Origin of the sequence: Pseudomonas sp. IT-P260 (assembly GCF_949768395.1) — a bacterium.
Classification (GTDB): domain Bacteria; phylum Pseudomonadota; class Gammaproteobacteria; order Pseudomonadales; family Pseudomonadaceae; genus Aquipseudomonas; species Aquipseudomonas parakoreensis.
Map to the genome: position 1 here is coordinate 109,222 of NZ_CATKPO010000004.1, position 56,549 is coordinate 165,770.

Annotated in this window: 52 protein-coding genes (2 of these 52 only partly in view); 30 read left to right on the forward strand and 22 right to left on the reverse strand. The window is 61.2% G+C overall.

What is annotated here, in order from left to right; translation table 11 throughout:
- From ACM6HV_RS03465 to ACM6HV_RS03490, 6 genes are all read left to right on the forward strand, one after another.
- Positions 1 to 836 carry the 3' portion of a septal ring lytic transglycosylase RlpA family protein gene (locus tag ACM6HV_RS03465; protein WP_414903520.1) on the forward strand. The gene continues 175 nt to the left of window position 1, outside the view, so the window shows 836 of its 1,011 coding nt (coding positions 176-1,011); its start codon lies off the left edge, out of view; the stop codon is at positions 834 to 836.
- A 187-nt stretch (positions 837 to 1,023) separates the two neighbouring features.
- On the forward strand, positions 1,024 to 2,181 hold the full coding sequence (locus tag ACM6HV_RS03470) for a D-alanyl-D-alanine carboxypeptidase family protein (RefSeq protein ID WP_003228546.1): 1,158 nt from the start codon (positions 1,024 to 1,026) through the stop codon (positions 2,179 to 2,181).
- 85 nt (positions 2,182 to 2,266) lie between these two features.
- Positions 2,267 to 2,542 (forward strand): DUF493 domain-containing protein, encoded by a 276-nt coding sequence (locus ACM6HV_RS03475; RefSeq protein WP_027612895.1) that lies wholly within the window; start codon positions 2,267 to 2,269, stop codon positions 2,540 to 2,542.
- Positions 2,542 to 3,189 carry a lipoyl(octanoyl) transferase LipB gene (gene lipB / locus ACM6HV_RS03480; RefSeq protein ID WP_025108695.1) on the forward strand — a complete coding sequence of 216 codons (648 nt, stop codon included), beginning with the start codon at positions 2,542 to 2,544 and terminating at the stop codon, positions 3,187 to 3,189. Before ACM6HV_RS03475 ends, lipB begins: the two co-directional genes overlap by 1 nt.
- A gap of 25 nt (positions 3,190 to 3,214) precedes the next feature.
- Positions 3,215 to 4,213 (forward strand): lipoyl synthase, encoded by a 999-nt coding sequence (gene lipA, locus ACM6HV_RS03485; RefSeq protein WP_160768663.1) that lies wholly within the window; start codon positions 3,215 to 3,217, stop codon positions 4,211 to 4,213.
- Between the two features lie 251 nt (positions 4,214 to 4,464).
- Positions 4,465 to 5,412 carry a S66 peptidase family protein gene (locus tag ACM6HV_RS03490; RefSeq protein WP_414903521.1) on the forward strand — a complete coding sequence of 316 codons (948 nt, stop codon included), beginning with the start codon at positions 4,465 to 4,467 and terminating at the stop codon, positions 5,410 to 5,412.
- A 102-nt stretch (positions 5,413 to 5,514) separates the two neighbouring features.
- Here ACM6HV_RS03490 and ACM6HV_RS03495 read toward each other — a convergent pair whose 3' ends face one another.
- The 5 genes from ACM6HV_RS03495 to leuS form a co-directional block, all read right to left on the reverse strand.
- Positions 5,515 to 6,837, reverse strand: coding sequence for a lytic murein transglycosylase (locus tag ACM6HV_RS03495; RefSeq protein WP_414903522.1), 1,323 nt, complete (start codon positions 6,835 to 6,837; stop codon positions 5,515 to 5,517).
- A gap of 61 nt (positions 6,838 to 6,898) precedes the next feature.
- Positions 6,899 to 7,063, reverse strand: a complete 165-nt coding sequence (arfA, locus tag ACM6HV_RS03500; RefSeq protein ID WP_016986126.1) for an alternative ribosome rescue factor ArfA — start codon at positions 7,061 to 7,063, stop codon at positions 6,899 to 6,901.
- A gap of 182 nt (positions 7,064 to 7,245) precedes the next feature.
- Complete coding sequence (gene holA, locus ACM6HV_RS03505; protein WP_222018212.1) at positions 7,246 to 8,283, reverse strand: DNA polymerase III subunit delta; 1,038 nt, start codon at positions 8,281 to 8,283, stop codon at positions 7,246 to 7,248.
- Positions 8,284 to 8,322: 39 nt separating this feature from the next.
- Positions 8,323 to 8,928 carry an LPS assembly lipoprotein LptE gene (gene lptE, locus ACM6HV_RS03510; RefSeq protein ID WP_222018214.1) on the reverse strand — a complete coding sequence of 202 codons (606 nt, stop codon included), beginning with the start codon at positions 8,926 to 8,928 and terminating at the stop codon, positions 8,323 to 8,325.
- 88 nt (positions 8,929 to 9,016) lie between these two features.
- Complete coding sequence (leuS, locus tag ACM6HV_RS03515; RefSeq protein WP_414903523.1) at positions 9,017 to 11,623, reverse strand: leucine--tRNA ligase; 2,607 nt, start codon at positions 11,621 to 11,623, stop codon at positions 9,017 to 9,019.
- 256 nt (positions 11,624 to 11,879) lie between these two features.
- On the opposite strand from leuS, the gene ACM6HV_RS03520 reads away from it, so the two are divergent.
- Positions 11,880 to 12,203 carry a hypothetical protein gene (locus tag ACM6HV_RS03520; protein ID WP_041065025.1) on the forward strand — a complete coding sequence of 108 codons (324 nt, stop codon included), beginning with the start codon at positions 11,880 to 11,882 and terminating at the stop codon, positions 12,201 to 12,203.
- Between the two features lie 105 nt (positions 12,204 to 12,308).
- A complete protein-coding gene (locus ACM6HV_RS03525) occupies positions 12,309 to 13,070 on the forward strand; it encodes a YdcF family protein (protein ID WP_414903524.1) in 762 nt (253 codons plus the stop codon).
- Positions 13,071 to 13,157: 87 nt separating this feature from the next.
- Here ACM6HV_RS03525 and lnt read toward each other — a convergent pair whose 3' ends face one another.
- From lnt to miaB, 5 genes are all read right to left on the reverse strand, one after another.
- Positions 13,158 to 14,681, reverse strand: coding sequence for an apolipoprotein N-acyltransferase (gene lnt / locus ACM6HV_RS03530; RefSeq protein WP_027612887.1), 1,524 nt, complete (start codon positions 14,679 to 14,681; stop codon positions 13,158 to 13,160).
- 14 nt (positions 14,682 to 14,695) lie between these two features.
- Positions 14,696 to 15,535, reverse strand: a complete 840-nt coding sequence (locus ACM6HV_RS03535; protein WP_003228526.1) for an HlyC/CorC family transporter — start codon at positions 15,533 to 15,535, stop codon at positions 14,696 to 14,698.
- A 5-nt stretch (positions 15,536 to 15,540) separates the two neighbouring features.
- Positions 15,541 to 16,035 carry an rRNA maturation RNase YbeY gene (gene ybeY, locus ACM6HV_RS03540; protein WP_182402590.1) on the reverse strand — a complete coding sequence of 165 codons (495 nt, stop codon included), beginning with the start codon at positions 16,033 to 16,035 and terminating at the stop codon, positions 15,541 to 15,543.
- Positions 16,028 to 17,026, reverse strand: coding sequence for a PhoH family protein (locus tag ACM6HV_RS03545; RefSeq protein WP_097089326.1), 999 nt, complete (start codon positions 17,024 to 17,026; stop codon positions 16,028 to 16,030). The genes ybeY and ACM6HV_RS03545 overlap by 8 nt, the downstream gene beginning before the upstream one ends.
- A 215-nt stretch (positions 17,027 to 17,241) precedes the next feature.
- Positions 17,242 to 18,570, reverse strand: a complete 1,329-nt coding sequence (miaB, locus tag ACM6HV_RS03550) for a tRNA (N6-isopentenyl adenosine(37)-C2)-methylthiotransferase MiaB (RefSeq protein WP_007960557.1) — start codon at positions 18,568 to 18,570, stop codon at positions 17,242 to 17,244.
- Between the two features lie 133 nt (positions 18,571 to 18,703).
- On the opposite strand from miaB, the gene ACM6HV_RS03555 reads away from it, so the two are divergent.
- Positions 18,704 to 19,033 (forward strand): DUF1820 family protein, encoded by a 330-nt coding sequence (locus tag ACM6HV_RS03555; protein ID WP_003185742.1) that lies wholly within the window; start codon positions 18,704 to 18,706, stop codon positions 19,031 to 19,033.
- 165 nt (positions 19,034 to 19,198) lie between these two features.
- Here the strand turns inward: ACM6HV_RS03555 and ACM6HV_RS03560 are convergent, their stop codons facing one another.
- From ACM6HV_RS03560 to ACM6HV_RS03575, 4 genes are all read right to left on the reverse strand, one after another.
- Positions 19,199 to 19,753, reverse strand: a complete 555-nt coding sequence (locus tag ACM6HV_RS03560; protein WP_047296791.1) for a tetratricopeptide repeat protein — start codon at positions 19,751 to 19,753, stop codon at positions 19,199 to 19,201.
- Positions 19,754 to 19,978: 225 nt separating this feature from the next.
- Complete coding sequence (gene hemL / locus ACM6HV_RS03565; RefSeq protein WP_086793045.1) at positions 19,979 to 21,262, reverse strand: glutamate-1-semialdehyde 2,1-aminomutase; 1,284 nt, start codon at positions 21,260 to 21,262, stop codon at positions 19,979 to 19,981.
- Positions 21,263 to 21,277: 15 nt separating this feature from the next.
- A complete protein-coding gene (gene thiE, locus ACM6HV_RS03570; protein ID WP_145598341.1) occupies positions 21,278 to 21,901 on the reverse strand; it encodes a thiamine phosphate synthase in 624 nt (207 codons plus the stop codon).
- An 18-nt stretch (positions 21,902 to 21,919) separates the two neighbouring features.
- Complete coding sequence (locus ACM6HV_RS03575) at positions 21,920 to 22,717, reverse strand: hydroxymethylpyrimidine/phosphomethylpyrimidine kinase (protein ID WP_414903525.1); 798 nt, start codon at positions 22,715 to 22,717, stop codon at positions 21,920 to 21,922.
- A 441-nt stretch (positions 22,718 to 23,158) separates the two neighbouring features.
- Here ACM6HV_RS03575 and ACM6HV_RS03580 point away from each other — a divergent pair, with 441 nt between their 5' ends.
- The 4 genes from ACM6HV_RS03580 (at position 23,159) to ACM6HV_RS03595 (ending at position 29,650) form a co-directional block, all read left to right on the forward strand.
- Positions 23,159 to 25,513, forward strand: a complete 2,355-nt coding sequence (locus ACM6HV_RS03580) for a 7TM diverse intracellular signaling domain-containing protein (RefSeq protein WP_414903526.1) — start codon at positions 23,159 to 23,161, stop codon at positions 25,511 to 25,513.
- Positions 25,514 to 25,610: 97 nt separating this feature from the next.
- The gene (locus ACM6HV_RS03585) at positions 25,611 to 27,260 is read left to right on the forward strand and encodes an acyl-CoA dehydrogenase family protein (RefSeq protein ID WP_414903527.1); all 1,650 of its coding nucleotides are present in this window, start codon (positions 25,611 to 25,613) and stop codon (positions 27,258 to 27,260) included.
- A gap of 182 nt (positions 27,261 to 27,442) precedes the next feature.
- Complete coding sequence (gene amn, locus ACM6HV_RS03590; protein ID WP_414903528.1) at positions 27,443 to 28,942, forward strand: AMP nucleosidase; 1,500 nt, start codon at positions 27,443 to 27,445, stop codon at positions 28,940 to 28,942.
- 72 nt (positions 28,943 to 29,014) lie between these two features.
- Positions 29,015 to 29,650, forward strand: coding sequence for a pseudouridine synthase (locus ACM6HV_RS03595; protein ID WP_414903529.1), 636 nt, complete (start codon positions 29,015 to 29,017; stop codon positions 29,648 to 29,650).
- Here the strand turns inward: ACM6HV_RS03595 and ACM6HV_RS03600 are convergent.
- Positions 29,645 to 29,854, reverse strand: a complete 210-nt coding sequence (locus ACM6HV_RS03600) for a DUF2788 domain-containing protein (protein WP_003228500.1) — start codon at positions 29,852 to 29,854, stop codon at positions 29,645 to 29,647. The two genes, ACM6HV_RS03595 and ACM6HV_RS03600, sit on opposite strands and share 6 nt — an antisense overlap.
- Positions 29,855 to 30,058: 204 nt before the next feature.
- Positions 30,059 to 30,538, reverse strand: coding sequence for an Lrp/AsnC family transcriptional regulator (locus ACM6HV_RS03605; protein WP_007909658.1), 480 nt, complete (start codon positions 30,536 to 30,538; stop codon positions 30,059 to 30,061).
- 454 nt (positions 30,539 to 30,992) lie between these two features.
- Between ACM6HV_RS03605 and ACM6HV_RS03610 the strand changes: the two genes are divergently transcribed.
- Complete coding sequence (locus ACM6HV_RS03610; RefSeq protein WP_145598338.1) at positions 30,993 to 32,033, forward strand: DUF6515 family protein; 1,041 nt, start codon at positions 30,993 to 30,995, stop codon at positions 32,031 to 32,033.
- Here ACM6HV_RS03610 and ACM6HV_RS03615 read toward each other — a convergent pair.
- A complete protein-coding gene (locus ACM6HV_RS03615; RefSeq protein WP_047296776.1) occupies positions 32,027 to 32,935 on the reverse strand; it encodes a cation diffusion facilitator family transporter in 909 nt (302 codons plus the stop codon). The two genes, ACM6HV_RS03610 and ACM6HV_RS03615, sit on opposite strands and share 7 nt — an antisense overlap.
- A 22-nt stretch (positions 32,936 to 32,957) precedes the next feature.
- Entirely contained in the window at positions 32,958 to 33,377 is a 420-nt protein-coding gene (locus ACM6HV_RS03620) for a polyribonucleotide nucleotidyltransferase (RefSeq protein WP_414903530.1), read from the reverse strand.
- A 111-nt stretch (positions 33,378 to 33,488) separates the two neighbouring features.
- Here ACM6HV_RS03620 and hrpB point away from each other — a divergent pair, with 111 nt between their 5' ends.
- Entirely contained in the window at positions 33,489 to 36,005 is a 2,517-nt protein-coding gene (hrpB, locus tag ACM6HV_RS03625; protein WP_414903531.1) for an ATP-dependent helicase HrpB, read from the forward strand.
- Positions 36,006 to 36,023: 18 nt separating this feature from the next.
- Here hrpB and ACM6HV_RS03630 read toward each other — a convergent pair whose 3' ends face one another.
- On the reverse strand, positions 36,024 to 37,433 hold the full coding sequence (locus ACM6HV_RS03630; RefSeq protein WP_414903532.1) for an amino acid permease: 1,410 nt from the start codon (positions 37,431 to 37,433) through the stop codon (positions 36,024 to 36,026).
- 321 nt (positions 37,434 to 37,754) lie between these two features.
- On the opposite strand from ACM6HV_RS03630, the gene ACM6HV_RS03635 reads away from it, so the two are divergent.
- The 8 genes from ACM6HV_RS03635 to ACM6HV_RS03670 all read left to right on the forward strand — a co-directional run bounded on the left by ACM6HV_RS03635 (position 37,755) and on the right by ACM6HV_RS03670 (position 47,142).
- Entirely contained in the window at positions 37,755 to 38,774 is a 1,020-nt protein-coding gene (locus tag ACM6HV_RS03635) for a TauD/TfdA family dioxygenase (RefSeq protein WP_414903533.1), read from the forward strand.
- Positions 38,775 to 38,778: 4 nt separating this feature from the next.
- The gene (locus ACM6HV_RS03640; protein ID WP_414903534.1) at positions 38,779 to 40,362 is read left to right on the forward strand and encodes a phenylalanine aminomutase (D-beta-phenylalanine forming); all 1,584 of its coding nucleotides are present in this window, start codon (positions 38,779 to 38,781) and stop codon (positions 40,360 to 40,362) included.
- Between the two features lie 23 nt (positions 40,363 to 40,385).
- A complete protein-coding gene (locus tag ACM6HV_RS03645; protein WP_414903535.1) occupies positions 40,386 to 41,420 on the forward strand; it encodes a pyridoxal phosphate-dependent aminotransferase in 1,035 nt (344 codons plus the stop codon).
- 78 nt (positions 41,421 to 41,498) lie between these two features.
- Positions 41,499 to 42,239, forward strand: a complete 741-nt coding sequence (locus tag ACM6HV_RS03650) for an alanyl-tRNA editing protein (RefSeq protein WP_145598332.1) — start codon at positions 41,499 to 41,501, stop codon at positions 42,237 to 42,239.
- A gap of 25 nt (positions 42,240 to 42,264) precedes the next feature.
- Positions 42,265 to 43,164, forward strand: coding sequence for a hypothetical protein (locus tag ACM6HV_RS03655; protein ID WP_230679394.1), 900 nt, complete (start codon positions 42,265 to 42,267; stop codon positions 43,162 to 43,164).
- Positions 43,165 to 43,304: 140 nt separating this feature from the next.
- Complete coding sequence (locus tag ACM6HV_RS03660) at positions 43,305 to 44,687, forward strand: FAD-binding oxidoreductase (RefSeq protein ID WP_047296761.1); 1,383 nt, start codon at positions 43,305 to 43,307, stop codon at positions 44,685 to 44,687.
- Between the two features lie 38 nt (positions 44,688 to 44,725).
- Positions 44,726 to 45,961, forward strand: a complete 1,236-nt coding sequence (locus ACM6HV_RS03665) for an ATP-grasp domain-containing protein (protein ID WP_047296759.1) — start codon at positions 44,726 to 44,728, stop codon at positions 45,959 to 45,961.
- A complete protein-coding gene (locus ACM6HV_RS03670) occupies positions 45,958 to 47,142 on the forward strand; it encodes an MFS transporter (RefSeq protein ID WP_414903536.1) in 1,185 nt (394 codons plus the stop codon). Before ACM6HV_RS03665 ends, ACM6HV_RS03670 begins: the two co-directional genes overlap by 4 nt.
- Here the strand turns inward: ACM6HV_RS03670 and ACM6HV_RS03675 are convergent.
- Positions 47,125 to 48,069: a LysR family transcriptional regulator gene (locus tag ACM6HV_RS03675; protein WP_145598329.1), complete on the reverse strand. Its 945-nt coding sequence runs from the start codon at positions 48,067 to 48,069 to the stop codon at positions 47,125 to 47,127. The two genes, ACM6HV_RS03670 and ACM6HV_RS03675, sit on opposite strands and share 18 nt — an antisense overlap.
- A gap of 222 nt (positions 48,070 to 48,291) precedes the next feature.
- Here ACM6HV_RS03675 and ACM6HV_RS03680 point away from each other — a divergent pair, with 222 nt between their 5' ends.
- The 4 genes from ACM6HV_RS03680 to ACM6HV_RS03695 all read left to right on the forward strand — a co-directional run bounded on the left by ACM6HV_RS03680 (position 48,292) and on the right by ACM6HV_RS03695 (position 52,747).
- Positions 48,292 to 49,782, forward strand: a complete 1,491-nt coding sequence (locus ACM6HV_RS03680; protein WP_414903537.1) for an aldehyde dehydrogenase — start codon at positions 48,292 to 48,294, stop codon at positions 49,780 to 49,782.
- Positions 49,783 to 50,122: 340 nt separating this feature from the next.
- On the forward strand, positions 50,123 to 51,109 hold the full coding sequence (locus tag ACM6HV_RS03685) for an ABC transporter substrate-binding protein (protein ID WP_414903538.1): 987 nt from the start codon (positions 50,123 to 50,125) through the stop codon (positions 51,107 to 51,109).
- 10 nt (positions 51,110 to 51,119) lie between these two features.
- Positions 51,120 to 51,923, forward strand: a complete 804-nt coding sequence (locus ACM6HV_RS03690) for an ABC transporter permease (RefSeq protein ID WP_041065113.1) — start codon at positions 51,120 to 51,122, stop codon at positions 51,921 to 51,923.
- Positions 51,911 to 52,747, forward strand: coding sequence for an ABC transporter ATP-binding protein (locus ACM6HV_RS03695; RefSeq protein WP_041065116.1), 837 nt, complete (start codon positions 51,911 to 51,913; stop codon positions 52,745 to 52,747). The genes ACM6HV_RS03690 and ACM6HV_RS03695 overlap by 13 nt, the downstream gene beginning before the upstream one ends.
- A gap of 109 nt (positions 52,748 to 52,856) precedes the next feature.
- Here ACM6HV_RS03695 and ACM6HV_RS03700 read toward each other — a convergent pair whose 3' ends face one another.
- Positions 52,857 to 53,936, reverse strand: a complete 1,080-nt coding sequence (locus tag ACM6HV_RS03700) for an endonuclease/exonuclease/phosphatase family protein (protein ID WP_108183882.1) — start codon at positions 53,934 to 53,936, stop codon at positions 52,857 to 52,859.
- Between the two features lie 74 nt (positions 53,937 to 54,010).
- Entirely contained in the window at positions 54,011 to 54,685 is a 675-nt protein-coding gene (locus ACM6HV_RS03705; RefSeq protein WP_414903539.1) for a YciC family protein, read from the reverse strand.
- Between the two features lie 178 nt (positions 54,686 to 54,863).
- On the opposite strand from ACM6HV_RS03705, the gene ACM6HV_RS03710 reads away from it, so the two are divergent.
- From ACM6HV_RS03710 to ACM6HV_RS03720, 3 genes are all read left to right on the forward strand, one after another.
- Positions 54,864 to 55,622 (forward strand): DUF2076 domain-containing protein, encoded by a 759-nt coding sequence (locus ACM6HV_RS03710; RefSeq protein ID WP_145598324.1) that lies wholly within the window; start codon positions 54,864 to 54,866, stop codon positions 55,620 to 55,622.
- 244 nt (positions 55,623 to 55,866) lie between these two features.
- Positions 55,867 to 56,346: an NYN domain-containing protein gene (locus ACM6HV_RS03715; RefSeq protein WP_041065128.1), complete on the forward strand. Its 480-nt coding sequence runs from the start codon at positions 55,867 to 55,869 to the stop codon at positions 56,344 to 56,346.
- Between the two features lie 35 nt (positions 56,347 to 56,381).
- On the forward strand, positions 56,382 to 56,549 hold the 5' end (the start) of the coding sequence (locus tag ACM6HV_RS03720) for a PolC-type DNA polymerase III (RefSeq protein ID WP_041065131.1). The gene runs 438 nt beyond the window's last position; only the first 168 of its 606 coding nucleotides appear in the window; it begins with the start codon at positions 56,382 to 56,384; its stop codon lies off the right edge, out of view.

The following is a 56,549-nucleotide window of genomic DNA, read 5'->3' on the forward strand; positions in this document are numbered from 1 at the left end:
GGGATGTCGATGTTTCGCGCATCCCCGACGCCACGCCGACCCTGCACACCGGTCCGTACAAGGCCAACCCGTACACCGTGCTGGGCAAGACCTATTTCCCGTTGCAGGAATCCAAGACCTACGTCGCCTCGGGCACCGCTTCCTGGTACGGCACCAAGTTCCACGGGCAGAACACCGCCAACGGCGAAGTGTATGACCTGTACGGCATGAGTGCCGCCCACAAGACTCTGCCACTGCCCAGTTACGTTCGGGTGACCAACCTGGACAACAACCGGAGCGTGATCCTGCGGGTCAACGATCGCGGGCCGTTCTATTCGGACCGGATCATCGACTTGTCCTACGCGGCCGCGAAGAAGCTCGGTTATGCCGAAATCGGCACCGCGCGGGTCAAGGTCGAGGGTATCGATCCGCAACAATGGTGGGCCGCCAAGGGCCGTCCGGCGCCGCTGATGCTCAACGAGCCGCCAGTCGCGCAGAATAGCGCCCCGGTGATCACGGCGTCGGCCGGTACCATCGAGCAGTGGACCCCGCCGCCGCAGCAACATGCCTCTGACACTGTCCCTGTACAGATCAGCGCAAAAAAAAACGCTTCTGCACCAGCGTCTGGCCAGTATCTGCAGGTGGGCGCGTTCGCCAACCCGGACGCTGCAGAACTCCTGAGGTCGAAGCTCAGCGGGATGGTGAGCGCTCCGGTGTTCATCAGCTCGATCGTGCGCAATCAGCAGACCCTGCACCGGGTACGCCTGGGGCCGATCGGTTCGCCGGGTGAGATCGCGCAGGTGCAGAACAGCGTGCGCCTGGCCAATCTCGGCTCGCCGAGCGTGGTCACCGAGTAAGAAACGTAGCACTTGATTGACGGTTCACTTGCGGTTTTGGGGGGTGAACCAGGTTGTTGGCTCGTCGAAGAACAAAAGCCCGGCAAGGGTGACTGGAGTGAGCAACTGAACACGCGATGGCCCGTTAGAAGGCTGTCTGAATAGTTTTGCCTTCGGGCAAGTTTCCATTAGCGATTTCGAGAGACGGATGAACATCACCACCTTTGCCAAACGCCTGTGTCTGCTAGTCCCGCTGCTCCTCTCGCCAGCCGCTTTCGCGGCCGAGATGATGCCGTCGCCACCTCAACTGGCTGCAAAAGCCTACGTGCTCATGGACGCCAGCAGCGGCAACGTGCTGGTGGAGAACAACGGTGACCAGCGTCTGCCGCCAGCCAGCCTGACCAAACTGATGACCGCGTACATCGCTACGCTGGAAATCCGTCGTGGCCAGATCGGTGAAAACGACCCGGTGACCGTCAGCGAAAACGCCTGGCGTACCGGCGGCTCGCGGATGTTCATCAAAGTCGGCTCGCAAGTGACCGTCAGCGACCTGCTGCACGGCATCATCATCCAGTCCGGCAACGACGCCAGCGTTGCGCTGTCCGAGCACATCGCCGGCAGCGAAGACGCGTTCGCCGACCTGATGAACAAGACGGTCGCCGATCTGGGCATGACCAACTCGCACTTCATGAACCCGACCGGCCTGCCGAACCCTGAGCATTACTCGTCGGCTCACGACATGGCGATCCTGGCGCGCGCGATCATCCACGAAGACCCGGCTCACTACGCGATCTACTCGCAGAAAGAGTTCTTCTGGAACGGCATCAAGCAGCCTAACCGCAACCTGCTGCTGTGGCGCGACAAGACCGTTGACGGTCTGAAAACCGGTCACACCGACGAAGCCGGCTACTGCATGGTGTCCTCGGCTGTGCGTGACGGCCAGCGTCTGATTGCTGTGGTGTTCGGTACCAACAGCGAAGTGGCCCGCGCCGCTGAAACCCAGAAGCTGCTGACCTACGGCTTCCGCTTCTTCGAAACCCAGACCTTCTATCAGAAGGGCACCGAACTGGCTCAGGCCCCGGTGTGGAAAGGCACCACCAGCCAGGTCAAGGCCGGCCTGGCTGAAGACCTGACCATGACCCTGCCAAAAGGCCAGCTGAAAAAACTCGCTGCCAGCATGACCATGAACCCGCAACTGACCGCGCCAATCGCCAAGGGCGACGTGATCGGTAAAGTCGAAGTGAAACTGGACGACAAGGTGGTGCACAGCGCCGACCTGATCGCTCTGGACGCTGTCGAGGAGGGTGGTATCTTCCGCCGCATGTGGGATAGCATCCGTCTATTCTTCTACGGCTTGTTCAACTGATTTGTGTTGACCTGCATGGCCCCGCCCCGATCCGGTGCGGGGCCATGTGCGTTACCACGGCTTGCGCTCTAGAGGCCGTTACGCCATGACCGATACCGAAGTAAAGGCGCCAAAGATCGAATTTCCGCAAACTGATTATCCGATTAAGGTGATCAGCGATACGGGCGTCGGCAACAAAGACAAGATCATCGACATCGTCAAGAAACACGCGACCATCAATGATGAGCGCATCGACGAGCGTCAAAGCAGCAACGGCAAGTACACCACCATCCAGTTGCACATCGTCGCGACAGATCAGGATCAGCTGTACAACATCAACAGCGAGCTGCGGGCTTCCGGTTTCGTGCACATGGTGTTGTGATGCCAGGCACGCTGGGCTTTCGCGAACTTGGCCAGATGGCTTACGAGCCGGTCTGGCATGCCATGCAACGCTTCACCAACGAACGCGGCAGCAATGCCGCCGACGAAATCTGGCTGGTCGAGCACCCCCCGGTGTTCACCCAGGGCCAGGCCGGCAAGGCCGAACACCTGCTGCTGCCGGGTGATATCCCGGTAGTACAGGTCGATCGCGGCGGGCAGGTGACTTATCATGGCCCGGGCCAGTTGGTCGCCTACCTGTTGCTGGATGTGCGCAAGCTGGGTTTCGGCGTACGTGATCTGGTCACGCGCATGGAACAGTGCCTGATCGAACTGCTGGCCAGCTACGGCGTCACCGCCGCCGCCAAGCCAGATGCTCCCGGCGTCTACGTCGACGGAGCGAAAATCGCTTCTCTGGGTTTGCGGATTCGCCACGGTTGCTCCTTTCATGGCCTGGCCTTGAACGTGGATATGAACCTGGAACCGTTTCGACGGATTAATCCCTGCGGCTATGCCGGGCTGGCGATGACCCAGCTGAGCGATCACGCAGGATCGATTGAATTTGCCGAGGTAAGTGCCCGGCTGCGCGCGCAGCTCGTCAAACACCTCGACTATGCTGAGCAGACGACCCTGACGGGCGGAATCGACTGATATGACTACTGATGCAGTGCAAACCATGATCCCGACGCTCGACGTGACCGAGCGCCCGGCCCCGCGTCCCAAGGTTGAAGCCGGCGTCAAGCTGCGCGGCGCCGAGAAGGTTGCACGCATCCCGGTAAAGATCATTCCGACCACCGAACTGCCGAAGAAGCCCGACTGGATTCGCGTACGCATCCCGGTTTCGCCGGAAGTCGACCGGATCAAGAGCCTGCTGCGCAAACACAAATTGCACAGCGTCTGTGAAGAAGCGTCCTGCCCGAACCTGGGCGAGTGCTTCTCCGGCGGCACTGCGACCTTCATGATCATGGGTGACATCTGCACCCGTCGCTGCCCGTTCTGCGACGTGGGTCATGGTCGTCCGAAGCCACTGGACGTCAACGAGCCGGAAAGCCTGGCCATCGCCATCGCCGACCTGAAACTCAAGTACGTGGTGATCACCTCGGTTGACCGCGACGACCTGCGTGACGGCGGTGCCCAGCACTTTGCCGACTGCATCCGCGAAATCCGCAAGCTGTCGCCGAACGTGCAGCTGGAAACCCTGGTCCCGGACTACCGTGGCCGCATGGACATCGCCCTGGAAATCACTGCCGCCGAGCCGCCGGATGTGTTCAACCACAACCTGGAAACCGTGCCGCGCCTGTACAAGGCTGCGCGTCCGGGTTCGGACTACCAGTGGTCGTTGACCCTGCTGCAGCGTTTCAAGCAGATGATGCCGCACATTCCGACCAAATCCGGCCTGATGCTGGGTCTGGGCGAGACCGACGAAGAAGTCATCGAAGTCATGAAGCGCATGCGCGAACACGACATCGACATGCTGACCCTCGGGCAGTACCTGCAACCGTCGCGCAGCCACTTGCCGGTGCAGCGTTTCGTGCACCCGGACACCTTCGCCTGGTTCGCCGAAGAAGGCTACAAAATGGGCTTCAAGAACGTTGCTTCCGGCCCGCTGGTACGTTCGTCGTATCACGCCGACGAGCAGGCGAAACTGGTCAAGGCCGAGCTGCTCGGTTCCTGATCCGGCGCTGAAGGCTTCACAAAATACCCGCTTCGGCGGGTATTTTTGTTTGGGTTGTTGAACACTGAACCTTGTGGCGAGGGAGCTTGCTCGCGCTGGGTTGCGAAGCGACCCCCAATATCTTTGGGACTGCTGCGCACTCCAGCGGGAGCAAGCTCCCTCGCCACAAGTCACGGGGCCACAGTGCCTCTTTTGTTTATCTCTGTTCCTGACTACTGTGTGCCCATGACTTTTCGCAGGGAGACCCATGGATGACCGTTCGACCGACTCACACCCTCGTTGCCCACAAACCTGTACCGGCACTGCCATCCGAAGGGCTGATTGGCGTGATCGCCCCCGCCGGGCCCTGTGCGCTGGACACCGAAAAAGCCGTGCAGTGGATGCGCGCCCGGGGTTACCGGTTGCGAGTATTTCCCGGTGTCTACGAAAAGGATGGCTATCTGGCCGGCAGCGATGACGTACGCCTCCATGACCTGCACGCGGCTTTCGCCGATTCCGAAGTCGACGCGATCATCTGCCTGCGTGGCGGCTACGGTACGCCGCGCCTGCTGGACCGGATCGATTACGACCTGCTGAGTCGTCACGCCAAGCCGTTTGTCGGCTACAGCGACATCACCGCGCTGCATCTGGCAATCAGTCGCTACGCCGGGTTCGTGACCTTCCACGGCCCGCTGCTCAACGCCGATCTGTTGGGCGACAAGGAACCACCGACCGTCACCTCATTCTTCGCCATGCTGCGCGGTCAGTTGAAGGCGGGCAGTGTGCTGAGCCATCCTGTGGCTTATCCGTTGACCACGGTCGAACCGGGCATCGCTCACGGGCGCTTGCTCGGCGGCAATCTGGCGATGATTGCCTCGACGCTGGGGACGCCTTATGAAATCGACGTGGAAGGGGTGATTCTGCTGATCGAGGACGTCAACGAGCCGCTGTATCGCATCGACCGTTTGCTCACGCAGATGCATCTGGCCGGCAAACTGGCCCGATTGCGCGGGGTGCTGGTCGGTGATGTGGCCGGGGTCGATATCGATGCGTTGAACCGCCTGCTCAAGCAGACGTTCGAGCCGTTGCGGATTCCGGTGCTGTCGGGGTGGCGCAGCGGGCATTGTGATCCGAACCTGACGCTGCCGATGGGGGCGCTGGTTCGCTTGGACGCAGGGAAGAAGGAATTGATGCTGGAGCAGGATGTGGTCACCCGATAATGCTCGGGTGACGCAAAAAGATCGCAGCCTTCGGCAGCTCCTACATTGGATTAGTGTTTACCCTGTAGGAGCTGCCGAAGGCTGCGATCTTTTGATTTTGCTTTATTGAGTACGCAGGCTCTCAAGCAACTTATGCGTCGGGTACCCATCCGCCGGCCAGCCAAACGCCTGCTGGGCACTGCGGATCGCCTTGCGCGTATTGGCGCCGATAATCCCGTCAGCCGTGCCTGCATCGTAATTACGCGCGCTCAGCAGGGTCTGCAATTCGATACGCTCGGTACGGCTCAGTGGCAGGTCATCTTTCGGCCATGTGCCGTTGATCAGGCCAGCGCCATTGAAGCGCTCGGACAACAGGCTTACCGCCAGTGCATAGGATGACGAGTTGTTGTACTTGAGGATCGCCCGGAAGTTGTCGAGGATCAGGAACGCCGGGCCACGATAACCGGCGGGTAGCAGCAGGGCGGCGGACAACTGTTCCGAGCCGGCCGGCGCCTGACTGCCATTGGGCAGACTCACGCCCAGTTGACGCCATTCGGCGACAGTTTTACGAATCGCGCCATCGGCCAGGGTGTAGTTGAAGCTGTTCGGCAATTGCACTTCGAAGCCCCACGGTTGGCCACGCTGCCAGCCGGAGCTTTGCAGGTAGTGCGCGGTAGAGGCCAGCGCATCGGCCGGGCTGCCCCAGATGTCGCGGCGACCGTCACCGTCGAAATCCACCGCGTGGGTGTTGTAGGTGGTCGGAATGAACTGGGTCTGGCCCATCGCACCGGCCCACGAGCCCAACATCTTCTCTGGGGTGATATCGCCCTGTTGCAGGATCTGCAGCGCCGCAATCAGTTGCGCATGAGCAAAGCCCGGACGACGACCTTCGTAGGCCAGGGTCGCCAGCGAGTTGATCACTGACTTGGTGCCCTGGAACTGGCCGAAATTGCTTTCCATGCCCCACACCGACACCAGTGCCTGACGATCGACGCCATATCGCTGTTCGATGCTTTGCAGAATGTCGGCGTACTGACTGATCAGCGCCTGGCCCTTGCGCACTCGCAGTGGCGAGAGGGCGCCGTCAAGGTATTCCCACACCGGACGTGAGAATTCCGGCTGACTGCGGTCGGCCTTGATCACGCTGGCATCGAAGCTGACATTGGCAAATGCGCGATCGAACAGCTCGGCGCGGATCCCGGCCGCCAAGGCATCCTTGCGGAAACTGGCCTGCCATTCGGCAAAGGTCTGGGTGGGCTGAAGATCAAGAGGGTCAGCGGACGGCACTACCGGCGGGATGATTGCCGGGGCTGTTGCGACAGGGGCGGCTTGGAGAGGTTGCGCATCGGCGGCGGTAGGTTTTTCCGCACAGGCGACAAGCAGAATGAAGCTGGAGGCAGCGATCAGTTGGCGAACGGGCCAACGACGGGAAAGACGAAAGGGCATGCACGGTTCCAGGGGATACGATTCAGGTACAGACCTTAACATGACCGGGGGGCACTGCGCTTCAGGCAGCCAGAAAGTAAGAAGCCTCCCAGCTGTCAGACTGGAAGGCTTCGCGGCGGTAGCTGCCTTTGCCCTTGGTCGGTCGTTCCTGGCGGCTGCGGAACAGGGGTTGGGCGACGATGGATTTGGCCTTGTTCGGGCCATGTTTTGATGGCTTTTTGCTCATGATGATGCTCTCGAGTGAGTGGTTTTGCGGGGGAAATAATCTGCCGATGTTGGACATCTGTCCAGTCCCTGATAGGTAGGAATGTTCTGACGCTTTCGCGAGCAGGCTCGCTCCCACATTTGGATTGCATTTCAATGTGGGAGCGAGCCTGCTCGCGAAGGGGCGTTATGCGGTATGACAGATTATTCGGCGGGCAGTGAAAGGCGTTGGCCCGACATCAACAACACCAATCGGCTCAGGCTCATCCATGGCGAACCGGCGGCCTGACCCTTGATTTGCGCATCGATGCGCTGCGCTTCGAGCAACAATTGCGCCCAGCGTGGCGCCGAGTAGCGTTGCAGGGCTTTGCTCATCAGTGGTTTGCGTTTGTCCCAGACCGGCGGTTTCGCCTGGCTGAAGCACTTGTCCAGCGGTGTGCCCTGGCTGTACTGCAGCGAGATATTGGCCAGCAGGCGCAACTCTCGCGCCAGCGCCCAGAGGATCACCGGTGGCTCGACGCCTTCGCCGCGCAGGCCTTCGAGCATGCGCAGGGCGTGGGCCGGTTCGCCGTTGAGTACGGCATCGGTCAGGCCGAACACGTCGAAGCGCGCACTGTCGGCCACCGCGGCCTGCACGGTTTCGACGGTGATCTGCCCACCTTCGGCCATCAGCTTGAGCTTTTCGATTTCCTGCGCGGCGGCGAGCAGGTTGCCCTCCACGCGTGCGGCAATCAGTTCGACCGCATCCTGACTGGCCGATAACCCGGCCTGGGAGAGACGCTGACGAATCCAGCTCGGCAGCTGATTGGCATCCACCGGCCAGATCTGAATGAACTGGGTCTGCTGACCTTCAACCAGCGCCTTGCCCCACTTGGTTTTCTGCGCACTGCCGTCGAGCTTGGGCAAGCTGATCAGCAGCACCGTGTCTTCAGCGGGGCGCGAGCAGTATTCGATCAGCGCGGCAGCGCCCTTGTCACCGGGCTTGCCCGAAGGCAGGCGCAGTTCCAGCAGGCGTTTTTCGGCGAACAGCGACATGCTGGCGCCGGCCTGCAACAAGGTACCCCAATCGAAATTGGCGTCGGCGGCGAACACCTGGCGTTCGTCGAAACCTTGCTGGCGGGCAGCACTGCGAATGGCGTCGGCGGCTTCCTGGCACAACAGCGGGTCATCGCCGCTGATGATATAGACGGGCGCGAGCGCGCCTTGCAGGTGTTTGCCGAGTTGAGCGGGAGCGAGCTTCATAAGAGAGGGCGTACGGGGCGCCTGAGCGCCCCGTACGTCTTACTGCTGCGGCAATTCGAGCGGCGACTGGCGCGGGGTTTCCGCTTCAGCCTTCTGTGCCGCCTTCAGCGCATCGGCTTCGGCCCGGGCACGGTCGTTGGCCGCTTGCTGCAATTGCTGCAGTTGGCCCGGCGTCAGCTGTTGCAGGCGCAGCATCATGCGTTGAACCAGTTCGCGACGGGTTTCGCGACGGGCGTCGTTGGCTTCCTGATCGGAGCCGACGAGGTTGTTGCCGTCGTGGATGAACACTTTCTGCACTTCAAGCTTGTCGCTCAGCAGGTTCAGATTGTGTTCGCCTACGATGTCGTAGTTCAGCACGGTGGTCACTTGGTACTCACCCGTACGACCGGCGCCGGCGTAGCTGAGGATGCGCTGGCTTTCCTGCTCGTCAGCCAGGTACAGCTTGTACGGTGCACCGTTGTAAACCTTGACGCCGCTGGACTCGAGCACCTGACGCAGTTGGGTGACGGTCTCGCCATAGGCGTTGCGGGCGCTCAGGTCGAGCTCCTTGATCGTCAGTTCATTGGTGCCGGTACCACGCAGCTGGAAACCGCAGGCGCTCAGCAGAACGGCGAGGCCCATCACCAGCAGATTGCGTTTGATCATTGTGTTGCTCCCCTTGAAACCATGTGGGCCGACCCTGCGGCCCGAAAGGTTTTACAGTGCGTCAGGCGAACCTGACGCCCAATCCAATTTAGCTGGCGACGATGTTGACCAGTTTCCCTGGTACAACGATCACTTTGCGAATGGTCAGACCGTCGACGAAACGCAGCACGTTTTCGTTGGCGCGGGCCGCCGCTTCAACTTCTTCGCGGGTGGCGCTGGCCGGCATTTCGATCTGGCCACGCAGCTTGCCGTTCACTTGAATGACCAGTTGCAGGCTGTCCTGTACCAGTGCGTTTTCATCGACCGCAGGCCAGCCGGCATCGATCACCGGGTCAGCATGGCCCAGTTGCTTCCACAGCTCATGGCTGATGTGCGGCGTGATCGGAGCCAGCAGCAGCGTCACGGCTTCCAGGCCTTCGTGAATCAGCGCGCGGTCCTGTTCGGTGCCTTGCGCGGCTTTTTCCAGCACGTTCATCAGCGTCATCACCTGAGCGATGGCGGTGTTGAATTTGTGGTTTTGGCCGACGTCGTGACTGGCCTGCTTGATGGCCAGGTGGATGGCGCGGCGCACGGCTTTCTGTTCGTCGTTGAGAGCGGCGACATCCAGTTTCCCCGGCAGGCCCTGGGTGACGTGGGTCTGCGCCAGACGCCAGACGCGCTTGAGGAAGCGGTGCGAGCCTTCAACGCCGGAGTCCGACCATTCGGCGCTCATGTCAGGCGGCGAAGCGAACATCATGAACAGGCGGCAAGTGTCGGCGCCGAACTGGTCGATCATCGACTGGGGGTCGACGCCGTTGTTCTTCGACTTGGCCATTTTCTCGGTGCCACCGATTTCCACCGGCAAGCCGTCGGATTTCAGTTTGGCGCTGATGACCTTGGCCTTGCTGTCACGCTCCAGTTCCACGTCCGCCGGGTTGAACCAGGTGTAGGCACCGTTGGCTTCGCGACGATAGTAAGTCTCGGCGATTACCATGCCCTGGGTCAGCAGGTTCTTGAACGGCTCGTTGGAGCTGACCAGACCTTCGTCACGCATCAGCTTGTGGAAGAAGCGTGCGTACAGCAGGTGGAGAATGGCGTGTTCGATACCGCCGATGTACTGATCCACCGGCAACCAGTGGTCGGCCGCGGATTTTTCCACCAGGCCACCTTCAAAGTGCGGCGAGGCGTAACGGGCGTAGTACCACGAGGACTCGACGAAGGTGTCCATGGTGTCGGTTTCACGCTTGGCAGGCTGGCCGCATTTCGGGCAGCTGCACTCGTAGAATTCCGGCATGCGCGCCAGTGGCGAACCGGCGCCGTCCGGCACCACGTCTTCTGGCAGGATCACCGGCAACTGGTCTTCCGGCACTGGCACGTCGCCACAGGTGGCGCAGTGGATGATCGGGATCGGGCAGCCCCAATAGCGCTGACGGCTGATGCCCCAGTCGCGCAGGCGGAACTGGGTGCGCGAGGCGCCGAGGTTTTTCTTGATCAGGGCGACTTCCATGGCGTCGAAGGCGCCGGTGAAGTCCAAGCCGTCGAACTCGCCGGAGTTGATCAGCGTGCCGTGCTCGCCGTAGGCGTCTTGCCACGGAGCCGGGTTGGTGTCGCCGGAGCTGGTGCGCACCACCGATTTCACCGGCAGGTTGTACTTGTGGGCGAATTCGAAATCGCGCTCGTCGTGCGCCGGCACCGCCATCACGGCACCGTCGCCGTAATGCATCAGCACGTAGTTGGCGACCCATACCGGGAGTTTTTCACCGGTCAGCGGGTGCTCGACGAACAGGCCGGTCGGCAGGCCTTTCTTCTCTTGAGTGGCGACGTCGGCTTCAGCGACGCTGCCGCCCTTGCATTCGGCGATGAACGCTTGCAATTCAGGGTTGTTCTGCGCAGCCTGGGTGGCCAGCGGGTGCTCGGCGGCCACGGCAACGTAAGTTGCGCCCATCAGGGTGTCCGGGCGGGTGGTAAAGACCTTGAGCGTGCCTGCTTCGCCGATCGAGTCGACGTTGTACGGGAATTGCACTTCCATGCCGCGGGATTTGCCGATCCAGTTGCGCTGCATGGTCTTGACCTGTTCCGGCCAGCCCGTCAGTTCGTCGAGGCTCTCCAGCAGCTCATCCGCGTAAGCGGTGATCTTGAAGTAGTACATCGGGATTTCGCGCTTTTCGATCAGCGCGCCGGAGCGCCAGCCGCGACCGTCGATCACCTGTTCGTTGGCCAGCACGGTCTGGTCGACCGGGTCCCAGTTCACGGTGCCGTTCTTGCGGTAGATCACGCCTTTTTCGAACAGGCGAGTGAACAGCCATTGTTCCCAGCGGTAGTAATCCGGCTTGCAGGTGGTCACTTCACGGGACCAGTCCACCGCCAGGCCCAGGCTGCGCAGCTGGGATTTCATGTAGGCGATGTTTTCGTAGGTCCACTTGGCGGGCGCCACGTTGTTTTTCATCGCGGCGTTTTCTGCCGGCATGCCGAAGGCGTCCCAACCCATCGGTTGCAGAACGTTCTTGCCTTGCATGCGCTGGTAGCGGGAGATCACGTCGCCGATGGTGTAGTTGCGCACGTGCCCCATGTGTAGCTTGCCGCTGGGGTAAGGGAACATCGACAGGCAGTAGTAGGTTTCCTTGCCTGGCTGTTCACTGACTTCAAAGGACTTTTGCTCGTCCCAGAACGACTGGGCGGCGGCTTCGATTTCACGGGGCTGATATTGTTCGTGCATGGCTACTTTTGTACTGGATAGGGGTGGCCTAATCCTCTTCAACGCGCCCTCCGGGGGATGCTCCGGACAGGCTGGAAGTGGAATGACAGGAAGCGCCGTAGCATACATGACCGCGCTTGGCCTAGGGAAACCCTGATTACAGCTGTCTGGCCCCCGAAAACCGTGGCGAGGGCCGTTGGTCGCGGCGTTCAGCCGGTTTGTGCAGCGAAGCTAAGCTCTTATTGGGGAGTGAGTCTTATCTTCAATGAGGTGAGGGATGGTGGAGCAACGGCAAAAAAACGTGACGAAACCCGAGTTGTACGAACGGTTGATGGATCGTCTGGGCATGGCGCTCGACGCTGCCAAAACCGCTGGCCGGCTGCGCGACGAGCGCCCCGTGGAACTGGAATTGCGTGGCTTGAGCCCCGCCGAGTTCAAACTGGTCAAGGCCTATCTGGATCGCAGTGAGCGTGAAGCGCATGGATACCTGTCGCAGGCAGTGAAACAGCTCGATGCAGCACATTCAGCCAAGGTCATCTGGCTCAAGGACAAGGCGCCCGGCAGAGACACCGTCAAGGTTCGTTCTGTACAGGCCAAGTAAACGCATGGCAGGTCAAATAACGGATCTTTTCCAACAGGATCCTACCTATCGGTTGTAACGCATCATTAACACTCTTAGGCTTCGGGCATCTCTGGAGATGCCCCGATGCCTTTTCGTTACTTCATCAAACAACTTCTGTTGCCGCCCGGCATTCTCTTGCTGCTGTTGCTGATCGCCTGGTGGCTGCGCCGTTCCCGGCCGCGACTGGCTGGCCTGTGCTTTGCCCTTGGCCTGGGTGGTTTCTGGCTCATGAGCTTGCCGGTGGTCGTGCAGTGGGGCGCCAAGGCACTGGAAGGTGAGCCGCCGCTGCCCCGTGATGCCTGGTCAATCCTGGCGCAGCGGGCCGATGCCATTGTGGTGCTGGGCTCCGGGCGCGAGCGCGGTGATCTGGCCTGGGGTGAGGATCAGCCGACTGGCGTGGGGCTGGAGCGTCAGCGCTATGCCGCGCGACTGGCCAAGGCCTCCGGGCTGCCGATTCTGACCAGCGGTGGCCTGCATTACGGCACGCCGCCGACCGAGGCGAAGCTGATGGCCGATTCGCTGCGCGATGACTTCGGCGTGACCACGCGCTGGCAGGAAGGCGAGAGTCGCACGACCTGGGAAAACGCCAAATTCAGCGCCGACATCTTGTTGCCCCAAGGCATAAAACGCGTGGTCGTGGTCACCCAGGCCTGGCATATGCCGCGTGCCGTGTGGTGTTTTCAGCAGGCAGGATTTGAAGTGGTGCCGGCGCCCGTAGGGTTTCTCGGGACCGATAATGCGCGACCGTTTGGTGGCTGGCTGCCGGAATTCAAGTCGATCTGGCAGAGCGGGCAATTGCTGAATGAGGCGGTGGGGCAGGTGGGGTATTCGCTTTTTTACCGCTGAAGATCAAAAGATCGCAGCCTGCGGCAGCTCCTACATGGGGATTCGTGTTTTCCCTGTAGGAGCTGCCGCAGGCTGCGATCTTTGCTTTTAAAGGGTCTTCGACATCCGGCTTGCCATCAGCGCCCAGCCAAACAGCAGCACACAGACGATGATCAGCGGCCACGAGCGCCATTGCAGGTACGGCGTCAGGTTGTGCATCGGCACCACTTCGCCATACAGAATGCCCTGCTCGAACTGCGGAATCTGCTCGGTGATTTGCCCGAACGGGTTGATCAGTCCGGTCACGCCATTGTTCGTAGCACGGATCATCCAGCGGCCCGCTTCAAGTGCGCGCATCTGCGCCATTTGCAGGTGCTGCAACGGGCCAATCGAGGTGCCGAACCAGGTGTCGTTGCTGATCGTCAGCAGCAAGTCGCTGCGTGCCGACAGACCGGCAGCGAACTCCGGGTACACCACTTCGTAGCAGATGAATGGCGCAATCTGATAACCCTTGGCCTGCAGCAGCGGCTGATCCGCCGGACCGCGAGCGAAGTCGGACATCGGCAAATCAAAGAACGCGATCAACCCGCGCAGCAGATCCTGCAACGGCACGTATTCGCCGAACGGCACCAATTTCTGCTTGAGGTAGGTACCATCGCCTTCGCCGACCACGGTAATGCCGTTGAAGAAGCGTTTTTCGTGACGAACCGTCTCGCGGATCGGTACGCCGGTGATCAACGCCGATTTACGCTCGGCGGCGAAGTTACCCATCATGTTCAGGTAGCCCTCGGCGGACTCCTTGAGCACCGGCACCGCGGTTTCCGGCCAGATCAGCAGGTCCACCGGTTTGGAGCGGAAACTCAGGTCGCGGTACAGCGCCAGTTGCGCGTTGAGCTGCGCAGGATCCCACTTCATGCTTTGTTCGACGTTGCCCTGAATCGCGGCAACGCTCAGTGCCGGACCCGACGGACTGGTCCAGGCGTGGCCCTTGAGCGCAATGCCCGCCACCCATGGCCCGACCAGCAACACCAGGCCTGCGGCGATAAAGCCCTTGCGACCGGATTGCAACAAACGGGGCGCGTTGTAGATCAGCGCAGCAGTCAGCGCCAGAACGAACGATACCAGCCACATGCCGCCGACCGGCGCGAGCCCGGCCAACGGGCCATCGAGCTGGCTGTAGCCGGAGTAGAGCCACGGGAAACCGGTGAGGAACCAGCCACGAAACGCTTCCTGGCCGACCCACAACGCAGCAAACGCCAAGGCATCGGCCAGCGGTGCTTCATTGCGGCGCAACCAGCGCGCCCAGACCCAGGCGGGCAGGGCGAAGAAGAACGCGATCGCTGCGGTGAACAGCAGCATCAGGAACCCGGCCAGCAGCACCGATGCGCCACCGAAATGGTGGATGCTGTAGTAGATCCAGCTGGTGCCGGCACCGAACAGGCCGAAACCGAAGCACCAGCCACGCCCCAGCGCCTGACGCGGTTTCAGCTCACGCAGGCCGGCGTAGAACAGGCCGACCGCGAGCAAAGCCAGCGGCCAGATGTTGAACGGGGCCAGGGCGAAGGTAGTGATTGCACCGGCCGCCACGGCCAGCAGGTTACCGGGCCAGCCGGGGCGGGTTGTCCAGCGCATTTCAGTCCTTAGATTTAACGAGCGATTGGCGTCAGTCGCAGCAAATGAATCCGACGGCTGTCGGCGTTCAGAATGCGGAAACGATAGGCGCCGATTTCAGTGATTTCATTACGTTTTGGCAAGTGCCCGAACGCGCTCATCACCAGACCGCCGACGGTGTCGAACTCGTCGTCGGAGAATTCGCTGTCGAAGAACTCGTTGAAGTTCTCGATCGGCGTCAGGGCCTTGATCAGGAAGTCACCGCTGGGCAGCGGCTTGATGTAGCTGTCTTCTTCGACGTCGTGCTCGTCTTCGATGTCGCCGACGATCTGTTCCAGCACGTCTTCGATCGTCACCAGACCGGCCACGCCGCCGTATTCGTCAATGACGATAGCCATGTGGTTGTGATTGGCGCGGAATTCACGTAGCAACACGTTCAGACGCTTGGACTCCGGCACGAAGGTGGCCGGGCGCAGCAGGTCCTTGATGTTGAAGCTGTCGCCGTTCTCCTTGAGGATCAGCGGCAGCAGGTCCTTGGCCAGCAACACGCCCATCACGTCGTCGTGGCTTTCGCCAATGACCGGGTAGCGCGAGTGCGCCGAGTCGAGCACGGCCGGAAGGAATTCACGAGGGGTCTGGGTCGCCTTGATGCTGATCATCTGCGAGCGCGGGACCATGATGTCGCGTACTTGCAGGTCAGCCACCTGAATGGCGCCTTCGACGATGGCCAGCGCTTCGCTGTCCAGCAGTTTGTTCTGATGTGCATCACGCAGCAGCTCAAGCAGCTCCTGACGGTTCTTCGGCTCGTGGGCAAAAGCCTGGGTCAGTTTACCCAGCCATGACTTCTGCCCGTTGCTCGATCGATCTTCGCTCATAGCGATTACTCTGAATCCTTTGTTGTAACGATAGGGGATGTTTCGGTTTCGTCGTCCGCGTACGGATCGGGATAGCCCAGTTCGGCAAGCAACTCGCGTTCCAGTGCTTCCATTTCTTCGGCTTCGTCGTCATCTATATGGTCGTAACCAAGCAGATGCAAGCAGCCGTGAATGACTAGATGTGCCCAATGGGCCTTGAGTTCCTTGCCTTGTTCGGCAGCTTCGCGTTCGACCACCGCCACGCAGATCACCAGATCGCCGAGCAGCGGGATGTCGAGGAATTCGTCCGGGACTTCCGCCGGGAACGACAGGACGTTGGTCGCGTAATCCTTGTGGCGCCAGGTGTGATTGAGTTCGCGGCCTTCTTCCTCGTCGACCAGGCGAATGGTCATTTCCGAGTCGGCGCTGCGCTGGCGCAGGGCCAGTTCGCACCATTGGCGGAACTCGGTTTCACTCGGGGCGTTCGCTTCGGTAGCGATTTGCAGATCCAGCTCAAGCATCGCGCGAGGTTTCCCTGGCGGCTTCGGCACGGGTCTCGAAGCGCTCGTAGGCCTCGACGATCCGCTGCACCAACGGGTGGCGCACGACGTCTTTGGGCTGGAAGTGGGTGAAGCTGATGCCCGGAACATCCTTGAGTACTTCGATCACATGATGCAGGCCGGACTTGGTGCCGCGCGGCAGGTCGACCTGGGTGATGTCACCAGTGATGACGGCGGTGGAGCCAAAGCCGATCCGGGTCAGGAACATTTTCATCTGCTCGACGGTGGTGTTCTGGCTTTCGTCGAGAATGATGAAGCTGTTGTTCAGCGTACGACCGCGCATGTACGCCAGTGGAGCGACTTCGATCACCTGACGTTCGATCAGCTTGGCCACGTATTCGAAGCCGAGCATCTCGTAGAGCGCGTCATAGAGCGGGCGCAGGTACGGGTCGATCTTCTGCGCCAGGTCACCGGGCAGGAAACCGAGCTTCTCACCGGCTTCAACCGCCGGACGCACCAGCAGGATGCGGCGGATCTGCTCGCGCTCCAGGGCATCAACGGCGCAAGCCACAGCCAGATAAGTCTTGCCGGTACCGGCCGGGCCGATGCCGAAGTTGATGTCGTTGCCGAGGATTTCCTTCACGTAGCGCAGCTGATTCAAGCCACGGGGGCGAATCATGCCTTTTTTAGTGCGCAGGGCGACGGAGGCTTCAGCGGGAGCGTGATTGTCCAGCTCGACGACGGCCGATTCCTGGAGGAACAGGTGCACCATGTCCGGCGACAGCTCGGTACCCTTGGTTTCGCGGTACAGGCGGCGCAGCAGGTTTTCCGCAGACGTGGTGTGCTTGGGGTCGCCGATCAGTTCGAACTGGTTTCCGCGGTTGCGGATCTCGATGGCCAGGCGCTGTTCGATCAAGCGCAGATGCTCGTCGAACTGCCCGCACAGATTGGCGAAGCGGCGAGCCTCAAAGGGCTCGAGGATAAAACGATGTGGTTCTATGGGTGCGTTCAAGGTCGTATTTAGCCGCCCTGGGGCAATTAAGATGAAATCAAGGATAACGCCAGTGGCGTGGGTGCGAAAGCTCTTATATGAACTCGCCCGATTCATGCCCCTGGCGCTGTACCTGTGGGAGCGAGCCTGCTCGCGAAGGCGGCGACACATTCAACATTGAGGTGTCTGACAGACCGCTTTCGCGAGCAGGCTCGCTCCCACAGGGATATGCGGTGTTATTGAATCAGCGAGCCGCGCAGCGAATGCGGTTGCGCCGCGTCGATGTGCACGTCGGCGAACTGGCCGATCAGGGTCGGATTATCGCAGCGGAAGTTGACGATACGATTATTCTCGGTGCGCCCTTGCAGCTCGCCCGGGTCTTTCTTCGAATAGTCGGTAACCAGAATGCGCTGGATCGAACCGACCATTTGTCGGCTGATCTCGAACCCCTGCTGATTCAAGCGATGCTGCAAGGCGTTCAGGCGTTCTTTCTTCAGCTCTTCCGGGGTGTCATCGGCCAGATCGGCCGCCGGCGTGCCCGGGCGCTGGCTGTAGACGAACGAATAGGAGAAGTCGAAGCCGACATCGGCAATCAGCTTCATGGTCTGTTCGAAGTCTTTCTCGGTCTCGCCCGGGAAACCAACGATGAAATCCGAACTGATGCAGATGCCCGGCACGGCAGCGCGCAATTTGCGCAGCTTGGACTTGTACTCCAGTGCGGTGTGGTTGCGCTTCATCGCGGCCAGAATTCGATCCGAGCCCGACTGCACCGGCAAGTGCAGGTGTTTGACCAGTTCCGGCACTTCGGCGTGTGCCTGGATCAGGCTGTCGGAGAACTCCAGCGGATGCGAAGTGGTATAGCGGATGCGGTCGATACCGTCGACGGCGGCGACCACGCGGATCAGCTCGGCCAGATCGGCCAGACGCCCATCGTGGGTCAGGCCGCGATAGCCGTTGACGTTCTGCCCTAACAGGGTCACTTCACGCACGCCGTTTTCGGCGAGGTGGATGATCTCGGCGATCACGTCATCGAACGGCCGGCTGACTTCTTCGCCGCGGGTGTAAGGCACCACGCAGAACGTGCAGTACTTGCTGCAGCCTTCCATCACCGACACGTAGGCGCTCGGGCCATCGATGCGCGGCTCGGGCAAGTGGTCGAATTTCTCGATTTCCGGAAACGAGACGTCGACTTGCGGCAGCTTGCTGCTGCGCGCGGCGTCGATCATTTCTGGCAGGCGGTGCAAGGTCTGCGGGCCGAACACCACGTCGACGTACGGGGCGCGATCACGGATCGCCGCGCCTTCCTGGCTGGCCACACAACCGCCGACGGCGATCACCATGTCCGGGTTGGCCAGTTTCAGTTCGCGCCAGCGGCCGAGCTGCGAGTACACCCGATCCTGAGCGCGCTCGCGGATCGAACAGGTGTTGAGCAGAATCACGTCGGCATCTTCAGCGCGCGCGGTGACTTCCAGAGCCTGATGTTCGCCCAGCAGATCGACCATGCGCGAGCTGTCGTACTCGTTCATCTGGCAACCGTGGGTTTCGATGTAAAGCTTCTTGGCCATGGAGTAGGGTCGTCACGTGATTCAAAGAACCCGGCATTATAGGGAACAAGCCCTCAGGTTCCTACCGCTGCGCGTCCGGTGGCTATGCTATAGTTTGCGCCCTCATTTTTATCCCCGATGTTATCCCCCCGCCATGACCAAACGCGAAGCTCCAATCTATAAGGTGATTTTCCTCAACCAGGGCCAGGTGTTCGAAATGTACGCCAAGCAGATCTATCAAAGTGATCTGTGGGGTTTTCTGGAAGTGGAAGAGTTCGTCTTTGGCGAGCGCACGCAAGTGGTGGTCGATCCGAGCGAAGAGAAGCTCAAGGCGCAGTTCGAAGGCGTGGTGCGCAGCTTTGTGCCGATGCATTCGATCGTGCGCATCGACGAGGTGGAACGTCTGGGCACCCCGAAAATCAGCGAAGCCCGCGGCGCGGTCGGCAATGTGATGCCGTTTCCGATGCCGATGCCTGAGAAGTAACAGCAGATTCTGGATAAGAATGAGTTTGTGGCGAGGGAGCTTGCTCCCGCTCGGCTGCGCAGCAGTCGCAATATCAGGCTCTGTGGTGTATCAGGAAAAAGTGCTTGCAGGGTTTAGGGCTGCTTCGCAACCCAGCGGGAGCAAGCTCCCTCGCCACAAAAGGTCTTATGGCAATGGCGAGAACGGCGTACGCCCATCGGCGTTCTGCAGTTCCATCAGGTATTTACGGAAAATTTGCCCCAGCACCTGGGTCGCGGTTTCGAGGTCTTCGCGGGACATTTTTTCGGAGACTTCGTCGGCGGTGTCCAGCGCATCTTCGGCGCCGTTGACCGCGGCCATCTTCAGCACGATGTACGCCTGAATGTTGTTGGCCTGCACGCCTTCGCCGTGGAAGAACATGGTGCCGAGCTTGAACTGCGCCTGAGCGTGGCCTTGCAACGAGGCCTTTTCGAAATAGCTCAGGGCTTGATTGAGATCGCGTGGCGCATTCTTGCCGTCGTAGTAGAACTCACCCAACTCGTATTGCGCTTGTGCATCCCCTTCGTCCGCCGCTTTCTGGCAGGCGGCCAGTGCCTGCGTGACGTCTTGCGGCTGGGTATTGAGGGTGCAGCGACCCATCGCCGGGATCAACAACGAGTTGCCGCCTGCTTGTGCATGCGCGAGCAGGGGCTGAAGGAGCAACAGGCAGCCCAAGGCAAGGGTGCGGCCGGTGCGGTTCATGGGAATCGACTTACCTCTGAAGGGCACGCGGACCCATCGAGGGATCCAATAAGCGCGCATTATGAAATAAGCAGGGCCAACCTTACAAAGTCTTTACTCGTTTTTCTGCTGCGCGGGGAATATATCGCCCACTTTCTTGCCGATTTTTAGCAGAGGCGTGGGAAAAACGGCTCGGGTGTAGGTAAAAGCTGACGCTGGCGATGGCCAACGTCAGCGGCACGGCGATTACTTCAGTGCGGCGAAGGCGCGCTCGGCAGCGTCCAGAGTGATTTTCAGCTCGGCTTCGCCGTGGGCGATCGAGGTGAAACCGGCTTCGAATGCGCTCGGCGCCAGGTACACGCCACCTTCGAGCATCAGGTGGAAGAAGCGACCGAACAGCGCAGCGTCGCTGGCCATCACGTCTTCAAAGGTGACGATGTCGTCGGCACCGCTGAAGTACAGGCCGAACATGCCACCCGCTTGCGTGGTGACGAACGGAATGCCCGCCGCATCGGCGCGTTGTTGCAGGCCATCGAGCAGGCGCGTGGTGTAATCGGTCAGCTCCGCGTGGAAGCCGGGACGGCTGATCAGGCGCAGGGTGGTCAAACCGGCAGCCATTGCCAGCGGGTTGCCCGACAGGGTGCCGGCCTGATACACCGGGCCCAGCGGCGCAATGCGCTGCATGATTTCGCGCTTGCCGCCGAAGCAGCCGACCGGCATGCCGCCGCCGATGATCTTGCCGAACGTGGTCAGATCCGGGGTTACGCCGTAGTACGCCTGGGCACCACCGAGGGCAACACGGAAACCGGTCATCACTTCGTCGAAAATCAGCACCACGCCATGCTTGTCGCACAGCGAACGCAGGCCTTCGAGAAAACCCGGTGCCGGCGGCACGCAGTTCATGTTGCCCGCCACTGGCTCGACGATGATGCAGGCGACATCCTGACCGACTTCGGCGAGCATCTTCTCAACCGCGTCGATGTCGTTGAACGGCAGGGTCAAGGTGTGTTTTGCAAACGCTGCCGGTACACCGGCGGAGCTCGGCACGCCTTGAGTCAGTGCGCCGGAACCGGCCTTGACCAGCAGGCTGTCGGAGTGGCCGTGGTAGCAACCTTCGAACTTGATGATGCTGTCACGACCGGTGTAACCACGGGCCAGACGGATTGCGCTCATGGTCGCTTCGGTGCCGGAGCTGACCATGCGCACCATGTCCATCGACGGCACCAGCGAGCAGACCAGATCCGCCATTTCGGTTTCCATCGCGGTCGGCGCGCCGTAGGACAGGCCGTGCTGCAGTTGATTGCGCACCGCGTCGAGCACGTCCGGGTGGCTGTGGCCGAGGATCATCGGCCCCCACGAACCGACGTAATCCACATAACGCTTGTCGTCTTCGTCAGTGACGTAGGCGCCTTCGGCATGCTTGAAGAACAGCGGTGTGCCGCCCACGCTCTTGAACGCGCGAACCGGCGAGTTCACGCCACCGGGAATGTGTTTCTGGGCATTGGCAAACAGGGTTTCGGAACGAGACATGTTCGGGCTCTCAAATCAGATTTTCAGAAGTTCGTTGAAGGCGCGGGCGCGGCGGGTCACTTCGGCGGTGCTCTGGGCACCGAACAAGCCGTGGACCACCGCCAGCAGGTCGACACCGTGGGCCACCAGCGGCGCGGCGTTGTCGAGGGTGATGCCGCCAATCGCGCAGACCGGCAGATGCAGCTTGCGCTTGGCCTCGTCGAGCAGATCGAGGCTGCAGCTTGGCGCGCCGGGTTTGGTGCTGGAATTGAAGAAGCGACCGAAGGCGACATAACTCGCGCCTTCTTTGGCGGCTTGCTCGGCCAGTTCGAGTTGCGCGTGGCAGGTCGAACCGATGATGGCTTTGGAGCCGAGCAGCGCGCGGGTCGGAGACAACGGGCCGTCAGTCTGCCCCAGGTGCACGCCGACGTTGAGGCGCGCAGCCAGTTCGGCGTCATCGTTGATGATCAGTTGCGTCTTGTAACGCTCGCACAGATTGCGCAGGGCTTCGGCCTCGCGCAGACGGCGGGCCTCGTCGCTGCTTTTGTCGCGGTATTGCAGCAGGATGACGCCGCCTTCCAGCGCCGCCTCCACGTACGACAGAAACTTGCCCGCCAGCAACTGGCTGTCGGTGATGGCGTACAGGCCACGTAGTTTCATCAGGCAGACCTCACGACGTTACGAGCAAAAATCCAGCGGCAGGCGACGCGGCACGAACTGGCCTTTGCCCAGTTGTTCGGCATCGCGCAGGGTGCGCCAGGTGTAATCCAGTGCCGTGCGTACGGCGCTGGCGAGGTGTTCGCCCTGGGCCAGACGACCGGCGATAGCGCTGGCCAAGGTACAACCGGAACCGTGATAACTGCCTGGCAGACGCTGGCAATAGAAGGTTTCACGCAGGCCGTCACGGCCGTACAGGCGATTGTGGATTTCAGTTTCGTCGCCGTGGCCGCCGGTGATCAGCAGGTTTTTGACGAACGGCAGGAGTTTTTCCGCGCATTCGTCCGCGGTGCCTTCGGGCAGTTCAGCGAGGATCCGCGCTTCGGGCAGGTTGGGGGTGGCAATGATCGACAGTGGCAGCAGACGCTCGCGCATCGCGTAACCGACTTCATCCTTGCCCAGGCGTCCGCCGCCGCCGGCACGCAGCACCGGGTCGCAGACCACCGGCAGGTGCGGGTGCGCAGAAAGCAGTTCGACCACAGTGTCGACCATTTCCAGCGAACCGAGCATGCCCAGTTTGACCGCAGCGACTTCGGAGTCGTTGAGCACGGCATTGGCCTGGGCCAGTACCCACGCACGGTCGAGGACGCGGAAGTCAGTGACGTTGACGGTGTCTTGCACGGTCAGGGCGGTGACGGCCGGAGCCGCATGGCAACCCTGCGCAAGCAAGGCTTCGATATCTGCCTGCAAGCCGGCGCCACCACTGGGGTCGTGGCCGGAGAGACAGAGGACAACGGGGCGGGAGCTGTAGATATTCATGGTGCGCGAGCTTACCACCAAAGCTGAATTTGGGGTTCAGTCCTGAAAGCGTTTGCGAACAGATTGTCGGACAACTCTGCAGCTACCATTGTGGCGAGGGAGCTTGCTCCCGCTGCGTTGCGAAGCAGCCCCCTGCATTTATTCAGGCACAGCGCATTTACAGGTTTTACGACTGCTGCGCAGCCGAGCGGGAGCAAGCTCCCTCGCCACAAAAGCGGATCGCAATGATTGAGTTGACCAACTCAACAGCTCTAGTTCGCAGCTTTGCTCTGAAACGCCCGTTCTAGAGCCTTTGCAGGAAAAATTTCGATGGTGCTCAATGGCCATCAACGGCTATGCTAGTCTGGATCCAAACCAATAACAGGTAATACCGGTTTTACGTCTACTCAAAGGGAATGGGGGGCTTCCTGACACAACCGGACGAGCCACGCTGGGGCTTCAATGCGCTATTTGCTGATGTTGCTGTTCTGCTTGCCCCTTCTCGCAAGCGCCGTCGAGTTCGACGAAAATACCCAGAGCCTCCCGCTGGGCCGCTCCTTGCAGGTGTTCGAAGACCCAAGCGGTCAGGCGAACATCGCCGACGTTCGCGCTCAAGCGGCGGCGGGCAATTTCAAACCCCACGACAAAGCCACGCTCAATGCCGGTTACTCGCGCTCGGCGTTCTGGCTGAAGATCGACCTGCATTACCGTCCGAACAATCCGGCCGCGCAGCGCACCTGGCTGCTGGAGCTGGCGTATCCGCCGCTGGATCACCTCGACCTTTATATGGCCGATGCCAATGGCGACTACCGGCTGATCCGGCAGACCGGCGACGCCTTGCCGTTCGCCAGTCGCGAAATCCGGCAGAACAATTACCTGTTCGACCTGACCTTCGCCCCTGATCAGCAAAAAACCGTGTACCTGCGTCTGGCCAGTGAAGGTTCGATTCAGGCGCCGGTGACGTTATGGTCGAGCACCGCGTACCTCGAAGATCAGCCGGTGCGCCTGTATGTGCTGGGGATCATCTATGGCGTGCTGCTGGGGATGCTGGTCTACAACCTGTTCATCTACCTGAGCGTGCGCGACACCAGTTACCTCTATTACATCTTCTACATCGCCTCGTTCGGCCTTTATCAACTGTCGGTGAACGGCGCGGCGGTCGAGTATTTCTGGCCGGACAATCCGTGGTGGGCCAACGCCGCCACGCCGTTCTTCATCGGTTGCGCCGGGCTGTTCGGCAGCCAGTTCGCCCGCAGTTTCCTGCAGACCAGAACCCACAGCCGCTGGCTCGACTATCTGCTGATCGCTTTGATTGCGTTCGGTGCGCTGGTGGTCGGGCTGTCGCTGATGACCAGCTATGCGCTGTCGTTGCGCCTGGCGACCCTGTTGGCGCTGGTGTTCACCGTGGTGATCTTCGCCGCCGGGATTCTCGCCTGGTGGCGCGGCTTGCGGGTGGCGCGTTATTTCATCATTGCCTGGTCGGCGTTCCTGCTTGGCGGTATCGTCAATACCTTGATGGTGCTCGGCTTGCTGCCAAACGTGTTCCTGACCATGTACGCCAGTCAGATCGGCTCGGCGATCGAAGTTGCGCTGCTGTCGCTGGCACTGGCCGACCGCATCAACGCGATGCGCGAGCAACAGGCGCAGACCCTGTTCGACGCCGGGCAGAAACTCGAAGTGCTCAACCAGCAACTGGCGCACAGCAACAAGCTCAAGGATGAATTCCTCGCGACCCTGACCCACGAATTGCGCACGCCGATGAACGGCGTGATCGGTTCGCTGGAACTGATGCAGACCGTCGAACTGGAGCCTGAACTGGAGCAATACCAGCAAACCGCCGCCGGTTCTGCGCGGGACATGATGCGCATGGTCAATGGCATCCTCACCCTCACCGAATTGCAGGCCGGCAAGCTGAAAGCGACGCCGGGCAGCTTCAGCCTGCGTGCGGTGGTCGAGGCCTTGCGCGTGCAGTTCGACGGCAACGCGGCGAGCAAGTCGCTGGACTTCAAGGTCGAGGTGCTGCCGACCCTGCCGGATCGCTTGCACGGCGACAGTGCAAAACTGGCGCAGTGCCTGGAGTGCCTGCTGGACAACGCGATCAAGTTCACCCGGGTCGGTGGCCTGGCGCTGCGCGTCACCGGCAAGCAGGCGGCGGAAAACCGCTTGGCGCTGTCGTTTGCGGTGATCGACACCGGCATCGGTTTCACCGATCTGGGCGAGGCGACGCTGTATCAGCGCTTCTTCCAGCTCGACGGCTCGATGACCCGCGAATACGGTGGCCTGGGCGTGGGGCTGGCGATCTGTCGGCAACTGGTGGAACTGCTCGGCGGCAAGCTCACCCATCGTTCCGAGCCCGGGCGTGGCAGCCGTTTTCAGCTGGACGTCGAGTTCGAACTGCCGGCGGTCGAAGCGGCGCCGAGCCCGGCCCCGCTGCAGGAGCGGATCCGTGCGCCGCAGGACTGCACGGTATTGCTGGTCGACGACAACAGCGTCAACCAACTGGTGATGCGCGGCATGCTGCTCAAGCTCGGTTTCCGCGTGCGCACGGCGGACAACGGCGCGGCGGCACTCGATTGTCTGCAACGGGAAAACTTCGATGCGGTGCTGATCGATTGCCAGTTGCCCTCCCACGAAGGGGCGTCGCTGTGCTGCCAGATTCATGCGTTGCCCGGCTGCGCCAGTCTGCCGGTGTTCATGCTGGCGCAGGGCACGGATCGTGAGCATTGCGCGCCGGGTACGCGCATCGATTACCTGAACAAACCGGTGAAATTCGAAGACCTGCAGACGGCGCTGGAGCGTCGGGTGCTCAGCGCGTAACAGGGTGAAAGCGCCGACAGTTCGGCGCATATGACACTTTGATCAGCCACGGGCCGGTGCTTAACTGGATTCCTTGGCTGACCAAAGGAGCCCCGTCATGAACCTGCATCAGTTCGCCGAAACCCACGAAGTCACCAACCAGCCGCCATCGCTGGATGGCGCTAACCTGTACCGCATCGACCTGCCATTGCAGGAGTGGTCGCGCCGCTTTGGCGCCGGTTGGGCCGAGTCGCGGATCGATGCCTACGGTGCGCTGGCCGGCGGGCCGTTGATGGCGGCCGGGTTCCTTGCCAATCAGAACAAACCGGTATTCGTCAGCCATGACCGTTATGGCCATCGCATTGATCTGGTGGAGTTTCATCCGGCCTATCATGAGCTGATGCGCACTGCGATCGAACATGGCCTGACCTCATCACCCTGGACCCACCCGCAGGACGGCGCGCATGTCGCCCGCGCCTCGATGAGCTATCTGCACAGTCAGGCCGAGGCAGGCAGCGGTTGCCCGTTGACCATGACCTTCGCCAGCGTCCCGGCCATGCGCTTGCAGCCGGATCTGGCCGAACAGTGGCTGCCGAAAATCCTCGCCACCGAATACGACCCGCGCAACGTCGGCATGGCGCACAAGGCCGGCGTGACCATCGGCATGGCGATGACCGAGAAGCAGGGCGGCACCGATGTGCGGGCCAACACCACCAAGGCTTACCCGGTGGGCGCCAGTGGTCCGGGCCAGGCCTATGAATTGGTCGGGCACAAGTGGTTCTGCTCGGCGCCAATGTGCGATGCGTTTCTCACGCTGGCGCAAACCGACAAGGGTCTGACCTGCTTCCTGCTGCCGCGCCATCGTCCGGACGACACGCGCAATCAGTTCTACATCCAGCGTCTGAAAAACAAACTCGGCAACCAGTCCAACGCCTCCAGTGAAGTGGAGTTTCGCGGCGCGCTGGCATGGATGGTCGGCGAAGAAGGGCGCGGCGTACCGACCATCATCGAGATGGTGGCGATGACCCGTTTCGATTGCATGGTCGGCTCCAGCTCGCTGATGCGTCAGGCGCTGACTCAGGCCAGCCATCACTGCGCGCACCGTTCGGTCGGCGGCAAACTGCTCAGCGAGCAACCGTTGATGCAGAACGTGTTGGCCGATCTGGCGCTGGAAAGCGAGGCCGCACTGGCGCTGAGCCTGCGCATGGGCAAGGCGCTGGATCATCTGGATGATCGTCACGAAGCGCAATTCGCCCGTCTGGTGACGGCGGTGGGCAAATACTGGATCTGCAAACGTGCCCCCGCAATGATCAACGAAGCCGCCGAGTGCATGGGCGGCGCCGGGTATGTCGAGGAGAGCATCCTGCCACGGCTGTATCGCGAAGCGCCGGTCAACTCGACGTGGGAAGGCTCGGGCAATGTGCAGTGCCTCGACGTGCTGCGTGCACTGTCGAAAGAGCCGGGTGTACTCGATGTGCTGTTCAGCGAGTTGGGTGACGGGCACGGCGACAAGCGCCTGGCCGCGCATATCCAACAGTTGCAGGCGCAGTTCAAGGACACCAGCGATATTCAATACCGCGCGCGGCAACTGACTGAAGATATAGCGCTGGGGTTGCAAGCCAAGTTGTTGCTGGAGGCGGGGAATGCGGCGGTCAGTGATGCGTTTATTGCCAGCCGTCTGAACGGTGGCGGCCGGGTCTATGGCGCATTGCCGCGGGGCCTGGACGTCGAAGCCATCGTCACCCGCTCAACCCCGCAGGGTTTCTGACCCACCACGCATCCCCCTTGTGGGAGCGAGCCTGCTCGCGAAAGCGGTGTAGCAGTCGACATCTTTGTGAATGACCCACCGCATTCGCGAGCAGGCTCGCTCCCACAGGGGATCTCCATAGATGGGAAGATTTGGGTACAGCCACAACGCCACTGTTCCCGTGAGACCACGATGCAGGCAAGATGAAGCTCTGCAAGTCAGAACACAGGAAGCTGATCGTGACCGAAGCGTTTATTGTCGTTCAAACCGCCGAGCAAGCCGTGGATCGTCTGGCCGAGCTGCATGAGCGGGCCACCACTGCGCTGAACTCGGCGCTCAAGCGTTACCTCAAGGATCGCGTCGAGCCCGACGCCGAACAGCGCGCTCTGTTTCGTTACCCCGAACTGCGTCTGACCTACCTGTGTCAGGGCGAAGTCCCGCAGACCACCCGCGCCTATGCCAAGGTGCAACTGCCGGGCACTTACAGCGTCACCGTCACCCACCCCAAGGCGTTCCGCAAATACCTGCTGGAACAACTGGTGCCGTTGATGCACGACTTCACCGTGACCGTGGAAGTCGGCGTCAGTCAGCAGAACATTCCGTACCCGTACGTGGTCGAGCAGGGCGATGAACTGGCCGGCTCCGGCGTCACCGCTGCGGTGCTGGCGCGAGTGTTCCCGAGTACCGACCTGTCCGCCGCCACCGATGGCATCGCCGACGGCCTCTACGACTGGGAAAACACCGATCCGCTGCCGCTGGCGCTGTTCGACGCCGCGCGGGTCGATTTTTCGCTGCGTCGTCTGGTGCACTACACCGGCAGCGACTGGCGCCATGTGCAGCCGTGGATTCTGCTCACCAACTATCACCGCTACGTCGACCAGTTCATCGTCCATGGCCTGGAGCAACTGCGCACAGACCCGCGTTTCGTGCGCATGGTCCTGCCGGGCAACGTGATCATCGAGAAGGGCATGGATCACGGCGAAGCTTCGGCGATTGCCGCTGGTGTGGTCTGGCACCGCTACCAGATGCCGGCCTATCACCTGATCGCCAACGACGGCCATGGCGTGACCCTGGTCAACATCGGCGTCGGCCCGTCCAACGCCAAGAACATCACCGACCACCTGGCGGTGCTGCGTCCGCATTGCTGGCTGATGATCGGTCACTGCGGCGGCCTGCGTCAGTCGCAGACCATCGGCGACTACGTGCTGGCGCACGCCTACATGCGTCGCGACGGGATTCTCGATCGCGTGGTGCCACCGAACATTCCGATTCCGGCGCTGGCCGAAGTGCAACTGGCGCTGCAACAAGCCGCGGCCAATATCACCGGCGAGAAGGGCGAGGAGCTGAAAAAGCGTCTGCGCACCGGCACTGTGCTGACCTACGATGACCGTAACTGGGAATTGCGCTGGGCGCAGGAACGTCCGTTGATCAACCTGTCCCGCGCCGTGGCGGTGGACATGGAAAGCGGCACCATCGCCGCCCAGGGTTATCGCCTGCGGGTGCCTTACGGCACGTTGCTGTGCGTCTCGGATAAACCGCTGCACAGCGAAATCAAGCTGCCGGGTTCGGCCAACGCGTTCTACGAGCGTGCGGTCAGTCAGCACTTGAAGATCGGCATCGAGGCGGTGGATCTGCTGCGCACCGAACTCAATTCGCTGCACTCGCGCAAACTGCGCAGCTTCGACGAGCCGCCGTTCCGTTAACGGTTAGTCGTGGTCATTTGGCGGTCGGGGCACTAGCATTAGCAGCCCTGACCGTCAGATGTTCTTTTCGCCATGTCCCGTCCCCCGCGTCCTCCTTCCCGCCGCCCTGGCACGAAGCCTTCGCCCTCAGCTCCACGTCGTGTCGCCAAGGCGCCGCCGGCCGAGCCGAAGCTGATCCTGTTCAACAAACCGTTCGATGTCCTCACGCAATTCAGCGATGAAGGCGGGCGGGCGACGCTCAAGGATTTCATCGATGTGCCGGGCATTTATCCGGCGGGACGCCTGGATCGCGACAGTGAAGGTTTGTTGTTGCTGACTAATGACGGTCAGTTGCAGGCGCGGATCGCCGACCCGAAACACAAGTTGCCGAAGACGTACTGGGTGCAGGTCGAAGGCGAGCCGACGGCTGAACAACTGCAGCGTCTGCGCGACGGTGTCGAGCTGAACGACGGCATGACTCTGCCCGCCGAGGCGCGGCAACTGGATGAGCCTGAACTGTGGCCACGCAATCCGCCGGTACGCTTTCGCAAAAGCGTGCCGACCCGTTGGCTGGAGTTGGTGATTCGTGAAGGACGCAACCGTCAGGTGCGACGGATGACTGCCGCGGTGGGGCTGCCGACGTTGCGGCTGGTGCGGGTGCGGATTGGCGACTGGACGCTTGAAGGGCTCGATCAGGGCCAGTGGAAGGAAGTGCCGGCGCGGTTATAGAGCGCCGGATTCGATCAGGCCGATCACCACACTCTTGATGATGAACGCGGCCACGCCCAGACCCAGCACGAAGAACAGAATGAACGAGCCGAAGCGCCCGGCCTTGGACTTCTTCGCCAGATCCCAGACGATGAAACCCATGAAAATGATCAGGATGCTGACCAGGCCAGTCATCATCCACTCTTCGAATACTGCAGGATCCATCGGGCATCTCCGGCGCGCACAGGGCTGAAAAAGGGCTCGGCGATTATACGCCTGGGGTGGCTGGGGACGCATTGATCTGCGTCGGTGTGCCGAACCTCTATCATGCGTCCCGTGTAGGAGCTGCCGAAGGCTGCGATCTTTTGATCTTGAAAAGCAAAATCAAAAGATCGCAGCCTTCGGCAGCTCCTACAGGGGGAGTGCAGATTAGCTGCGCAGATGAGTCAGTGGCAGTTCAGTGCTGTTGAGCACCTGATTCAGCACAAAGCTCGAACGCACGCTGGTCACCCCTTCAATCCGGGTCAGGTGTCCCAGCAGCAGCTTCTGATAGTGATCCATGTCCGGCACCACCACTTTCAACTGATAGTCGGCATCCACACCCGTCACCAGGCTGCATTCCAGCACTTGCGGCAAGGTGCGGATCGCTGCTTCGAAGTTCTCGAAACGCTCCGGCGTGTGCCGGTCCATGCCGATCAGCACGTAGGCGGTCAGGCTCAGGCCGAGCATCTTGCGATCGAGCAGGGCGACCTGGCGCGAGATGTAACCGTCATCCTCCAGTTGTTTGACCCGGCGCGAGCAGGGCGAGGGCGACAGACCGATGCGCTCGGCCAGTTCCTGGTTGGAGATGCGGGCGTCGCGCTGCAATTCCGCCAAAATACTCAGGTCGTAACGGTCGAGTTTGCTCATGAATCAGTCCTTGGTTGTAACTATTGCGGCGGATTATCTATCCAGGGTTAAAAATTGCGCAAGCGGTGTTTATTTGAGCAATCTTCGCAATCATCTGTCGCGCGTTGCGGCCTATTCTTATCACCAGAATCACTGCTCGGTAACACAGTCCACTGCGGCCCGCCCAATCAGGCCCGCCGCGGCCGCCACCCCCACCGGGGATGGGCCGGCCCCCGAGCTGCACACTGTCCAGAAGACGGCGTGAGGTGAGCCGACGTCAAAAGCGTCGAGCCAGGACGAAGTTCTCTAAAGGGAGGCCGACGGGTCTCCCTTTTTCTTGTCTGCGATTTTTGTGCCTCGATGTACGGCTTCCCTCAATAAATAAGTTTCGTGACTGATAACCTGTCGCAGAACCCGGTGTGCGTATTCCCGGTCTTAGCTACAAGCCCTCTTAATACCCGCAGTGAGGAAAAGCATGAAGTCGCGCATCTGGCGTCTGGCCGGTGTTGGTTTGCTGTGTGTGAGCGTCGGCGCCCAAGCGCTGGCCGACGAGCCACAGAATCGTGGTCCCGAGAATAACGGGCACGGCGGTGAGCATCAGGGCAATCAGGGGCATGGCGGCGAGCGTCAGCCCCATGGGCAAAACAACCCGCCGCCGCAAAATCCGCCGCGGCCGCAGAACAGCGACATCATTCGCGGCGACAACAGCCGCCAATTCGAGCACAACGGCCAGCCTCACAATAACGGCCAATGGCAGAACCAGAACCGCGCGCCCAATCAGCCTGCACCGGTTCATCAGGCGCCACCGCCACCGGCGAACAACCTGCCGATCCAGCCACGTCCCGACACCGTGCGCCAGACTCAGGAACCGCGTCAGGGCTACTACCGCGACGAGCGTCCGCAGAATGGTTATCACAACCAGCAATGGCAAACCGGCAACCGGCCCGATGACAATCGCTGGCCGGGTCGCCCTGACGGGCATGGCAACGGTTGGGGCCCTGGCCCGCAATATCGCCCGGGGCATGTGATCGACCGTTTCCCGGATCGTGAATATCGCGTGCCGTATCGCGGTCAGGATTACTTCTATTCCGGCGGCTACTGGTATCGCCCGCAAGGCCCGCGCTACATCGTCGTGCAGCCGCCACGCGGGATTCGTATTCAGTACCTGCCGGACTACGCCCGTGAAGTGTGGATCGGCGGTGCGCTGCTGTTTCTCGCAGCCGGTTCCTACTATGCGTATCAGGAAGCCACCCAGGATTACGTCGTGGTCGAGCCACCGGTGCAGCAACCGCCGCAGCCGCAATCCCAGGGTTATGACGTCGAGGCGTATCCCGCTAACGGTCAGTCGCCGGAACAGGTGCAGCAGGACGGTTACCAGTGCTACCAGTACGCGGTGCAGCAAAGCGGTTTCGATCCACGTACCGCGACATACCAACCAGCGCCCGAAGTGGTGCAGGCCTACCGCCAGGCTCAGGGCAATTGCCTGAGCAGTCGCGGTTATCAGGTGTCTTACTGAAGTCGGGTCTGCGCCCGTTCAGTTTTGACCACTTCCTGCGGGTCGGCGTGCACCAGCACTTCGGCTCGCGGGTAGGCGGCGTGAATCGCATCCGCCGCCTGATCGCTGATGCCGTGGGCCACTGACAACGTCAGCTCTCCCGGCAACTCCAGATGCAACTGCACGAACCAGTGATTGCCCGAAATCCGCGTGCGCAGATCATGTGCACCCAGCACGCCGGGTACGCCGCAGGCCAGTTCGAGCATGTGCTGACTGACATCGGTCGGCAGCTCCTCATCCATCAGCACCGAAAAGCTTTCCCGGGCGATCTGGATCGCACTCCACAAAATGTACCCGGCAATCCCCAGACCGAACCATGCATCGAGCTGATGAAAGCCCATGCCGGCGAGAACCAGCGCGATCAGAATGCTGCCGTTGAGCAGCATGTCCGAGCGGTAGTGCAGCGAGTCGGCGCGCACGGCGTTGGAGCCGGTCTGCTTGATCACCCGATGTTGCAGTGTCAGCAACGCTGCGGTCAGCAACAGCGAGAAAACGATCACACCGATACTCAGCCACGGTGCGCCCAACGGCTCCGGTTGCTTGATGCGCTCATACGCCTGAAACGCAATCAGCACCGCACTGCCACCGATGAACAGCGCCTGCGCCATGCCCGCCAGCGATTCAGCCTTGCCGTGGCCGTAACGGTGATCGTCATCGGCCGGGCGCAGTGCGTAATGCACCGCCAGCAGATTGAGCAGCGAAGTGACGCCATCCAGCGCCGAGTCGGTGAGGCCGGCGAGCATGCTCACCGAACCGCTCAGCCACCAGGCGATAGCTTTGGCGATGATCAGCGTGCAGGCCACCGCCACCGAGGCGCGGGTTGCCAGCCGCAGCAGGCGGGCGTGTTCGGGGCTGGTGGTCATGAGTGCGGAAGTTCCTTATGGATCAGGCGGCGGGTTGCAGGCCGAACATGGCCAGTTGCTGGGTGCTGCCCTTGTGCTGGATCAGGCGTGGATCGTCCAGCGGCAGATTGCGGCCCAGTTCAGTTTCGAGAATAGCCTGCAACTTGAGGTTATCGACCTGGCCGTCCGGGCCGATCGCTTGTTTGAGTTTCGCCGGATCGACCTGCGCCGTGTGGCCCGGTTCGAAATAGATCGCGCCCGTGGTGAAGTCGACGGCAAAGGCGATCAGCCCGGGAATGACGTAGAACAGCAGGCCCACGGCGTCCAGTACGGCAATCGCCGGGTCAATCTTGCCGTCGATCTGACCGCGACGATCCGGATAGAAAATCGAACCGCAGGCCGTGAGTTGAGTGAACAGGGTGGCGACCAATACACCGCCGATCAGGCGAGAAGGTAAGCGCATGTGATGGATCTCCTGAGTCATCTAAAAACGAAGCAGCGTTGTGTGGAATTAAGACCCTGACAAACGCCTGGCAGTTCGCCGTTATACTCGCGCCTCTGTTTGGGAGCCAGCATGATTTCTTTGCCGATCGATGAAGTTTTACCCGCCCTGCGTGAAGCGTTGGCGACACGCGACGAAGCCGTGCTCGAAGCACCGCCCGGCGCCGGTAAAACCACCCGCGTGCCTTTGGCCTTGCTCAATGAAGTCTGGCTGGCCGGGCAGACCATTCTGATGCTCGAACCGCGCCGTCTCGCCGCGCGTGCAGCCGCAGAACGTCTGGCCAGCGAACTGGGCGAGAAGGTGGGCGAAACCGTCGGCTATCGCATCCGTCTCGACAGCAAGGTCGGCCCCGACACCCGCATCGAAGTGGTCACCGAAGGTATTCTCACCCGGCGTCTGCAGGATGATCCGGCGCTGGAAGGCGTCGGTCTGCTGATCTTCGACGAATTTCACGAACGCAGCCTTGATGCCGATCTGGCTTTGGCTCTGAGTTTGAACGGTCGTGAACTGTTCCGCGCTGAACAGCCGCTGAAGATTCTGCTGATGTCTGCCACGCTGGAGGGCGAGCGCCTGGCCGGGTTGCTGGATGACGCGCCGATCCTGCGCAGCGAAGGGCGCATGTACCCGGTGACGATGCGCTGGGGGCGGCCGTTCCAGCCTGGCGAATACATCGACCAGCGCGTGACCCAGACCATTCTCGAAGCCCTGCACGATGAAACCGGCAGCCTGCTGGTGTTCCTTCCGGGGCAGGCGGAAATCCGTCGTGTGCATCAGCAACTGAGCGATGCCATCGGTGAGCGTAAAGATGTCTTGCTCTGCCCGCTGCACGGCGAACTGGACCTCAACGCCCAGCGCGCCGCCATCGACCCGGCGCCGGCCGGCCAACGCAAAGTGGTGCTGGCGACCAACATTGCCGAAACCAGTCTGACCATCAATGGCGTGCGGGTGGTGATCGACGCCGGGCTGGCGCGGGTGCCGCGTTTCGACCCCGGCAGCGGCATGACCCGTCTCGATACGCAGCGTATTTCCAGGGCCAGCGCCACCCAGCGTGCGGGCCGGGCCGGACGTCTGGAACCGGGCGTGTGTTATCGCCTGTGGTCGCAGGATCAGCACGAGCAACTCGCCGCTTACGGCAGTGCGGAAATTCTGTCGGCGGATCTGGCGGGGCTGGCGCTGCAACTCGGACGCTGGGGCGTCACGCCGGGCGAACTGGTCTGGCTCGATATTCCGCCGGCAGCAGCCTATGCACAGGCGCAGGATTTGTTGCAGCGCCTGGGCGCACTTGAAGGCGAGGCGCTGACCGCCCACGGTCAGGCCATGGCTGAATTGCCGGCACATCCGCGCATCGCCCATCTGTTGCTGCGCGGCCAGGCACTGGGGCTGGCGCACATGGCCTGTTACGTCGCGGCACTGCTCGGCGAACGCGATATTTTGCGCGGCGCCGGGGCGGATCTGCACAGCCGCCTGGTGCTGCTCTCTGGCGAGGAGCGCGCATCGCGTGGTGCTCAAGGCGGCGTGCAACGTGCGCGGCAACTGGCGCGGCAGTATCGCGGTTACCTGCGCGGCAAGGCCACCGAGCCCGTCAGCGATCCCGATCATCCGCGCTGGCTTGGCGCATTGCTGGCGCTGGCCTATCCGGATCGCGTCGCCCAACAGCGGCGTGCCGGTGGCGCCGAATATCGGCTGGCCAATGGTCGCGCTGCGCTGTTCGCCGAAGCCGACAGCCTGATGAAGGAGGCGTGGATTGTGATCGCCGACCTCGGCAGTCGTCAGGGGCAGCGCGAGGAACGGATTTACCTGGCGGCGGATTTCGATCCGACGCTGTTCGACTCGGTGCTCGCCGAGCAAGTGCGTGCCGTCGATCAACTGGACTGGGACGAGCGCGAAGGCGTGCTGCGCGCCGAGCGTCAGCGCAAGGTTGGCGAACTGATCCTCAGCCGCGAACCGTTGACCGGGCTCGACGAAGCGGCGCGCAGTCAGGCGCTGGTCAATCTGGTACGGCGCAAAGGTCTGGAGTTGCTGCCGTGGACGCCGGAACTGCGTCAGTGGCAGGCGCGGGTCGCGTTGTTGCGGCAATTGGATCTGGCGACACAGGCCGACAGCCAATGGCCGGATGTCAGCGACGCGACGTTGCTCAAAACCCTGGAAGCATGGCTGATGCCCTATCTGGGCAAAGTCTCGCGACTGAGTCATTTCGCCAATCTGGACCTGTCGAGCATCGTGCGCAGTCTGCTGCCGTGGCCGTTGCCGCAGAAGCTTGATGAGCTGGCGCCACATCACATCAGTGTGCCGTCGGGGTCATCGATTCGTCTGGACTACAGCGAGTCGCCGCCGATTCTCGCGGTGCGTTTGCAAGAGCTGTTCGGCCTCGCCGAGACGCCGCGAATTGCCGGCGGGCGGCAAGTGGTCAAGCTCCACCTGCTGTCGCCGGCGCGGCGGCCGGTGCAGGTGACGCAGGATCTGGCCAACTTCTGGCGCAGCACCTATGCCGAGGTGAAAAAGGATCTGAAGGGGCGGTATCCGAAGCATTATTGGCCGGATGATCCGCTGGTGGCCGAGGCCACGGCGCGGATCAAACCGCGCAAGTGAGCCTTTGCCCGGGATTGATCAGGCCTCGCCGTAGAGGCTTTGCGCAGCACGGCGGCGGTGCTTGATGCTGTGGCAGACCCACACCAGCGTGATCCACAGCGGAATCGCGTAGACCGCCATCCGGTTAACGGGGTCCATCAGCATGACCGCCATGATGAACACCATGAAGGCCAGACAGACATAGTTACCGTAGGGGTACCACAGCGCCTTGAACCGTGGTGTCTGCCGGGTCTCGTTCAGGTGCCGACGAAATTTGCCGTGGGCCAGGCTGATCATCGCCCAGTTGATCAGCAGCGTCGCCACCACCAGCGAAAGCAGTATTTCGAGGGCCTGCTGCGGGATCACGTAGTTCAGCACCACCGCGATCAAGGTCACCGCAGCCGTTGCGAGGATCGAGCGCACAGGAACCCCGCGCGAGTCGATCTTGACCAGGCTTTGTGGCGCGTCACCCTGCCGGGCCAGACCGAGCAGGATCCGGCTGTTGCAGTAGGTGCCGCTGTTATAGACCGACAACGCCGCGGTAAGGACCACGAAGTTGAGAATGTGCGCGGCGGTATTGCTGTCGAGCATTGACCACACACGTACGAACGGGCTGCCGCTGTAGGTATCGCCAGAGGCATTGAGTGACGTCAGCAGGCTGTCCCACGGCATCAATGACAACAGCACGACGAGTACGCCGATGTAGAAAATCAGGATGCGGTAGATCACCTGATTGATTGCTTTGGGGATCACGCGACGAGGGTTTTGCGCTTCGGCGGCGGTAAAACCGAGCATTTCCAGCCCGCCAAAGGACAGCATGATAACCGCCATGGACATGGCCAGGCCGGCCATCCCGTGGGGGAAAAAGCCGCCGTGCTGCCACAGGTTACTCAGCGATGCCTGCGGCCCTCCGTTACCGCTGACCAGCAGGTAGCTGCCCATGGCGATCATCCCGATCACCGCCAACACCTTGATGATGGCGAACCAGAATTCCGCCTCGCCGAACACTTTGACGTTGATCAGGTTGAGCGCATTGATCAGCACAAAAAACACCGCAGCCGATACCCAGATCGGTATCTCGGGCCACCAGTAATGCACGTATTTGCCGACGGCTGTCAGCTCGGACATGCCGACCAGGGTGTACAGCATCCAGCAGTTCCATCCCGACAGGAAACCGGCGAATGCGCCCCAATACTTGTGGGCGAAATGGCTGAAAGAGCCGGCAACCGGCTCTTCAACGATCATCTCGCCCAGTTGTCGCATGATCATGAAGGCAATGAAACCGCAAATGGCGTAGCCGAGGATCATCGAGGGCCCGGCAGACTTGAGTGCGCCCGCCGAGCCCAGGAACAACCCCGTGCCAACGGCGCCTCCCAGTGCGATCAATTGGATGTGTCGATTTTTCAGGCTGCGTTGCAGTTGACTTGAGTGCGCATGGAGTCCGCTCATGAGAAAGGGTACTCGCAAGGTTGCTTGAGTGTTTGCAAGACACTTGCGCGGGGCGAGGCGGGCCGATGCAGTGACGCGACGGTGCCAACAGTGGGGGACGGGTAATTCTCCACAGTCATACGGATTCTGTTCCTTCAGATTATTTCTATTTTTATCAATCAGTTAGATCGACTTTTCAGCTTGGTTGCGCGCGATTTCGTGCGCGTCACACATAAAAATCTATTGGAAGAAACATATTTCTATCTGTTGAATTTGTAAATGGGGGATGGTATCTAATGCATCGCACAGGGACATGCCAACGATTCCAGGGACTGAGGAGTGATGACGGTGACGGGCTGCAATGCACTAGGGACATTCGATTTTGTGGTCGGCGCCGAGGCCGATCCGACAGGCTATTTTTCAGCGGCGGCGCAGGACATTCGGGCACAACTGCTGAGTGAAGGCGCGGTGCTCATTCGCGGTGCCACGCCGTGCAGGGATCCCGAGGTGTTTGAACGGGCCATCGGTGCGCTGGGTTTTCACACGCGCGATTACGTCGGCGGCAGCTCTCCACGCTCGACGATCCAGGGCAAGGTCATGGAAGCGACGCGCACCCCGCCCGACTGGTCGGTGATCCTTCATCAGGAAATGGCCTATGTAAAACATCCGCCCGAAATCATCGCTTTCGTGTGTGTCGAGCCTGCGGAGCGCGGCGGTGAATCCGTGGTCGGGGACATGCGCAAACTGGAACAGTTGATTGATCGCGCCACCCTGCAGCAACTGACCGATCGCGGGCTCAAGTTGCGCCGCACGCTGCCCGGCGAGGCGCGGGTGAATCTCAAGCCCGGGGTGAAAAAAAGCTGGCAGGAGACGTTCTCCACTTCCAGCACCGCCGAGGCAGAAGTGCTGTGCCGGGCGCGCGGTTGGGACTTCGAGTGGAGTGGCGGCGACCTGATCCTCTGGCAGGACTGTATCGCCCCGATGCGCCGACACCCGCGCAAAACGGCGGACATCTGGTGCAATCAGGCGCACTTCTGGGGCGCGGCCGCGATGATCGAATGGGCGCGTATCGACGGTCGTGAACGGGACGCCAGTGAATTGGCCGAGGCGCAGCGCAACACGCCGCAACTGTTGGAAGCCATGTGTTTCGGTGACGGCGAACCACTGCCGCAAGACCTGACGCTGGAGTTGTTCCACACCGTCAGACGTCTGGAACAGGATGTCGATCTGCGGGCGGGCGATATTTTGCTGCTCGACAATTTCCAGTATGCCCACGGCCGGCGCGCCTTTTCCGGCAACAGGACCATCAACGTGATCATCGCCGATTGGGCGGATGATCAGCCACACGTAGCTCAGGGATGAAAAGATGACGATTCAGGAAAGAAACTTCACGTCGGATAGCACGTTTGTACTGACCCCCGGCGTCGATGTCAGTCTCAAGGACTTGATCAGGTATTCCCGGCCCGGGGCAAAGGTGGTCGCTTCGCAAGCCACCCGGCAACGGGTTCAGGCATCGCGAGACGCCCTGGAAAATCTGGTTGCACAAGGCGCGGTGATATATGGGGTGAACACCGGGATGGGTGGTTTCGTTGACCATCTGGTGCCCATCGACAAAGCCCACGAGCTTCAATCGAACCTGATTCAGGGCGTCTCGACCAACGTTGCCGAGCGGTTCCCGGACAGTGTGGCGCGAGCCACCATGTTTGCGCGGATCATATCGCTGTCCCGTGGCAACTCGGCACTTTCGCTGGAGAATTTCGACCGCTATATCGCCATTTACAACGCCGGCCTGATCCCGGAAATCCCGAGCAAGGGCTCGTTGGGGACCAGTGGCGACCTGGGGCCGCTGGCGGCGGTTGCGCGGATGCTGACCGGGGACGGTCATGCCTACCTCGACGGTGCCCGGATTCCGGCGGCGCAAGCGCTCGAGCAATTGGGCCTGGCGCCGCTGCACCTGAGTTACAAGGAAGGGCTGGCGCTGATCAATGGCACCTCCTGCATGGTCGCGGTGGCGGCGATGAATGTGGTTGAAGCCCGGGAACTGCTCGAGCAATACACGTCGATCTCGGCCTTCTCGTTTGAAGCGCTGCAGGCTCGGGTGCGTCCTTTCCATCCGGATGTTCACCAGTTGAAACCGCACCTGGGCCAGCAAAAAATTGCCGAGGCCATCTGGGCCGATCTGCAAGGCTCGGAACTGGCGATTGACGATCTTGAACTCTCTTCGCAATTGAGCGCCCTGCGCACCGACCAGGTACGCCAGGAAGACATGCCCATCGAAGATGCCTATTCCATTCGCTGCACGCCGCAAATCCTCGGGCCGGTGCTGGAGACCATCGAATTTGTCGAGCGCGTGGTCGGCAACGAACTGAACTCGTCCAACGACAACCCGTTGATCACCCCTGAAAACGGCGAGGTTTTTCACAATGGCCATTTTCATGGGCAATACATCGCTTCGGCCATGGACTACCTGACGATTTCCATCATCACCCTGTGCAATCTTTCGGATCGGCGGATCGATCGCTTCCTGACCAAAGCCAACAGCAATGGCCTGCCGTCATTCCTGTGTGCGGAAAACGGTGGCCTGCGCTTTGGCCTCATGGGCGGGCAATTCATGTCGGCGTCGCTGACGGCAGAAAACCGTTCGCTGGCCACCCCCGTCTCGATCCAGACCCTGACCACCACCGGCGATTTCCAGGACGTGGTTTCCTTCGGCCTAGTCGCCGCGCGCCGGGTGACCGAAGTGCTGCAGAACACGCGTTACGTCCTCGCGTTTGAACTGATCTGTGCAGCCCAGGCCGCCGATATTCGCGGCAACGCCAGACTCGGGCCGAAGGGCCGCGCCTGGCATGCGCGGGTGCGTGAACACATTCCGTATCTGGATCGGGATGTGGCGTTGACGGCTTACCTGGAAGCGCTCGTTACCCAGGTACTGGGAGGGCACGGCCGATGAGTTCGTCGGGAAAGAGTGACCTGTTGGCAACAGCCATCACTGAGCCGGTCCGGCTGCATGCCAACGAAAATCCGCTGGGTGCATCGGGCCTGGCCCTGCAGCTGTGCGCCTCGATGCCGACGCTCCTCAGCGAATACCCCGAAGTCACTTACAAGTCTCTGCGCCTGGCAATCGGCGAGCGCTGGCGCGTTGATCCCGAGCGCGTCGTGGTGGGCGCGGGTTCGGACGAACTGATCGACATTGCGCTGCGTAGCCTGTTGAAGCCCGGCAGTCGCATCGTGACGCAGCAGCACTGCTTCAAGATGTACAAAATCCGGGCCGCGTTGCTGGGGGCCGACTACAGCGAGATGACCCCGGATGCCAGCGGCGACTATGAGGCGGCATTGCAACTTGCTCTTGAGCAAAAGCCCGACGTCGTGGTGCTGGTCAATCCGTCCAATCCATTGGGCGACTATCTGTTGCCCTCGCAGCTGTTATCGCTGGTGGCGCTGATTCCACCCGGCACGACCGTCATCATCGACGAAGCGTACGCAGAGTTTGCGCCGGATCGGGAAAACACGGCAGGCATTCAGATCGTCAACAGCCGGGAAAACGCGATATGCCTGCGCACGTTTTCCAAGGCCTACGGTATTGCCGGCCTGCGCCTTGGCTGGGCTTACGCGAGCGGCGATCAGGTGCCGGCGCTGCAAGCGCGGCGTGCGCCGTACAACGTCAGTTCGTTTTCCGCCCTGGCAGGCGAATACGTCCTGCAGGACGGCGATCATCTGGACAACACGGCGGCGTATTGTCAGGCGTGGGGGCAGGAGCTCGTGAGCCTGTTCAAGTCTCACGGCATTGAAGCCAGAAGCCGCTACGTCAATTTTGTTTTCGTCGAATGCGTCACCGCGCCACGCTGCCAGGATTTGCATCAGTATCTGGAGAGGGAAGGTTTCCTGACGTCCCGGTTGACCGACTATGGTCTTGAGACGTGTCTGCGAATCTCCTTCGGCAACCAGGCGCAGATGACTCGGTTGCGCGCTGTACTGAAGCAAAAACTGCAAACCATGGAACTTGCCTGAGGCCAGCAGGGCAGGGAGCCTTCGGCGATTGCCCAGGGCGTCCAGGGCAAGATCAGTGAAACCTTGACTGAGGTAAAAATGAGCCAGACGCTGACGTTGTTTCACGCTGAACCCTACTTGAAGCAACTGGACTGCCGAGTTGATCGACTGGAGCGCGACGACGCCGGTCTGCCTTTCGCACTCCTCGGCGAAACCGTGTTCTACCCCCAGGGAGGCGGGCAACTGGGCGATCGGGGGGTATTGAACATTCCGCTCGCGGGGGAGGGTGAGGCACTGCGCACGCTGGAGATCGTCGCGACGAAAAAACGGGACGATCAGATCAGGCATTACCTGAGCATTGACGACGAAACGTTCGCTGACCTGCAGACGCGGGTGAGCGACCGGCAGGCGACCGCCACGCTGGATTGGCCATTGCGATATCATCAGATGCGGGTTCATTCGGCGATGCATTTGATTCATTGCATGCTCGAGCGGACGCTCGGGCGAGCGATTGCGCATCCGGTTCGTTCGCCGCTGAGCGACGAGGGTGGCGAGAACCAATACGAGTTTGTCGGCGAGTTCGACGAAGACAGTCTGAGGCGCGCAACAGATGCCTTGAACGAGTTTTGCTCTGCAAGTCATGAGATTCGTACGGAAGCGGATACCCGCCAGGGACAGGGATTTCGTTGGTGGCAATGCGAAGACTGGTCAATCCCCTGTGGGGGCGTTCATGTGCGTAATACGCAAGAAATAGGCGTGGTGACTTCCAGTATGAAGATCAAGAAAAACACGACCAGAGTGCTTGTCACTCTGTCGGCAGAGGCGGAAGAGCTTGGATAGCAAACGTGCGTTTGGCGCATTTCTCATGCAGTTTCGAATCGACGCGGGGCATCTGAAGATCTCCACGTTTCTCGACGAGGTCAATATTCCGTTCTCGGCCAATTACTACCGCGACGTCGAGGCCGGAAGGAAATACCTGAGTATCGATGCTGCCGTCGAACTGCATGATCACCTTGGCATCGATGCGGCCAGCAAAGCCAGTTTTGATTATTTCTGGCACTACTTCAGGGATTTGTTGCCGGCGGACGTCCACGAAATGTTGTTCGGCAAAGGCGTCGAGGTGACCGATCTCTCTTCGCGCCTGGAACTGCGCGAACACGACTCCAGAATCTTGCGCCGGGCCCTGAGCCTGAGTCGCTACGAGCGTGAGTTCATTGTCACCGAAGAGGTGATCGCCGCGTTCGAGGCGCAGTTCGAACTGCTGCCATTGATGACGTATCTGTACATGGTCGACAGTGCCTCAGTGGCGGAGATTCAGCTGGTGTGCCAGCAGATCGGTCTGGCTTATGACCAGGACACTGAAGCGTTCCTGAACCTGGTCTCCAAGCCGCGCGCAACGCCGGATGACCCGTTTGTCCGGCATGCACCCACGTTGAGGATGCCCAGGACCGTGGATGCGTTGAAGTTGAAGGATCAGTTCCTGCGCCATGAAGTGGACCGGTCGCTGCTCAAGCCGGAGAAGAGCGAATACTTCGATGTTTCAGGCTCTTTCAAGTACAGCTCGATGGTGACACTCAAGGACGCCGAAATAGAACAGATTCAGGACCGTCTGGTGGACCTGTTCTCGGTCATCGAAGTGCATAACAAGTCTGGCCGTCAGCTGGAGGATTCAGGCGCACAGCCTTATTTCTTCGGGCTGGTGGTTTCCGGGCGTCCGGAGTACGACGGGCGCGCGGCCCGCGTCGGTGAAAAAGACGAGGAGTGAACAACTGCCGGGCGCTTCGCCGCTTCTGTGTGGCATGGCCCGGCAAAAAACCAACCGTTCACAGGAGTGCGCGGACAGTACAGAAAACGGGGCGCAGAACCGCAACCCGGCCGTCATCAGTCAGAACAGGGATGAGATGAATGAATGCTCCAGTCGTAGAAAAACTCCGTCAGTTATTCGGCGAACGCTTGAGGCTCGAACAGGGAATCCGGCAACAGTTCTGCCAGGCGCCTCCCGGCATCGAGCTGAGTCCCCCCGATGCGGTAGTGACCGTTCGCAGCGAAGACGAAATCATTCAGGTCGTGAAGCTTTGCCGTGAGTACGGTGTGGCGCTGATCCCGTCGGGTGCGCGTTCGTCCCTCGAAGGGCAGATCAATGCGCCACAGGGTGGCGTCTGCGTCGACTGCTCGGAAATGAACGCGATTGTCGATGTGAACGTCACCGACATGACCGCCACGGTTCAGCCGGGCGTTACCCGCGAGCAACTCAACAGCCACTTGCGTGAGACCGGACTGTTCTTTTCCGTCGATCCTGGCGCCAACGCTTCCATGGGCGGAATGGCGGCGACCCGTGCATCGGGGACCAACTCGGTGCGCTACGGGACCATGGCCGGGAATGTCAAAGCCGCACGCTGGATCATGGCGGACGGCTCGGTCGCCGCCATTGGTTCCCGCGCGCCCAAATCGGCTATGGGTCTGGATCTGCTGGCGATTGCCATCGGTTCAGAGGGCACTCTGGGCATCTTCAGCGAACTGCAAGTGCGCCTGCATCCGGTGCCCGAGGCCATCGTTGCCGGTGTCTGTTCATTCGATTCGGTGGATAACGCGGTACAGACGGTGGCCAGTGCCCTGGGCCAAGGACTCTCGATCGCCCGGATCGAGCTGCTGGATGCCACGGCGGTGCGTGCGTGCAATGCCTATTCTGCGGCACTGGGGCTGGTGGAAACGCCGCATCTGTTTCTGGAGTTTCACGGCGACCGGTCGACGGTCGCCAGCAGTGTCGAGCTGTTCAAGGATTGCGCCGGTGAGTACGGCGGGCAGGTCAGGATCTCCGAGCGCCTTGAAGAACGCACGGCCCTGTGGAAAGCCCGACATGACGCCTGGTGGGCCTTTCACGCTTTTTACAAAGGCCGCAAGGGGCTGGCCACCGATGTCTGCGTCCCGCTGTCCTGTCTGAGTGCCTGCATCAGCGCCACGGCCGCCGACATTGCTGCCTCCGGTCTTGATGCGCCGCTTATCGGCCATGTCGGTGACGGTAATTTTCACCTGCTGATCATGCTCGATGAAGGTGAAGACGAAAGTGCGGACATTCAGGCGTTCCTCAGCCGGCTGTCGAGTCGCGCGTTGTCGTTCGGCGGCACCGTCAGCGGCGAGCACGGGGTCGGGCAGGGAAAGCTGAAGTGGATGTCGGCGCAACACGGCGCAGCGCTGCAGTTCATGAGGGCCATCAAATCGGCCCTGGATCCGGACAACTTGTTCAACCCCGGCAAGATGTATCAATCGTTACGGGTTGACGCTCGATAACTGTCGATTTTTTGTTTTTAAGGATGGATGTGAAAGGTATGGATCATATTTTGATAGTGGGCATCAACAAGGTCTCCATCAAGTACGTGTGCGAGGCGATCCGCGGTGCGGGCTTCGAACCGATACTGTCCGTTGATCCCTCGGGTTTTCATGGCGCGGCGAAAAACGTGTTCGAAGGGGTCACCTGCATTCCTGCCTTTACCGACAGAGTCGCGCTGTCCGCTTACCTGAACGCCCATCCCGCACTGGTTGGCGTGATTCGCAGCATCACGACATTCTTTGACGAGTTGTTCCCGGTCGTATCCGCGATTGCCGAAGAATTCGGCTTCAAGGCGCCGCCCGAGGTGTTTGCCCGGCTGTCCTCCAAGGGCTTCGTCGGCCGCTTGATCCCGGAACATGTGCCCGCCGAGACCTGTGTGTCGCTGAGCGATGGCGACGTGGTCATTCCCTGGCTGACACCCGGGCAACAAAACGATGTGGTGCTCAAACCCTCGGTCGGCTCTGGCGCGGTGGCCACCACCCTGCTCTCGATTGCACCGGACGCTGACCCTGGCGCAGTAATCCGCGCCGCCATCCTGAACAGCGGAATCGACGACCCGCAAGACACTGCCTGGATTGTCCAGGCGCATTGCGCGGGTGATCTCGTCAGCCTGGAAGGCTTTGCCCAGGAGGGGCGGGTGGTCTTCCTCGGACTGTCCAGGCGCGACCGAGTGGGATTCACGGAAGTCGCCAACCAGTTCCCGGCCGACGCCCGCATGGCCTTGCCCGTGCGTGCGAAAATCGAGAAGGCGGTCCGCGATCTGATTGCCCGTTCAGGGTTCGACAATGGCTTCTTCCATTGCGAGTTCATTGCGAACGACGCCACGGCTTATCTGATCGATGCCAACATGGGGCGCCTGGGCGGCGCGAGCATCGTTGAACAGATTGCGCTGGCCTACGATCTGGCGCCAGCGACCGTCCTGCAGCACGTGGCGCTGCTGCCACTGGGCTTGCTGGAGGCTGCGCTTGAATACCAGCCGGTCGAATCTTGCCGCCAGACCCTGAGCTACTGGTACTGTCTGGATCACGAAGCCGTCGTGCATGACTGGGAGATTCCGCCGATGGCTTCCATTCACACGCCCATTGCCAACGTCGGCAGCGTGATCCAGCCCATCGGCACGTCCGACTACGCCTGGGTCGGCATGCTCACCGGCTATGCCGATGTCGTCGCGCGCGAGATTGGCCAGGTGCGTGTCCTGACCGATCGCGGCCCTAGAAGCCCGGTCTTCAAATGATTTACTTCGTCCGGTTTCTTTCGTCCGCGGCCTGGAGCTGTTTCTATCCGTTCATGGCTATTTGGCTCAATGCGTCCGTGGGCCTCAGTACCAATGCGGCGGGGGTCGTTGTCGGGTTCGCGATTGTCTCCAACCGCATCGGCGCATTGGCTTTTCAGGGCATGCTGGACAAGGTCGAGCGACGCCGGGAAATAGCCCTGGCCTTGTTCTGTGTGGCGGTGGCGGCGCTATTGATGCTGGTCACCGCCGCGATGGGCATTACCAACGTGTTGATCTGGGTCGTACTGGTTGTGGTGTTCGGTGTCTCCAATTCGATCGCCACGATCTCGCAGATTTCCTACATCGTGCAGTACTTTCGCGAGGGCGAGCACGAACGTGTGCTCTCTTACGAGAATGTTGCGGCGAACGCAGGGGCCGGGGTCGCGCCGTTCGTGGCGTCGTTGATTCTTGCCGGCACCGGTTACTGGTTTGTGGCCCTGCCGCTGTTGTTGGGCGTGCTGGCCACGGCTTCCACGCGGCTGATTCCGCAGGTGGCGCGTAGTGCAGGCGTGGCGTTTGCCGCGCGTGCTTCCACGCTGGGCGAAACCGAGGCATCGCCCAAGGTGGTGGCGTTCATGGCGATCAACTTTCTGACCATGATCGGCTATGCGCAGTTTTATTACGTGTTCCCTACCTATGCCACCGAGCGCTTTTCCAGTGAACTGGTCGGCGTGCTGTTTCTGGTGGCCAGCGGGATCATCATCTTCAGCCAGGTTTACGTGACCTCATTCGCGCAGCGTGTCTCACGATTGTGGCGGGTCATCGTTTCCAACCTGTTGATCGGCGCGGGCTGCCTGCTGTTGATCATTTCGTCACAGGCGCAGGCGATCCTGTTTGTCGTGGTGGTGTTTATCGTGATCGGCGAGATGATCTGCGGCCCGCTGTACCAGGCTCAGGCCGTGAAGATCTGGCGCGGGCGCAGTTCCGTGGCGATGGCCGTGCAGACCTGTGTCTGGGGCGCTGCCGAGGCTACCGCCGCCGTGCTCGGCCTGCTGGCAGTGGCCAACGAGCTGAGCTTCATGTCGTTTCTGTTGGGTTTTGCCGCCTGCGTCATCGCCGCCGTGGGCGCCTGGGTATCGATTGCGCTCAAACGCCCGTTGATCGGCATCGACGTGGAACAGCGGTCAGTCCCGGTTGCCTGATGGCTCGGTGCGGCAGGCAGCGGTCTTGGCGGTCAGCTGTTCGCGACAATAGTCGGCGAACAGCTGTGCCGGTTTGGTCAGTTGCCCGCGCTTGAGCCACGCGGCGACCAGACCTGAGCCGGTGACGTCTTCGACGATGTCCACGCACACCACTTTCTTGCCGTCATAGGTGCATTCCGAGTGGGGCCGGGTCACCAGGATCGAGAAACCGAAACCCTGCCCGACCATGCCCCTGACCATCTCGATCGACGGCGAGCTGAACTCGATGCGCGGGGTCAGGCCCAGTTCCTCGAACAGGCTGACGAAGTAGGTTCGGCTTGGCTGCACGTCGAGCAGAATCATCGGCTCCAGACACAGATCGCGCAGCGACACTTGCTTGTACTGGGCGAAACGGTGGTCAGCCGGTAATAGCGCATACGGCCGTTGCGCCGGCATCAGCGGCTCGGTCTGGATGGTGGCATCGAGTTCGTGTTCATAGAGGATCGCCAGGTCGAAACTGCCCGAGGTCAGGCCTTGCACCAGTTCCTGTTGCTCGCCGTCGCGGATGCGGATTTTCACGCCCGGATACAGCGCGGAAAACCCGGCGATCAATTGCGGCAGGTACAGCGGCGCGACGGTTTCGAAGCAGCCGATGTCGATCTGCCCGGCGACGATGTCGTTGTCGGCGAGGGCGTTCTGCTCGAACTCCCGGGCCATGCGCAACAGCTCCTGCGCCTTGCGAAAGAACCGTGCACCGCTCGGCGTCAGGGATACGCCCTGAGCGTGATGGCGGATCAGCAGCTGCACCGCGAAGCTGTCTTCCAGACCTTTGATCGCCGTAGAGATCGCCGGTTGTGCGATGTACAGCTTGCGCGAGGCTTCGGCAACGCTGCCGCATTCGACGGTGGTGATGAAGTATTTCAACTGACGCAAATTGTAGGCGGCCACGGCAAACCTCAGGACGAGCGGACTCGACTTCCAAGCAATTTGTGCGCCGCCGCGTCCGCTGCGCGACGTTGTTTTTATCCTTGAACCTTAGTCATCCACAGCGGTTTTGGGGAAACCGATTGAGCAGTTTTTTCATTGCCTGCGAAGACATTTTTACTAATTTTCGCCCGTCCGGGCCTGCGCCACCATCGACTGCACACTAACGTCCAAGGAGCATTCGACGTGTTCGAACTTGCAGAGTGGCAGCGCCAGGCCGGTGCCTTGAAGTTTCCCGATCGGGCCGTGATCAACGGCCAGCACTGCGCCGCGCAATCGGGGCAGACGTTCGCCGCGATCAACCCCGCCACCGGCCAGTTGCTGGCCAATGTCGCGGCCTGTGGCGAGGCGGATGTGGACGTGGCGGTGCGGAACGCGCGACACGTGTTCGAGGCCGGCAGCTGGGCGCAACGTCCGCCCGTCGAGCGCAAGCAAGTGCTGCTGCGCCTGGCCGAACTGTTGATGGAACATCGTCAGGAGCTGGCGCTGCTCGACTCGCTGAACATGGGCAAACCGGTGATGGACGCCTACAACATTGATGTGCCGGGCGCCGCCGGGGTGTTTCGCTGGTACGCCGAAAGCATCGACAAACTCTACGACCAGATCGCTCCCGGCGCCGTCAATGTGCTGGCGACCATCACCCGTGAAGCACTGGGTGTGGTGGCAGCGGTGGTGCCGTGGAATTTCCCGTTGGACATGGCCGCGTGGAAGCTTGCGCCAGCGCTGGCAGCGGGTAATTCGGTGATCCTCAAACCGGCCGAGCAATCACCGTTTTCGGCATTGCGTCTGGCGGAGCTGGCACTGGAAGCGGGTCTGCCACCGGGCGTGCTCAACGTGTTGCCGGGGCTTGGCGAGCAGACCGGCAAAGCCTTGGGCCTGCACGCGGATGTCGATTGTCTGGTGTTCACCGGCTCGACGCAGGTCGGCAAGTATTTCATGCAGTACTCGGCGCAATCCAACCTCAAACAAGTGTGGCTGGAGTGCGGCGGCAAGAGTGCCAATCTGGTGTTCGCCGATTGCCGGGATCTGGATCTGGCGGCGGAAAAAGCCGCGTTCGGGATCTTTTTCAATCAGGGCGAAGTGTGTTCGGCCAACTCGCGGCTGTTGGTCGAGCGTTCGATTCATGATGCGTTTGTCGAACGCCTCAAAGCCCAGGCCGAACGCTGGCTGCCGGGCGATCCGCTCGACCCGCAAAGCCGTGCCGGAGCGATCGTCGATCACCGGCAGACGGCGAGCATCATGCGCGCCATCCGCGAGGCCGGGCAGGCGGGTGCGAGCCTGGTGTGTGGCGGTCAGCAACGGCGCTTCAACGGCTCGGACAACTTCATCGAGCCGACGATCTTCACCGGCGTGAGTGCCGACATGGCGTTGTTTCGTGAAGAGGTGTTCGGCCCGGTGCTGGCGGTGGTGCCGTTCGATGATGAAGACGCGGCGGTGCGCCTGGCCAACGACAGTGTGTACGGGCTGGCGGCGTCGCTGTGGACCGATGATCTGCATCACGCACACCGCGTGGCGCGAAGGCTGCGGGCGGGCACGGTATCGGTGAATACCGTCGATGCGCTGGACGTGACCGTGCCGTTCGGCGGCGGCAGGCAATCGGGCTTCGGCCGCGACCTGTCGCTGCACTCGTTCGACAAATACACCCAGCTGAAAACCACCTGGTTTCAGTTGCGCTGATTGCGGTTGATTCAAAAGCAAAGATCGCAGCCTTCGGCAGCTCCTACACCGGGCGAACCTGAATCCTGTAGGAGCTGCCGAAGGCTGCGATCTTTTGCTTTTCAGGAATGTGCACCATCCCTGCTCAGGTCGCGCTTTTGCGGTGCACGCTAAGCAGTTTTTTCATCATTTGCTGCCAACAATTTCCTGATTTTCCTCAGCCCGCACATGGGCCACCATCGATCTTGCCAGCCCGGTGGTTCACGCCAGAGTCCAGCAGAGACCGCAGCGTGGATTCACATCATTGGTGCTGGCCGTACTGCCCATGACAAAACTAAATCAACAGCGTCGGGAGTGCTCCATGATCAAGTCCTTGTGTCTCCGTCTCACCCATCCACTGGCGATCACCGCCCTGGCGGCCACGGTCGCGACCGGCGCGCAGGCCGGTACCTTGTCCATCGGCCATACCACCTGGGTGGGTTATGGCACGCTGTATCTGGCTCAGGACCTGGGCTACTTCAAGGAAAATGGCCTGACTGTCGAGTTGCCGGTGGTCGAGGAAGCTTCGATGTACATGGCCGCCCAGGCCTCCGGACAACTCTCCGGTTCGGCCTCGACCATCGACGAAGTGCTCAAGTACCGGCCGCAGTTCTGCTTCAAAGCCGTGGCGGCGCTGGATGACAGCCATGGTGGCGACGGCGTGCTGGTGGGCAAGGACGTGAAGTCGTTGCAGGAACTCAAGGGCCAGGCCGTGGCCGTCAACGAAGGTTCGACCTCGCAGTTCTGGCTCTCCTATCTGCTGAAGAAGAACGGCATGAAAATGAGCGACATCACCGTGCAGAACATGACTGCCGACGATGCTGCCACCGCGTTCATTGCCGGTCGCGTGCCGGCGGCCGTGACTTGGGAACCGCACCTGTCGATGGTGCGCGACAAGCAGCAGGGCAAAGTGCTGATCGACAGCAGCAGCACGCCCGGGGTGATTGTCGATGTCGTGGCGCTCAACTGCACGGTGATCGAGAAGCAGCCCGAAGACGTCAAGGCGCTGGTCGCCGGTCTCTACAAAGCAGTGCAATACACCAAGGACCATCCACAGCAAGCCTACGAAATCATGGCCAAGGGCGTCGGCGGTTATCTGTCCGATCCGAAGGAACTGGCTGCTGCAGCGCAAGGCGTGCGTTTCTACGATCAGGCCATGAGCGAGAAGCTGCTGGGCAAACCGGGCGTGCCGGGTGACAGCGCACCGCTGATCAAACTGGCCAACGAAACCGCCAGCGAATTGCAGGGCAAGCCCTACAACGTCAGTAACGACGATCTGGTGGATAACCGTTTCGTCAGCCCGCTCTAGGAGACTGGTCATGTTCAAGCGTAATTCATGGCTGAGTCGCTGCATCACACCGAAGACCGGCTTGCCGGTGCCGGTGGTATGGAGCGCCAGTGGTCTGGCCTGGGTGTTGCTGGTCGGGCTGTGGGCCGGGCTGTCCTACGGCGGCATCGTCCCGGGGATGTTTCTGCCGACGCCCGGCGCGGTGGTTGAAGCCGCCGTGCGCCTGAGCCGCGACGGCACCCTTGGCACCCATGTGTGGGCCAGTGTCGAAGTGGTGATGGTCGGGTTCATCGTCTCGTCGCTGGTGGCGGTACCGCTGGGGTTGCTGATGGGCAGCTTTCGCATCGTCCAGGCGTTCCTCGAACCGCTGGTCAACTTCATCCGTTACCTGCCGGTGACCTCGTTCGTGCCACTGTTCATCCTGTGGATTGGCATCGGTCTGGAGCAGCGGGTATCGGTGATCATCTTCGGCGTGTTCTTCCAGCAACTGGTGATGATCGCGGATGTGTCCAAGGGCATCTCCAAGGACCTGATCAACGCCTCTTACACGCTCGGTTCCAACCGCCGCGACGCGGTGCTGCATGTGATCGCCCCGGCCTCGGTGCCCGGCGTGCTCGACACCTTGCGCGTGACCATGGGCTGGGCCTGGACCTATCTGGTGGTGGCCGAACTGGTCGCCGCGTCGAGTGGCCTCGGTTACCTGAGCCTGAAAGCCATGCGCGGTTTTCAGGTCGACGTGATTTTCCTCGCCATCGCGATCATCGGCCTGCTGGGGCTGGTCACCGATCAACTGTTCCGCTTTCTCCGCCTGAGGGTTGCCGCATGGGCTCAGTAACTGCCGCCAATCATCGCTTTACCGAATCGCGCGCTGCGGCGCCGCAAGCCGCCCCGCGCCTGCAAGTGGACAAGGTCAGCCTGCGCTACAAAAAGCCTGATGGCGGTACGTTCACGGCGCTGGAACAGGTGTCGTTCGAGGTGCCGGATCAGCAGTTCGCGGTGCTGGTCGGGCCGTCGGGTTGCGGCAAATCGAGCCTGTTGTACCTGACCGCCGGCCTCGCCGAGCCAACCTCCGGCGAGATCTACGTCGGTGGCCAGCAAGTGCAGGGCCCCGGTGCCGATCGCGGCATGGTGTTCCAGAGCTACACGCTGTTTCCGTGGCTGACGGTGCGGCAGAACGTCGAGTTCGGCCTCAAGCGGCGCGGCATGCCGGCGGCGCGGCGCAAGGAAATTGTCGATTACTACGTCAACGAAGTCGGGCTTGCCGGGTTTGCTGACAATTACGCCAAGCAACTCTCGGGCGGGATGATGCAGCGCGTGGCGATTGCCCGGGCGCTGGCCAACGACCCGCAGATTCTGCTGATGGACGAACCGTTCGGCGCCCTCGACAGCCAGACCCGTTTGCAGATGCAGCAGTTATTGTTGCGGGTGTGGGGCAACAGCAAGAAGACCGTGTTGTTCGTCACCCACGATATCGACGAGGCGATCCTGCTGGGCGACCGGGTCTATGTCATGGGCGCCAAACCGGGGCGGATCAAGCAGATCCTCGACGTGCCGATCGAGCGTCCGCGCTCACTGGACATGGTCATGGAGCGCTCGTTTATCGACATGAAACGGGAGATTTTCGGGTTGTTGCATGATGACCTGGAAGAAGTCCATTGATCACATGAGTCCCCTGTAGGAGCTGCCGCAGGCTGCGATCTTTTGATCTTGTCCTTAAAAAAGTCAAAAGATCGCAGCCTTCGGCAGCTCCTACAGCGGTAATTGGTGATCAAGGAGCAGCGGGCAGCAGAAACCGCGCAATCACCGGCAAATGATCGGAAATGCGCAAGGTATCGTCCTGGCGCACGTTCGCTTCGACCCGTTTGATTTTCGGGCTGTAGAACAGGTAGTCGACGGTGCGATCCGGACCGTTGAGGCCGGGGTCGTTGGGGTAGTGGGTCAGCCAGTGGGCGCGGTCGACGCCGCTGGCCTCGTTGTTGGTCGGGATCATCGGGTACTTGTCCCACAACAGATGCAGGGCGCTGTCGACGGAGTAGGGCGTGCGCTGTTCAGCGGGCAGGCGTTGATACTGGCCCAGCGGCAACAGGTTGAAGTCACCGCCGATCAGCCACGCCAGGCCTTGGCTCTCATACTTGTCGAGCACCTTGGCCACCGCCGTCACTTGCGCCTGCAAGGTCTCGTCGGGTTGGCTGGCGCGATCCAGATGGGTGTTGAATACCGTCAGTTGCCCGCCGTCACTCAGCGGCAGCTTGGTGGCGAGCAACGCATCCTTGGGTGCGAACTGTCGAGCGATGATATTCGCCGGCGGCACCGGTAATTGCAGGCGTTCGGCGTGTTCGATGCGGTAGCGGCTGAGGGTCGCCAATTGCCGGCCAACGCTGCCGAAAATGTGCGGGTCGGGAACGAAATCGGCCTTCCAGTCGAACGCGTGAGCGCTGCACGGGTAGAGGTCGGTGACACGCTCCTGCAGCAACTTGAGCTGGTTCTGGTAATCACTGGCCTTGGCGCCGTCATCCAGTTCCTGCAGCAGCACCACGTCGGGCTGCTCGTCCCGGATCACCCGCGCCACCTCGTCGAGGCTGAAGGCCATGTCTTCCGGGGTTGGCGCTTCGTCGGTGCCTTGGGCGAGGTCGTTCCAGAACACGTAGCGCTTGCCCGCCAGGTACTGCACGTTCCAGGTCATGACTTTCAGTGCCTGCCCGGGCACCAGTGTCGGTGGGGTGCCGGTGCAGGTGACCGGCAAGGTTTCGCGCGCGCCGGGGCGCCAGGTCAGGCTGTAGATCAGCCCGCCGATCAGGGCGATGGCGAGCACGATCAACAATAGGGAGTAGCGCAGCAGACGGGGCATGGCTCGGCTTATCGCGTTACAAAAGTGCTTGCGAGCATACCCGACCGCAGACGCTTGGCCCAAGTCTCCTGAAGTCAGACTGCTCCGCTACGTTTGTCAGGCAATTCGCTGATCAGCATGAACAGGCGGAACAGCACCACGCTGGTGAACAGCTGCAGGAAGCTGTGCGCACTGTCGATCAGTAGCGCGATCAGCGGATTCTGTGGGTCGGGGTAGGCCGCCAGGGTTGCTCCCTTGAGCAGCCACAACGGCCCCATCACGCAGAGAATGCACAGCAGAATGCGCCAGAAATGCCCACGGGTCAGACGCAGGCTTTCCTTCATCGCCTGCAGCGGTCCCATGCCACGCAGCACCAGCAGGTACTCACCAAATGCGAGCATGACCATCAGCATCAAGCCTGGCAGGAAGTACAACGACAGCCCCAACAGAATCAACAGGGTATTGAGCGCCGTGAGCAGGGCGAAGCGCGGCCACAGACGCGCGGACATCGCCAGCAGGTCGACGGTGCGCGGGGCTTCGCCACGGGTGCGGGCGTCGAGGAACAGGATCAGCGCGGCGGTGTACAGCGGATACACCAGCAGACCGACCACCACGCTGGCGGCGGAGAAACTGTCGGGGTCGGTGACGTGATCCACCACTTGCTGCAGCGCCGCCTCGAAGATCACCAGCGGCAGGCACAGCTGCACGATGCTGCCCAGGTGGCGTTTGAAAAAATACAGAGAGTCGCGCAGTACATCGAAGGCATTCATCAGTCGGTATCGCAGGTGGAAAACAGTGGCTCACTTTAACCGATGATGCGTGGGCCGACACAAACGTAAACATTCGGTAAAGGTCGTTGAAACATCCTGTCACTGCCTCCATTACAGAGGTGCGCCATGTCCGCAGTGGGCACGGGCAACGTTATCCCCGGCAATCTACGAGGTCGCCATGAACAGCGAAGAGCAAACCCTGATCGATGGACTGTTTTCCCGGCTGCAACAGGCCGAAACGGAGGCAGCCCCGCGCGACGCCCAGGCCGAGGCGCGGATCAAGGAACACCTGACCCGCCAGCCGGCGGCAGGTTATTTCATGACCCAGGCGATTCTGGTGCAAGAGGCGGCGATCAAGAGCCTCGACGAACAGAACAAGCTGCTGACCCAGCAAGTCCAGCAATTGCAGGCTGAACTGCAAGCGGCCAAGGCTCAGAGTGCGGCCCCGGCGCCAAGCGGCGGTGGCGGTTTCCTGTCGAGCATCTTCGGCGGCAGCAGCTCGCGTCCGGCGCCGACCCAGAGCGCTCCGGCTTCCACCGGCGGCTGGCGTGAACCGGCACCGCAACAGAACTACGCTGCGCCGGCGCCACAACAGAACTATGCCGCACCACCGCCCAACTACGCGCAGCAGGCCGCCCCGGCTGCGGGCAGCAGCTTCCTCGGCGGCGCCCTGAAAACCGCCGCTGGCGTGGCCGGTGGCGTGATGCTGGCACAGGGCATCAGCAGCCTGTTCCATCACAACCAGCAGCCTGAAGAAATCGTTGAAGTGATCAAGGAAGAGCCGGCGCAGGTGGCCGATCAGAGCGGCAATGACTGGGGCAATGACCAGCGTGTGGCCGATAACGGTTTCTCTGGCAATGACCAGGGCGGGTTTACCGACACGGACTACAGCGATGACAGCTCGTCGTTTTTCGATGACGACGATTCGTTTGTCTGACTGATCAGCCGCCAGTATCAAACCTGTGGTGAGGGGATTTATCCCCGATGGAGTGCGCAGCAGTCCCATTTTCGGGGCCGCTGCGCTGCCCATCGGGGATAAATCCCCTCGCCACAGTCCACCATCCGTCTGGAGTGGTGGGTCGATTATTCGCGCCACCTTCCTGTGGACTGGCATACTGAGCGCCTTTTTCGGGCCAGGCGCCTGATCCCGCTTCGTGCGCTATGCGCTCACAGGAATCCCGGTGAAAAAAATCGCAGTGTTCGCCGACGTGCAGAACCTCTACTACACCGTGCGTCAGGCCTATGGTTGCCATTTCAACTACGCCGCGCTGTGGGCGGATGTGAGCAAGCACGGGCAGATCGTCGAGGCCTATGCTTACGCCATCGACCGTGGCGACAGCAAGCAGCAGCAGTTCCAGCAGATTCTGCGCAACCTCGGCTTCACCGTGAAACTCAAACCCTACATCCAGCGCAGCGATGGCTCGGCCAAGGGCGACTGGGACGTGGGCATCACCCTCGACATCATGGACGCCGCCGACCACGTCGACGAAATCGTTCTGGCCTCCGGTGACGGCGACTTCGACATGCTGCTCGAACGCATCATCAGCAAGCACGGTGTACAGGCAGTCGCCTACGGCGTGCCCGGCTTGACTGCCAACTCGCTGATCCGCGCCGCCAGCCGTTACGTGCCGATCGAAGGCGCGTTGTTGCTGAAGAATTAAGCTGAAGAATTGATTTGAACGGAGTTGAACCCGGTTTGGAACGCATTGCAGTCATCGACTTTGAAACCACCGGCCTGTCGCCGAACAGCAGCTGTCGCGCCACGGAAATCGCCGTGGTCATGCTGGAAAACGGCCGTATCGTCGAGCGTTACCAGAGCCTGATGAATGCCGGTGTGCGCGTCCCTGCGTTCATCGAGCAACTG

Excerpts from the sequence above, each read along its gene's own strand:
- ACM6HV_RS03470 (WP_003228546.1), top strand. The coding sequence starts at position 1,024 with ATGAACATCACCACCTTTGCCAAACGCCTGTGTCTGCTAGTCCCGCTG.
- ACM6HV_RS03475 (WP_027612895.1), top strand. The coding sequence starts at position 2,267 with ATGACCGATACCGAAGTAAAGGCGCCAAAGATCGAATTTCCGCAAACT.
- lipB (WP_025108695.1), top strand. The coding sequence starts at position 2,542 with ATGCCAGGCACGCTGGGCTTTCGCGAACTTGGCCAGATGGCTTACGAG.
- lipA (WP_160768663.1), top strand. The coding sequence starts at position 3,215 with ATGATCCCGACGCTCGACGTGACCGAGCGCCCGGCCCCGCGTCCCAAG.
- ACM6HV_RS03490 (WP_414903521.1), top strand. The coding sequence starts at position 4,465 with ATGACCGTTCGACCGACTCACACCCTCGTTGCCCACAAACCTGTACCG.
- ACM6HV_RS03495 (WP_414903522.1), bottom strand. The coding sequence starts at position 6,837 with ATGCCCTTTCGTCTTTCCCGTCGTTGGCCCGTTCGCCAACTGATCGCT.
- arfA (WP_016986126.1), bottom strand. The coding sequence starts at position 7,063 with ATGAGCAAAAAGCCATCAAAACATGGCCCGAACAAGGCCAAATCCATC.
- holA (WP_222018212.1), bottom strand. The coding sequence starts at position 8,283 with ATGAAGCTCGCTCCCGCTCAACTCGGCAAACACCTGCAAGGCGCGCTC.
- lptE (WP_222018214.1), bottom strand. The coding sequence starts at position 8,928 with ATGATCAAACGCAATCTGCTGGTGATGGGCCTCGCCGTTCTGCTGAGC.
- leuS (WP_414903523.1), bottom strand. The coding sequence starts at position 11,623 with ATGCACGAACAATATCAGCCCCGTGAAATCGAAGCCGCCGCCCAGTCG.
- ACM6HV_RS03520 (WP_041065025.1), top strand. The coding sequence starts at position 11,880 with ATGGTGGAGCAACGGCAAAAAAACGTGACGAAACCCGAGTTGTACGAA.
- ACM6HV_RS03525 (WP_414903524.1), top strand. The coding sequence starts at position 12,309 with ATGCCTTTTCGTTACTTCATCAAACAACTTCTGTTGCCGCCCGGCATT.
- lnt (WP_027612887.1), bottom strand. The coding sequence starts at position 14,681 with ATGCGCTGGACAACCCGCCCCGGCTGGCCCGGTAACCTGCTGGCCGTG.
- ACM6HV_RS03535 (WP_003228526.1), bottom strand. The coding sequence starts at position 15,535 with ATGAGCGAAGATCGATCGAGCAACGGGCAGAAGTCATGGCTGGGTAAA.
- ybeY (WP_182402590.1), bottom strand. The coding sequence starts at position 16,035 with ATGCTTGAGCTGGATCTGCAAATCGCTACCGAAGCGAACGCCCCGAGT.
- miaB (WP_007960557.1), bottom strand. The coding sequence starts at position 18,570 with ATGGCCAAGAAGCTTTACATCGAAACCCACGGTTGCCAGATGAACGAG.
- ACM6HV_RS03555 (WP_003185742.1), top strand. The coding sequence starts at position 18,704 with ATGACCAAACGCGAAGCTCCAATCTATAAGGTGATTTTCCTCAACCAG.
- ACM6HV_RS03560 (WP_047296791.1), bottom strand. The coding sequence starts at position 19,753 with ATGAACCGCACCGGCCGCACCCTTGCCTTGGGCTGCCTGTTGCTCCTT.
- hemL (WP_086793045.1), bottom strand. The coding sequence starts at position 21,262 with ATGTCTCGTTCCGAAACCCTGTTTGCCAATGCCCAGAAACACATTCCC.
- thiE (WP_145598341.1), bottom strand. The coding sequence starts at position 21,901 with ATGAAACTACGTGGCCTGTACGCCATCACCGACAGCCAGTTGCTGGCG.
- ACM6HV_RS03575 (WP_414903525.1), bottom strand. The coding sequence starts at position 22,717 with ATGAATATCTACAGCTCCCGCCCCGTTGTCCTCTGTCTCTCCGGCCAC.
- ACM6HV_RS03580 (WP_414903526.1), top strand. The coding sequence starts at position 23,159 with ATGCGCTATTTGCTGATGTTGCTGTTCTGCTTGCCCCTTCTCGCAAGC.
- ACM6HV_RS03585 (WP_414903527.1), top strand. The coding sequence starts at position 25,611 with ATGAACCTGCATCAGTTCGCCGAAACCCACGAAGTCACCAACCAGCCG.
- amn (WP_414903528.1), top strand. The coding sequence starts at position 27,443 with ATGAAGCTCTGCAAGTCAGAACACAGGAAGCTGATCGTGACCGAAGCG.
- ACM6HV_RS03595 (WP_414903529.1), top strand. The coding sequence starts at position 29,015 with ATGTCCCGTCCCCCGCGTCCTCCTTCCCGCCGCCCTGGCACGAAGCCT.
- ACM6HV_RS03600 (WP_003228500.1), bottom strand. The coding sequence starts at position 29,854 with ATGGATCCTGCAGTATTCGAAGAGTGGATGATGACTGGCCTGGTCAGC.
- ACM6HV_RS03605 (WP_007909658.1), bottom strand. The coding sequence starts at position 30,538 with ATGAGCAAACTCGACCGTTACGACCTGAGTATTTTGGCGGAATTGCAG.
- ACM6HV_RS03610 (WP_145598338.1), top strand. The coding sequence starts at position 30,993 with ATGAAGTCGCGCATCTGGCGTCTGGCCGGTGTTGGTTTGCTGTGTGTG.
- ACM6HV_RS03615 (WP_047296776.1), bottom strand. The coding sequence starts at position 32,935 with ATGACCACCAGCCCCGAACACGCCCGCCTGCTGCGGCTGGCAACCCGC.
- ACM6HV_RS03620 (WP_414903530.1), bottom strand. The coding sequence starts at position 33,377 with ATGCGCTTACCTTCTCGCCTGATCGGCGGTGTATTGGTCGCCACCCTG.
- hrpB (WP_414903531.1), top strand. The coding sequence starts at position 33,489 with ATGATTTCTTTGCCGATCGATGAAGTTTTACCCGCCCTGCGTGAAGCG.
- ACM6HV_RS03630 (WP_414903532.1), bottom strand. The coding sequence starts at position 37,433 with ATGAGCGGACTCCATGCGCACTCAAGTCAACTGCAACGCAGCCTGAAA.
- ACM6HV_RS03635 (WP_414903533.1), top strand. The coding sequence starts at position 37,755 with ATGACGGTGACGGGCTGCAATGCACTAGGGACATTCGATTTTGTGGTC.
- ACM6HV_RS03640 (WP_414903534.1), top strand. The coding sequence starts at position 38,779 with ATGACGATTCAGGAAAGAAACTTCACGTCGGATAGCACGTTTGTACTG.
- ACM6HV_RS03650 (WP_145598332.1), top strand. The coding sequence starts at position 41,499 with ATGAGCCAGACGCTGACGTTGTTTCACGCTGAACCCTACTTGAAGCAA.
- ACM6HV_RS03655 (WP_230679394.1), top strand. The coding sequence starts at position 42,265 with ATGCAGTTTCGAATCGACGCGGGGCATCTGAAGATCTCCACGTTTCTC.
- ACM6HV_RS03660 (WP_047296761.1), top strand. The coding sequence starts at position 43,305 with ATGAATGCTCCAGTCGTAGAAAAACTCCGTCAGTTATTCGGCGAACGC.
- ACM6HV_RS03665 (WP_047296759.1), top strand. The coding sequence starts at position 44,726 with ATGGATCATATTTTGATAGTGGGCATCAACAAGGTCTCCATCAAGTAC.
- ACM6HV_RS03670 (WP_414903536.1), top strand. The coding sequence starts at position 45,958 with ATGATTTACTTCGTCCGGTTTCTTTCGTCCGCGGCCTGGAGCTGTTTC.
- ACM6HV_RS03685 (WP_414903538.1), top strand. The coding sequence starts at position 50,123 with ATGATCAAGTCCTTGTGTCTCCGTCTCACCCATCCACTGGCGATCACC.
- ACM6HV_RS03690 (WP_041065113.1), top strand. The coding sequence starts at position 51,120 with ATGTTCAAGCGTAATTCATGGCTGAGTCGCTGCATCACACCGAAGACC.
- ACM6HV_RS03695 (WP_041065116.1), top strand. The coding sequence starts at position 51,911 with ATGGGCTCAGTAACTGCCGCCAATCATCGCTTTACCGAATCGCGCGCT.
- ACM6HV_RS03700 (WP_108183882.1), bottom strand. The coding sequence starts at position 53,936 with ATGCCCCGTCTGCTGCGCTACTCCCTATTGTTGATCGTGCTCGCCATC.
- ACM6HV_RS03705 (WP_414903539.1), bottom strand. The coding sequence starts at position 54,685 with ATGAATGCCTTCGATGTACTGCGCGACTCTCTGTATTTTTTCAAACGC.
- ACM6HV_RS03710 (WP_145598324.1), top strand. The coding sequence starts at position 54,864 with ATGAACAGCGAAGAGCAAACCCTGATCGATGGACTGTTTTCCCGGCTG.